A 57,039-nucleotide genomic window follows, 5' to 3' on the forward strand; every position below is an offset into this window, starting at 1 on the left:
AACCCACCCCCACCCAACTCAGCTAACCCACCACCAACACCACCAAGGGGCGGCCGGAACACCGGCCGCCCCTGAGCGCTTGAGAAAGCTCCTGTAGATGGCGATTGAAGGTGATTCACCGACAATTCGCGCAAAACGTAAAGCGGTAAGAGTGGCTACCACCCTGGGATCTCCCTGGGACTGTTCTGGGACTTCCAGCCGCATCAACGGGCATGACCGTGAAACAGCCGAAAGACCATCTGCGCTGGCCAGCGCCCCGCAGCCGCCCATCAAGGCAGGTCACGGACCCACCTGGTCCCTTCCGCGACATCTGACTGGGCGAATGCGGACACCTCCTCTGAGCGCTTACGCAAAGCGAACCGGCACGACCCACACCTGCACCGCCAGACGGGACAGGCGATGCTCCTACGGCAGTACCTCTTGGGGAGAATTTGGGGAGTGCGAGCGCCTCTGGGGAGCGCGTGGGGAGTATCAACTGCACAACCGGGCACGAGTCTGAAAGATCCAGAAAGACGGATCCGCCCAGGCCAGAGCCCCGTTCAGCGACATCACTCCAGGTCAAAGCCGTCAGCTGGACAACTTCACGACGTACGTGCCGAGGTCGTCGGCCTCGACCACCCCCGGCACCGAGCCGCCCTCGCGCAAGGGCGTCACGTAACGGATCCCTGTTACCTCTGTGAGCATCGCACCAGGCTACTTGCGCGGCGCCGGGCAACGACGACGCGGAGCGGGGGCGAGAACGAGGAGGGGGTGGGGACGGGAACGGTGGTGGGGGCCAGTGGCGGGGAGCGGTGGCGGGGCCGGTGATCGAGCAGGCGCTGGGCCATCCGCCGGAATTCTTCGGGCGGCTTTGAACGCGCCGGAGGATCTCTGCGTATGACCGGGCGGGCACGGCATCACGCCCACCGGGCGACCGCTCCCGCGCCACCCGGCTCCTCTACCGACAGGAAGTGCCACATGACCGACACCTCCGGTATTCCCGCGGCTCCGACCCGCCGCACGATGGTCGCCGCAGCGGGCGGCGTGGGTCTCATGGCCGCTCTGACCGCGTGCGGCGGATCGGATACGAAGGCCAGTGACACCCCGGCCACCACCCCGGCCCAGCCTTCGGCCCCGGCCGACTCCTCGGCACCGGCCGCCACCACCCCGGGCGGGGACGGCGGCGACGCGCTGGCCAAGACCGCGGACATCCCGGTGGGCGGCGGAAAGATCTTCGCGGACCAGAAGGTCGTCGTCACCCAGCCGACCGCCGGAAACTTCAAGGCGTTCTCCGCGGTCTGCACGCACCAGGGCTGTGCGGTCAGCGACGTCGCGGACGGCACCATCAACTGCCCCTGCCACGGCAGCAAGTTCAACATCGCGGACGGCAGCGTCGCCAACGGTCCGGCGACCAAGCCGCTGGCCGCCGCCAAGGTCACCGTCGCGGGTGGCTCGTTGCAGCTGGGCTGACTCGTCGCAGCTGGGCTGGCGAGCGCCATCGGGGCCGCGTCGGAGTAGCCGGGGCCGTTGGCGGCTACGGCTTTCCGGCGCGCTGCCCCTGGCGCTTCCAGCAGGCCAGGATGTCGTCCGTCGTGCTGACCGTGGAGACGAGCGCGAGGGTGTGCCGGACGACGGCCTCGGTGTACTCGCGGGGCACCCCCGCGATGCCGTCGGCGGGCACCACCACCTGGTACCCCAGGTTGACGGCGTCGAAGACGGCATTGGGGATCGCGATGTTCGCGGAGACCCCGGTGACGATCAGCGTGCGGCAGCCCAGGTTGCGCAGCAGGGCGTCCACATCGGTCCCGGCGATCGGTGACAGCCCGTGCAGCCGCCGTACGACCAGGTCGCCGTCGGCGAGCGGGATCCCTTCGGCGAGCCGCACGGCGGGCGTGCCCGTCAGCTGCTGCACGGGCAGCCGCCCGGCGGCACGGAACAGCCGCGCGTTGTGGTTGGCGCCGAGCCCGTCCGGGCGGCGTTCGGCGATGGCGTGCAGGACGGCGGCGCCCACCTCGTGGGCGCCGCCGACCAGCCGTGCCACGTTGCCCAGTGCCCCTGAGTCCCGCGCCTCGGCGGCGAGCTCCGGCAGCGCGCTGTCCGGCCCGACGACGCCGCGCTGGCACTCCACGGTCAGTACGGCGGTGACCGCCGGGTCCAGCAGCTCCACCAGCCGGTCGCTCGGCGCCATGACTGCCCCCTCGTACGACGGACCTCAACGGACCTCAACGGACCGCAACGGGCCACAAGGGACCCGCAACGGATGACGACGGAGCGACCGTAGCTGACGAACCGTCAGCCAGGAAGGGATGCGGCGCGCGAGGGAGCCCGCCGGCCACCAGCACTGGACGGCCGCGCCGCCGTCCTCCATTATTTCTGACACACAGTCAGATAAATGGAGGTGCTCGACTCATGGCCGTCATTCAGCGGCGGGGCCGCAGAATCATGATGACCCCGCACGAGGTCGACGCCTTCCTCGCGGAGCAGCGCACCTGCCGCGTGGCGACCGTCTCCAAGGACGGCCGTCCGCACGTCGGCGCCCTGTGGTTCGCCTGGGACGGCGAATCGCTGTGGCTCTACTCCATCGTCCGCAGCCAGCGCTGGACCGACCTGCTGCGCGATCCGCGCGTCTCGGTCGTGATCGACGACGGCGTGGAGTACGGGGAACTGCGCGGTATCGAGCTCTCCGGAACCGTCGAGTTCATCGGCGAGGCGCCCCGTACCGGCGAGCCCGTCCCCGAGCTGGACGCCCCCGAGCGGCTGTTCTCGGCCAAGAACTTCGGGCTCGACACCATGCCGCACGACGGCCGCCACGCCTGGCTCCGGCTCACCCCGGAACGGATGGCCTCCTGGGACTTCAGCAAGATTCCGCAGTAGGCAGCCGGGCGGGTCCGGGCGGCAGCGCGGGCGGGTTGGGGCGGCGGCGCGGGCGGGTTGGGGCAGCGGCGCGGGCGGGTTTGGGCGGCGGCGCGGGCGGGTTGGGGCAGCGGCGCGGGCGGGTTTGGGCGGCGGCGCGGGCGGCGTCACTTGCTCCCCCGCCCTCGCCGCCGCCTCGGAGATGTTGCGGGCCATGCCGCCGAAGACCACCGCGTGGAACGGCGCCACGCTCCACCAGTAGAGCTGACCGGCCAGACCGTGTGGATGGAACAGCGCACGCTGGCGGAGGAGCGTGGCGCCCGCGTCGTCCTGGTCGACCGACAGTTCCAGCCAGGCCAGGCCGGGCAGCCGCATCTCGGCGCGCAGCCGCAGCAGACGGCCCGGTTCGATCGCCTCGACCCGCCAGAAGTCCAGCGAGTCCCCGACCCGCAGTCGCGCGGTGTCGCGGCGGCCCCGGCGCAGCCCGACGCCGCCGGCCAGCCGGTCCAGCCAACCCCGTACCGCCCAGGCGAGCGGGAACGAGTACCAGCCGTTCTCGCCGCCGATGCCCTCGATCACCCGCCACAGCGCGTCCGGCGGGGCGTCCACCGTGCGTTCGCGCCGGTCGGTGTACAGACTGCCGCCGGCCCAGTCCGGGTCCGTGGGCAACGGGTCGCTGGGGGCTCCGGGCACCGCGGCGGACGACCAGCGGGTCGGGACGTCGGCGTCCCGCAGCCGTTTGAGGGCCAGGCGCACCGAGTCGTCGAAGCCGGTCCGCCCGATGGGCGGGTCGGGCACGTAGCGCGCCAGGTCGTTCTCCGAACAGACCACTTCGTGCCGCAGTGACTCGGTGAGCGGGCGGGCGATGGAGCGCGGCACGGGGGTGACGAGGCCGATCCAGTGGCTGGACAGGCCCGGCGTCAGGACCGGTACGGGGAGGATCAACCGCCGTGGCAGGCCGGCGACGGCCGCGTACCGCTGCATCATGCCCCGGTAGGTGACGACGTCCGGGCCGCCGATGTCGAAGGTCCGGCTGACATCGGGCGGCAGGGTGGCGGCGCCGACGAGGCAGTGCAGCACGTCGCGGACGGCGATCGGCTGGATGCGGGTCCTGACCCAGCTCGGGGTGACCATCAGCGGCAGTCGTTCGGTGAGATAGCGCAGCATCTCGAAGGAGGCCGAACCGGAGCCGATGATCACCGCGGCCCGGAGGACGGCGGTGGGCACCCCCGAGCCGAGCAGGATGTGCCCGACCTCGGCGCGGGACCGCAGATGCGCGGAGAGCTCCGACTCCGGGACCCCGTTCGGCGTCAGCCCGCCCAGATAGACGATGCGCCGCACTCCGGCGGCGCGGGCCTGCTCGGCGAAGAGCCGGGCGGCCCGGCGGTCGGTCTCCTCGAAGCCACGTCCGGTGCCCAGCGCGTGCACCAGGTAGTACGCGGTGTGCACGCCCTCGAACGCGGAGCGCAGCGAGTCCGCGTCGGTCACATCGCCCCGAACCGTCTCGACCCGATCGGCCCAGGGGTGGTCACGGAGCTTCTCCGGCGTGCGGGCGAGGCAGCGTACGGCGTACCCGGCGTCGAGCAGCTCGGGCACGAGCCGGCCGCCGATGTATCCGGTGGCTCCGGTGACCAGGCAGCGGCGGGTGCTTTCGTCTTCGGGCATACGGGAATGCCTACCCGGCCTTCGTCGGCAATCACAGCAGGTGGGCGGCGGGGTGCTTTCCCGATGGCCTTCACGGCGCCTTTCACGGCGGCTTTCACAGCGGATACGTGACGGCTTCCGCGGCGGCTTCCGCGGACCGGTGCTGAAGGCCGGGTTCGCAGGGTTCGCCGGGCGCGGCGTAACAGCGCTACGTTTGAGGGTAGCGTCGATACCTCTTTGGTGTTAGCGTTGCTGTTGTCGGGTGGCGAAGGACGCCGCCCCAGCCGAATCAGGGAGCACCGCCATGAGCGCGCAGACCACCACCTCCAAGTCTTCGAACCGGGTCGCGATCGTCACCGGCGGCTCCCGCGGCATCGGCCGGCAGAGCGCCGAGCGACTGGCCGCCGACGGATTCGCCGTCGTCGTCAACTACGCCGGGAACCAGGCCGAGGCCGACGCGACGGTGTCGGCCATCACCGCCACCGGAGGGCGGGCGGTCGCCTTCCGCGCCGACGTCGCCGACGAGGTCTCGGTCTCGGCCCTCTTCGACACCGCCGAGAGGACCTTCGGCGGAGTCGACGTCGTCGTGCACGCGGCGGGTGTCATGACGCTGGCACCGCTGGTCGACACGGATCTGGACGCCCTGGACCGTATGCACCGCACGAACATCCGCGGCACCTTCGTCGTCGACCAACAGGCCGCCCGCCGGCTGCGCGGCGGCGGGGCGATCATCAACTTCTCCAGCTCCGTGGTGGGACTGGCCATCCCCGGCTACACCGCCTACGCCGCCACCAAGGGCGCCGTCGAGGCGATGACCCTGATCCTCGCCCGGGAGCTGCGCGGCCGGGACATCACCGTCAACGCGGTGGCCCCCGGACCGACCGCCACCGCGCTGTTCCTGGACGGCAAGGACGAGGAGACCATCGCGCGGATGGCCGCCCAGGCGCCGCTGGAGCGCCTCGGCACCCCGCAGGACATCGCGGAGGTCGTCTCCTTCCTCGCCGGCCCCGCCCGCTGGGTGAACGGCCAGGTCGTCCGCGCCAACGGCGGCATCGTCTGACCGGCGCCCCGGCCTTCCCTTCCGCGTTCCTCCTCCGCCCCTTCCGCCTTTCTCATCCGCTTTTTCGCGCTCGACCGACCGAGGAGTTCTGCCATGGGCAGCACCATCGTCATCACAGGAGCCGGTTCCGGTTTCGGAGCCCTGGCCGCACGGGCGCTGGCCCGCTCGGGCCACACCGTCTACGCCGCCATGCGCAACACCACGGGCCGCAACGCCGGCCGGGTCGCCGAAGCCCGGCAGTACGCAGCCGAGCACCACGTGGCCCTGCGCACCGTCGAACTCGACGTCCTCTCCCAGGAGTCCGCCGACGCGGCCGTCGCCACGATCCTGGCCGAGGCGGGCACTCTGGACGTCGTCATCCACAACGCCGGCCATATGGTCACCGGCCCCACCGAGGCGTTTACCCCCGAAGAGCTCACCGCCGTCTACGACACCAACGTGCTCGGCACCCAGCGGGTCAACCGCGCCGCCCTCCCCCATCTGCGGGCGCAGCGGCACGGCCTCGTCCTGTGGATCGGCTCCACCAGCACCCGCGGCGGCACCCCGCCGTACCTCGCCCCGTACTTCGCCGCCAAGGCCGCCATGGACTCACTCGCCGTCAGCTACGCCGCCGAACTGGCCCGCTTCGACATCGAGACCTCCATCGTCGTCCCCGGCTCCTTCACCTCGGGCACCAACCACTTCGCCACGGGCGGGCACCCGGCCCAGCAGGACATCGTCGACGCCTACGAGGAGCACTACGCCGGCCTCATGGACCAGGTCTCCCGACGACTCGCCGACCTGGCCCCGGCCGATGCCGACGTCTCCCAGGTCGCGGACGCCATCGTCGACGTCGTCAACGCGCCGCACGGCACGCGGCCGTTCCGCGTCCACATAGACCCCGCGGGCGACGGCGCCGAAGAGGTCAGCGAGGTCGCCGACCGCATCCGCGCCGAATTCCTCGCCCGGATCGGCCTCGGCGACCTCCTCCACCCGCACACCGACCCGCACACCGCCGAGTAGCACCCCGGCGCGAGCGCGGAGACCATGAGACCGTCCCCGCTCCGCCCCGACCGGCCCGTATCGGACAAGGAGAACACCATGACCACGACCGAACTGCACCCCGCCGTCCAGCGCGCGGTGGACGCCGCCAACGCCGGTGTCACCGACGATTTCCTCGACAGCTTCACCGCGGACGGCGCGGTCGACGACTGGGGCCGCGTCTTCGCCGGACGCGAGGCCATCCGGGGGTGGAGCGACAAGGAGTTCATCGGGGTGGACGTCAGCCTGGACGTCACAGCGGTGCGCCGGTCGGGCGACACCGAGACCGTCAGCGCGACGGTGGGCGGGAACGGCTTCAACGGTCCCTCCGACTTCGCGTTCACGGTGGCCGGCGACCGGATCTCCCTGATGCGGATCACCGGATGACGACCGGCCTGCCGCGGCGCGGAAAGGCCGCCACCGCACGTAGCACCGCTACGCCATGCTTGATAGCGTTCCCTTTGTGAGTACCCGAGCGCGCATCCTGGAAGTGGCGGCCGACCTGGTCGCGGAGTCTCCGGACGGGGACGTGTCCACGCGAGCGGTGTGCGAGGCCGCGCAGGTGGGCGCCCCGGCGCTCTACCGGTACTTCGGGGACAAGGAAGGGCTGCTGTCGGCCGTCGTCGACCACGGCTTCGACAAGTACCTGGCGACGAAGCGGCGGCACCGCGCCGGTGCCGACCCCATCGAGGATCTGCGCAACGGCTGGGACAGCCATGTGGAGTTCGCCCTGCAGAACCCGAACCTGTACCGGCTGATGAACTCCCCCGCGATGCGCACCACTCCGGCTGCGGCGCTGGAGTCCCATCAGATCCTCACCCGGGACCTGGAGCGGGCGGCGGCACTGGGCAAACTGCGGCTCGCCCCCGAGCTGGCCGCCCAGATAGTGATGTCGGCCAACGTCGGCGTGGCCCTGATGCTCGTCGCCCGGCCCGCGACCTTCACCGATCCGAGCACATCGCATCGCGTCCGTGACGCCGTGCACGCCTCCGTCTTCACCCCGGACGTGTTCGGCACCCGGGCCGCCCCGGACGGCTCCGCCGGCGGCCAGGACGACGCGCGGCTGCAGTCGACCGCGAGCCGGTTGAACGCGCTGTTGCGCCAGTCGCCCGACCAGGCACTCAGCGTCGCCGAGACGGTCCTGCTGACCGAATGGCTGGACCGGCTGTCGAACACTCCCCAGCACCGGTAGTCGCAGAAATCCGCAGGTGTTCTCGCCGCGGTGTCGATCCGGGCCCGGGCCGTTCGTATAGGGAGTGAGAAGCCGGCACGAGGCCGGCGGAACGACCTAGGAGGACACCATGCCGCAGTACCTGCTCAGCGTGATGCAGCCCGAAGGGGAGCCGCCCGCCCCCGAGGTCCTGCAGGAGATCATGCGGAACGTGGACGCTCTGCACGAGGAGCTGAAGGCCGCCGGAGCGTGGGTCTTCTCCGGTGGTCTGCACGCCCCGAGCACCGCCACCGTCGTCCGTCTCCAGGACGGTGAGGTACTCACCACCGATGGCCCGTACCTCGAGGGCAAGGAGTATCTCGGCGGCCTGTCCATCATCGAGGCGCCCGATCTGGACGCCGCGCTGGAATGGGGCCGCAAGAGCGCCCGGGCGACCACCCTCCCGATCGAGGTACGCCCCTTCTACTGGGAAGCCACCGGCTGATGCCTGACCTGCCGGCCGTCCCCTCCCCGGACGTCGAACAGGTCTTCCGTGCGGAATACGGCCGCTCGGTGGCGGTCCTGGTCCGCGTCTTCGGCGACATCGACATCGCCGAGGAGGCGGTCCAGGACGCCTTCACCACGGCGCTGGAACGGTGGCCGTCCGCCGGGCTGCCACCGAGCCCGGCCGGCTGGATCATCACCACCGCACGCAACCGGGCGATCGACCGCCTCCGCCGGGAGGCGTCCCGCCAGGACCGGCACGCCCAGGCCGCTCTGCTGCACGCCCGCGACGAACCGCCCGAGGAGGGCCCCGTGCGCGACGACCGGCTCCGTCTGATCTTCACCTGCTGCCACCCGTCGCTCGCCACCGGAGCGCAGGTCGCCCTGACGCTCCGGCTCCTGGGAGGCCTCAGCACCACCGAGATCGCCCACGCCTTCCTGGTCCCGGAGCCGACCATGGCCCAGCGGCTGGTGCGGGCCAAGGGCAAGATCCGTGACGCCCGGATCCCCTACCGGGTCCCTTACGAGGCGGACCTTCCAGGCCGGCTCCGGGCCGTACTGGCCGTCGTCTACCTCATCTTCAACGAGGGCTACACGGCGAGTTCGGGCGACCGGCTGGTCCGCGAGGACCTGTGCGCGGAAGCTCTGCGGCTCGGACGGCTGCTGGCCGAACTCATGCCGGACGAGCCCGAGGTCATGGGGCTGCTCGCGCTCATGCTGCTCACCGAGTCCCGCTGCCGGGCCCGCTCCGCCCCGGACGGCGGACTGGTCCCGCTGGACGAGCAGGACCGGGCCCTGTGGGACGGCGCCCTTGTGACCGAGGGACAGACCATCGTCCGGCAGTGCCTGCGGCGCGGCCGGCCCGGCCCGTACCAGGTCCAGGCGGCCATCAACGCCGTCCACAGCGACGCTCCGAGCACGGCCGCCACGGACTGGCGGCAGATCCTGCAGCTCTACGACCAGTTGCTGACGCTCACCCCGACCCCCGTCGTGGCTCTCAACCGCGCGGTCGCGGTGGCCGAGGTCGAGGGACCGGAGACCGCGCTCGCCCTCGTCGACGAGCTCGGCCTCGACAGATACCACGTGTTCCACGCCATCCGGGCCGATCTGCTGCGGCGGTTGGGCCGCACCGCCGAGGCGCGGTCGGCGTACGAGGCGGCGATCGCACTCACCGGGAACAAGCCGGAGAACGACTTCCTCACGCGCCGGCAACGGGAACTCGGCCCGGACCGCTGATCAGCGGTCGGGGGTTGGGGGTCGGCGGTCGGTGACGTTCGGTCAGTGGCGTTCAGTCGAGCGCCGTCGGGGCCGGCGGGGCGATCGCGAAGTCCGCCGGGTCCACGCCGCCCTGCTTCGTGTCGTCGTTGGCGAAGACGAACGACTCGATGGAGATGTTCCGTTCGTCGCTGAGCGCCGCCACCAGCTCCTGCATGACGACGGTCTCCAGCACCACGCGGACACTCGGCGGCACGTCGGGCAGCCGCACCACCCCGAGGTCGGCGCCGCCGTCGACCGGCCGGGTGGTGACGAGCAGCGTGAGGTGCCCGGCACCCGAGAGGGAGCGGGCCAGGGCGACCTCACGGCCGTCCCCGAAGACGATGTGCAGGGTCCGGCCCGCGGACTCCATCTCGCCGTGCAGATAGTTCCTGGTGACGGAGGCGGTGGCCGGCATCCGGACGACCTCGCGCAGCAGCAGCGCACCCTCCTCGGCGGCGGCCCGTGACGCACCCGACGCGACGACGTCGGCGGCCACCCGGCGCGCGGCGCGGGCCCGCAGCGGGTCGATCACCTCCGCCGCGTCATGACGAACGGCCGCCGCCAGCGCCGCGATCCCCTGCCAGGGATCGTCCGCGCCGATCCGGCCCGTCATCGCCCCGGCGATCAGGTCCAGGGCGACGACCGCTCCGGTGAATCCGATCGTCGAGGCGTACGAGTCGGGCTCGTTGCCGAGATCGACCGTCATCTCCGCGAGGTCGCCCAGCGGGGACGGCATGACGTTCAGCAGGGCTACGCGCGGCACGTCATTCGCCTCCTTGAAGGCCGCGAGGGTCTCCGAACTGCGGCCGCCCTGCGACACCCCGATCAGCACATCGACGTCGAACCCGGCGGTGCCCCGCTCGATCTCGCTGGAGAGCACCCGCTGGGTGACCACACCCCGGGCACGCAGCAGGTCGACCGCCACACCCAGCGCCGCGTACGAGGCGCCGATCCCCGCGAAGAGCGGGCGCTCGGCGGCACGCAGCCGCTCGAGGCCCGCCCCCTCGAACTGCCCGCGCACATGCGCGACCACCCGCTCCAGCGCGTTCGGCTGGTCGGCCTGCCCCTGGAGGAAGGTAATTCGCGATCCGGACATCCTCGCGGTTCCTTTCGTACGTTCCCACGCCGTAGGAGGAAGGTACGGGAGCCGTCGGCGGCGGACGGCCGAGTCGGGTACGGAAGTTGTCTACGCCCCGCCCGGGTTGGGGTTCCCCCCGCGCAAAGCCTTCGCCTCCTTCTCCGGGTCCAGTCCGAGCGCGGGCCGGTCCGGCCGCTGCGGCGCGGTGCCGCCCAGGGACCGGAGCCAGGTCCAGGTGTCGGCCACCGTCTCCTCGACGGGGCGGCAGCGCAGTCCCGCGGCGAGCGCCTTGGAGACGTCCGCGCGGTGCATGGCGTCGTGGACCTCGCCCGGTGGCAGCCAGACCGGGAGCTCCATCCATGGCTCGATGCCGGCCGCGAGGATCGTCTCCGGATCGGTCCAGCGCAGTTCGGCGTCCGAGCCGGCGACCCGCACACACGCCTCCAGGAGCTCGCCCATCGTGGTGTGCCCCGGCGGGCTCACCAGGTTGTACGGGCCGCCGAGCCCCTTCACGGCGGCGTCCAGCGTCCAGGCCGCCAGGTCCCGCGCGTCGATGTACTGCAGCCCCAGGTCCCGCGGGCCGGGCGCCAGCACAGTTCCGCCGCGGGCGATCCGCCCCAGCCACCACGGCAGCCGTCCGATGTTCTCCCCTGGCCCGAGGATCAGCCCGGCCCTGAGCAGCAGCGCCCGCTCGCCGAAGGCCGCCAGCGCCGCCAGCTCCCCGCCTCGCTTGGCCTGGGCGTACTCCACCTCGCCGTCGTCGGGGGACGCGTCGACGAGCGGCCCGTCCTCGGTGAGGCCGGCGGGCGACGGGAACGCGTACACCGACCGGCTGGACACGTAGGCGTAGGACCCGGCCCGGCCGGCGAGCAGCCGGCCCGCGTCGCGCACCGCCGACGGCGCACCGGACCAGGTGTCGACGACGACGTCCCACTCGCCCCGGTCCAGCGCCGCCAGACCGCCCTCCGCGGTCCTGTCGCCCAGCAGTGTGGCGACCCCCGGCGGCGCCGCATGGCGTCCGCGGTGGAACGCCGTCACCTCCCAGCCCCGTTCCAACGCCTCGTCGGCGACCGCGCGCCCGACGAACTCCGTCCCACCCAGCAGCAGAATCCTCATGCGGATCACCCTGCCCCCGGACCGGCCCGGCGGTAGCCGTTCCATGCTCACAGCGGAATCGCCCACAGCGGAATGCGGCTGTGCGGGCCCGGCCTGCAGCGTCGTAAGGTCGGGGTATGCGACTGAGCACTGTGATCCTTCCCGTGTACCGCTGGACCGAGGGCCGGGAGGTGTGGCGGCGGGCCGAGGACCTCGGCTTCGACACCGCCTACACCTACGACCACCTGTCCTGGCGGACCTTCCGGGACGGGCCGTGGTTCGGCGCGGTACCCACCCTCACCGCGGCCGCGACGGCCACCGAGCGGCTGCGGCTCGGCACGCTCGTCACGTCGCCCAACTTCCGGCACCCCGTGACGCTGGCGAAGGACCTGATCACGCTCGACGACGTCAGCGGAGGACGGATCACGCTGGGCATCGGCGCGGGCGGCTCCGGGTTCGACGCGACCGCGATGGGCCAGGAGGCGTGGACACCGCGCGAGCGCGCGGACCGCTTCGGTGAGTTCGTCCCGCTGCTCGACCGGCTGCTCACCGACGACGTGGTGTCGTACGAGGGCGAGTTCTACTCCGCGCACGAGGTCCGCAACATCCCCGGCTGTGTGCAGCGGCCCCGGATCCCCTTCGCGGTGGCCGCCACCGGGCCGCGCGGACTGAAGCTCGCCGCGCGCCATGGGCAGGCCTGGGTCACCACCGGCGATCCGAAGCTCTTCGAGACCGGCACGCCCGAGCAGTCGCTGGAGGCCGTCCGCGGCCAGATCGCCAAGCTCGGCGCGGCCTGCGACGAGATCGGCCGGAACCCCGCCGAACTGCACAAGACCATGCTCACCGGCTTCACCCCGGACCGCCCGCTGGACTCCTTCGACGCCTTCACCGACTTCGCCGGCCGCCACGCGGAGCTGGGCATCGACGAGATCGTCATCCACTGGCCGATCCCGGACTCCGACTTCGCCGCCGACCCCAAGCTCTTCGAACGCATCGCCACCGAGGGGCTCGTCCAGCTCGCCACACCGTAGCAACACAGGACAATCCGGGCGGAGAGGCCGATGTCGTCGCGTCCGATCCGCCCCAGTACGGCGATTCACGTGCGCACCTGGCGTCTCAGTGCGCACACTTGGTTGTGCGCTCAACGATTGACCCCGGTGCTTCCCCGCACGGTTCCGGCCGTCCGGCAGACGTGCACCCGCACACCGGCCTGGCCGGGGTCATCCATGCCGCGCCCCACCGGCGCACCCAGCCGACCGAGCACGCCGAGCACGGCTAAGCCCCTGGCGAACGAGCGGTACCCGTGGGTCCTCCGGGGAAGGTTCGGGCCCAACAGCGGCCGGACCACCGGCCGCTGTCCCGGAGGTACGTGACACGCGGAGGTTCCCCATGGCCCCGACTGCGGCATACGACAAGATCGCCGACTGGTACGAGCAGGAGTTCCTCGGTGGGCGGCAGGCGGGGACCGGGACCGGCGAACCGGTCGCGGACGTCGATCCGCTGGGCATCCACCGCGCCACACGCGAACTGCTGGGTGCGGGAAGCGGCATCTGCCTGGAGATCGGCTGCGGCACCGGGACCCATGCCGAACGGGTCCGCGCACTGGGCTGGACGCCCGTCGGCGTTGACCTCTCCGCCGGCATGCTGCGGCACGCGCGCGGCCGGCTCCCCATCGCGCGGGCCGACGCCGAGCGGCTGCCGATAGCGGCCGGTTCGGTGCCCGCCGTCATCTCGATGATGGTCCACACCGACATGCCCGGATACCCGGCGGTGCTGCGCGAGGCGGCCCGGGTGCTGCGTCCCGGCGGGGTGCTGGTGCACGTCGGCGTGCACCCCTGCTTCTGCGGCGGCTTCGCCGACCGCGCGGACCCGGACGCGGTGGTGATCGGTCCCGGCTACCGCGACGGGCACTGGACCAAGGCGTCCTGGACGAGCGCGGGAGTGCGCGACAAGGTCGGTGCCACGCACTACCCGCTGCCCGACCTGATGCACGCGTTCCTCGCGGCGGGCCTGGTGCCCGAACAGTTCACGGAGGGCGGCGCACCGACCCCGACCGTCCTGGCCCTCCGCGCCCGCAAGCCCGAGTGACCGCCGGTGACGTGAACGGCGCGCGTCAGACCGTGGACGCGGCGAGTGCGGCGCCCGCTGAGGACTGCAGGGCTTCGACCGCGGCACGGATCGCCGGGCGGCGGTCGGCGTCCTCGCGCCAGACGGCGTAGACGTGGCGGTGCATGGTGTGGCGGACGGGGACGACGCTCACGCCGTCGGGGACCGGGCCGCGGCCGAGGCGGGGGGCGACCGCGACGCCGAGGCCGGCCGCGACCAGGGCGAGCTGGGTGTGGTGTTCCTCGGCGGAGTGCGACAGGCGGGGCTCGATGCCCTTGCCGCGCAGGGTGAACATGAGCCAGTCGTGGCAGAACTCGCCGTCCGGCCAGGAGACCCAGTCGTCGTCCGCGAAGTCCTCCAGCTCGATCTGCGCCCGGCCGGCGAGCGGATGGTCCGACGGCATCGCGACATCGGCGATGTCGTCCAGCAGTGGCGCCTTGGCGAGGCCGGAGGGCAGGGACAGCGGTCTGTTGTACCAGTCCAGGACGACGGCGAGGTCCATGTCGCCACGCACCACCCGGGCCACAGAACCGGCCGGCTCCATCTCCTGCATCCGGGGCCGCAACTGGGGGTGGTCCCGGCGCAGGGCCGCCAGCGCCATCGGCAGCAGCCCGCGGGCGGCGGTCGGGAACGCCCCCAGGACGACCTCACCGACGGCCGCTCCCCGGTGCGCCTCGAGATCGGAGTGCGCCAGTTCGACCAGCGAGAGGATGCGTTCCGCATGTCCGGAGAGCAGCCGGCCGGCGTCGGTGAGGCGGACGCCGCGGCCGTTCTTGGCCAGCATCTGCTGACCGGTCTCGCGCTCCAGCTTGCCCATCTGCTGGGAGACGGCCGAGGTCGTCACATGCAGGACGTCGGCGGCGGCGCTGACCGAGCCGTAGGTGGCGATGGCATGCAGGATCCGGAGGCGCTCCAGGTTCAACATGTAAGGGATTCTACGCGTTCCATCGTACGTAAACTCGCTTGTTCTACGGAATCAAATCCGTCATCTTAGGAGCATGAGCGTCCCCGCCGGCCTTCGGCCCGCCTCCGCCACCGCCGCGCCCGCTCCGATACCGGAGGCGCCACCGGTCGCCCGCCGCGCGGTGGACTGGCGGATCCGGTTCGCCGTCCTGGGCCTCATCTGGGGCTTCAGCTTTCTGTTCATCAAGGTCGGCACGGAGGCGTTCGCACCCCTTCAGGTGACACTGGGCCGGATGGTCTTCGGCACGGTCGTGCTGGTCGCCGCCCTGCTCGTCAAGCGCGACCGGCTGCCGCGCGGGAAGCGGACCTGGCTGCATCTGACGGTCGCCGCACTGCTGCTCAACGCGCTGCCGTTCTCACTGTTCGCCTACTCCGAACTGACCATCCCCTCCACGCTCGCGGGGATCTGCAACGCGACCACCCCGCTGTGGAGCATGGTCGTCTCGGTCGTCGCGCTCTCCGAGGACAAGCCGACGCGGCAGCGGTTCGCGGGGGTCGGCCTCGGCTTCGTCGGCGTGCTGACCGTGCTCGGCGCCTGGCAGGGCTTCTCCGGCCAGGACCCGGCGGGCACCGCCATGGCCCTGATCGCCGCGGCCAGTTACGCGGTCGGCTGGGCGTACGTACGCCGCACCCTGGCCGGGTCCGGCAACTCCAACCTCGCGCTCTCCAGCAGCCAGCTGCTGCTCGGCACGGTCCAGCTCGCCCTGGTCACACCGTTCTTCACCTCCGTGCCGGCCTCGTTCCCGATCCTGTCGGTGCTCTCGGTCGTCGCGCTCGGCGCCCTCGGCACCGGTATCGCGTTCCTGCTCCAGTACGGGCTGGTCGCCGAGAAGGGCCCGACGATCGGCGCGATGGTCACCTATCTGATCCCGGTCGTCGCGACCGCCGCGGGCGTACTGCTGCTCCATGAGCGGCTGGGCTGGAACGAGCCGGTCGGCGCGGCCGTCGTCCTGGCCGGCGCCGCCCTCACCCAACTGCGCCCCCGCCGTTCCCGACCGGCCGCCGGTACGACTCAGCCGTAACGCCGCAGCCTGAGCCGTCTCAGCCGTAGCGTCCCGCGCCCGACGCCCCGACCACCCGGGCGACCGCGTCCGCGAGCGGCACGATGTCGGCGTCACGGAGCGCGGAGACCGTGAGCCGCACGCCCGGGGAGGACGCGAGCCGGAAGCGGGCGCCGGGGGCGGTGGCCCAGCCGGCCTGCAGCAGGCCGGCCACCGCACCGGTCTCGTCGGAGACCGGCACCCAGACGTTCATGCCGCTGCGCCCATGGGCCGCGATGCCGCGTTCGGCCAGGGCCAGGACCAGGGCGTCGCGCCGCCGGCCGTACGACGGCGCCACCACCCGCGGGTCGACCGCGCCGGACTCCCACAGGTGCACCACGGCGCGCTGCAGCAGATGGCTGACCCAGCCGGCGCCCAGCCGGTAGCGGCCCTGAACGCGGTCGACGGTGACCGGGTCGCCGGTGAAGACCGCCAGGCGCAGATCCGGGCCGTACGCCTTGGCCGTGGAGCGCACCAGCACCCAGTGCGTGGTGACGCCCGACAGACAGTGCAGCGGCAGGTCGACCAGTCCGTGCACATGGTCGTCGTCGACCACCAGCACCTCGGGATGGCGCGCGAGCACCTCGCGCAACTCCCGGGCGCGGTCCGCGGAGATCGCCGCGCCGGTCGGGTTCTGGCCGCGGTCGGTGACGACGAGAGCGCGTACGCCGGCCAGCAGCGCCCGTGCGACGTCCGCGACGACCGGGCCGTCGTCGTCGACCCCGACCGGCACCGCGCGCAGCCCGAGAGCCGGCGCCAGGTCCAGCACACTCCCCCACCCCGGGTCCTCGACCGCCACGGCGTCCCCCGGGCGCAGATGGGCCGCCAGCACCCGTTCGATGGCGTCGAGCGAGCCCGAGGTGAGTCCGATGGGGCCGTCGGGCACCCCGTCCCGGTCGAAGGCCGCGCGGGCGAGAGCGCTCAACCCGGCGTCGACGGCCGGTCCGCCGTAGAGCGCCGGGTTCTCGGCGTTACGGGCCACCGCCGCCGCGAACGCCGCGTCGAGCGGCGGCAGCAGCGAGACGTCCGGATTGCCGTTGGAGATGTCCCGCGTCCCCGGCGGCACATCGATCCGGATCTGGTCGCGCGAGGTGGTGGCGGGCCGGGAGCGCACCCGGCTGCCGCGCCGGCCTGCCGTCTCGATCACCCCGCGGTCGCGCAGCAGCCGGTAGGCGGCGGCCACCGTGTTGGGGTTCACGTCCAGTTCCTGGGCCAGTTCACGCAGCGGCGGCAGCGCCGCGCCCGGCTTGAGCGCGCCCTCGCCCACCGCCCGCTCGATGTCGGCGGCAATACCCGATGCGCCCCGGCCTGTGATTCGATACTCTCCTAGCACAAAGTTGATTATGCACTAGTTCAAAGGATTGCGCCATGGCCGACACCGCCGCCCCCACCGTCCCCGCCCCTTCGTACGAGGCGACGGAACGCACCGTCCCCACCCGGATACGGGAGCGCGCCGCCTACGACCGTGACACCGTCCACGCGATCCTCGACGAGGGCTATCTCTGCCACCTCGGATTCATCCGCGACGGCGCCCCCGTCGTGCTGCCCACCCTCTACGGCCGGATCGGCGAGCGGCTCTACGTCCACGGCTCGACCGGATCGCGCCCGCTGCGCGGCGCGAAGGACCCGGGGCTGGCCGTCTGCCTGACCGTCACCCACCTCGACGCCCTCGTGCTGGCCCGTTCCGCGTTCCACCACTCGATGAACTACCGCTCGGTGGTGGTGCACGGCACCGCCCACCAGGTCACCGATCCGGCGGAGCGCGCCGAAGCGCTGGACGCGCTGGTCAACCAGGTGGTGGCCGGCCGCGCGGACGACTCGCGCCGGGCCAACGCCAAGGAGCTCGCCGCGACCACCGTCATCCGGCTCGACCTCCTGGAGGTGTCGGCGAAGGTCCGCACCGGCGGCCCGAACGACGAGCCGGAGGACACCGGACTGCCGTACTGGACCGGGATCGTGCCCGTCACCAAGGTCTACGGCGCCCCCGTTCCGGCCGACGACCTCGACCCGGCCGTCGCCCTGCCCGCCTACCTCGCCTGAGCCTGAGTCTGTGCTGAAACCTGAACCAGAACCTGACCCTGAGGGACCCGACATGCTCATCCACCCCTGGGACGCACCGCAGGACGACACCGAGTGGCAGACCTGGCTCGCCGCCCACGACTTCGGGCAGCTGGCCGTCAACGGCCTGCCAGGCGAACCCCCGTTCGTCCAACCGCTGCACTTCGCCTACGACCCGGAGCGCAACGAGGCGTTCACCCACCTCGCCCGCCCCAACCCGCTGTGGCACGCCCTCGAGGCGAACCCACGGGTGACGCTCAGCGTCGTGGACGACTACACGTTCATCCCCGGCCCCTGGCACGCCCCCGAGGGCGTGCCCGCCGAGCACGGCACCCCGACCAGCTTCTACGCCGCCGTCCAGCTGCTGTGCACGGCGCATGTCATCGACGACGAGGCGCAGAAGGCCGCCGTGCTGCACCGTCAGCTCGCGCACTTCCAGCCGGCCGGCGACTACGCGCCCGTCGCCCCGGGACAGGCCCCGTTCGGCCGGATGCTGCCCGGGATCCGCGGCATCCGGCTGGAGGTGACCGAGGTCCGCGCGAAGTTCAAGTACGGCGGCAACAAGCCCCGGCAGATGCAGCAGCGGGACGCGGAGCGCCTCGCGGAGCGGGCCGCCCCGCACGACGAGGCGGCCCGCGCCCACCAGCTGCGCCGGCTGGCGGCATCCGACCCGGACCGCGCCTAGGTCACGAGCCTGCGCGCACCCGCCACCGTCGTCCGGTGTCGGCGCGCACCCCCGGCGGTCATCCCGTGCCGGCCGCCGCGCGGCGGCCGGCCGAGGCCAGCCGGGCCTCCTCCAGGCCCAGCGCCGTCACGGCGCCGAGCAGGATGACGGTGCCCAGTACGGTCGCGCCGGTCAGCTGTTCGCCGAGGACGACGACGGCGATGGCCGCCGCGGAGACCGGTTCGATCAGTGCGATGACGGAGACCGTCGCCGCCCGGACCACCGCGGCGCCCGCGAAGTACAGCCCGTAGGCGAGTGCGGTCGGCACGGAGGCCAGATAGACCAGCAGCCACAGGGTGTGGCCGAGGTCCGTGCCGCGCGGCCACAGCCCTTCCGCCAGGGCGAGCGGGAGCAGGGTCACGGCGCACACCGCGAAGGCCCACAGCGAGGTCATGAACGGGTCGCCGCCGTCACCGCCGCGGCCCATCCAGCGGGTCAGCAGCGTGATGCAGGCGTAGCCGGACGCGGACAGCAGCGCGAGCCCGACCCCGGCCGGGGCCACGGACCCGCCGCCGTTGCCCAGGACGAGCACCGCGAGCCCCGCCAGAGCGCCGGAGACGGCCACGGCGCCGCCGCGGCCGAGCCGTTCGCCCATGATGAGACGGGCGACGACCGCGATGATGACCGGGCCCGCACCCAGGGTGACGACGGTCGCGACGGCCAGTCCCGTCGACTCGACGGCGCCGAAATAGGCGGTCTGGAAGACTGTCAGGCCGAGGCCGGTGGCCAGGATGCGCAGCACCGCGCGCCGCCGGGGTTCCTTCCTGGCCGGTGTACGGACGGCGCCGCGACGGCGGCGGACCAGCCGGACGAGCAGCAGCAGCGCGAAGCCGCCGGCGGTGCGCCAGAAGGTCAGGGTGACGGGGCCGAGGCCGCTGCTCACCAGGAGCAGCGCGGCGGCGGCGCCCGCGGTGCCCCAGGCGGTGGCGGCGAAGGTGACGTAGAGCAGGCCGCGTCCGACGGACGGGGCAAGGGTGTGGCCATGGTTCGACGGCACGAGTGTTCTCCCGCGGAGGACTTGAGATGGTCGCGTGGTCCCGTGTGCGGGCAGCCGCGACCTGCTCGGGTACGTGCCCGAGCCGGGTCGTCCGTGGGGTGGCAGCCCGCCTAGGCGGCGGGCGGCGGCAGAACGGTGAGGTGCATGATCGTCACCTTACGAGGTGCGGACGCGCCCCTACAAGGCGGTTCCGAGGCGCGAGATCCGGGGACCCGGGGCTCGGAGCAGGGGCCGTCCTCAGACCAGATCGGGCTGCGGCAGCGGCTCGGCCACCGGTTTGCTCCCACCGCTCTGGGTGGTGGTCTGGGCGACGAACGCACCCGCCAGCACCAGCGTTCCCCCGATGATCTGCGGGACGCCCAGGTGCTCACCGAGCAGGATCCAGGCGAACACGGTCCCCACCACCGCCTCCAGACAGGCGACCACCCCGGCCACCTGCGGGGTCAGCTTGCGCACGGCCAGCACCCCGGTCAGATACGCGACGACCGTCGCCACCAGGACGATCCACCCGACGAGCAGCACCGCGGGCACCTGCTTGTCGCCGAGCGCGGCCTGATGGCCCAGCACTGCCCAGTTCATCCCCCACGGCCGCGCCACCACGGTCATCACCGCGGCGCCGATCAGCAGCCCGAAGGCGATGACGGCGATCGGGTCGGGGGCGTCCTCGCCCTCCGTGCCGTGGTCGGCCAGGACGAAGTAGCTGACCTGACAGCAGGCCGCGCCGAAGGCGAGCAGCAGACCGAAGGCGTCGAAGGCCAGCCCCGACCACACCTCGACCACCGAGGCCATGCCGCCGACCGCCAGCACCACCCCGATCGCCGCCGCCCGGCTCACCGGCCGGCGCTGCACGAAGCGCACCCAGCCCAGCAGCAGGGCCGGGCCGAGGAACTCGACGAGGATCGCGACGCCCACCGGGATCCGGGATATCGCCGCGAAGTAGAACGTCTGCACACCCGCGATGGCGAGCAGGCCGAAGCCCGCCAGGAGTCCGGGGCGCTGCCGCAGCAGGGCGCGATGGCGCAGCGCGACCGGCAGCATGATGAGCGCCGCTCCCGCCACGCGCAACCACACCACATCGAGCGGGTCGAGCCCCGCCTCGATGAGCGGTTTCGCCGCTACTCCTGAACCACCGAACGCGAACGCCGACGCCAAGGCGAGCCCCAGCCCCGCGTTCCTCCCCTGAGACGCATGCATCGGGCCATGATGTCAGCTCGCGACAGGTCCTTCGTCCAGGTAGCGGCTGACGTCCAGACCGGCGGTCCGCAGTACCTCGACGGCGCGGCTGTGCGGGTCGGCGGCCAGCGCGTTGAGCAGATCGATCCCGTCGGCCTGGCCGCGGCCTCCACGCTGGGCCGAGCACACGGCCGTGCGCATCGCGGCGGCGGCCGCCGGACTCCAGCCCGGGGTGCTCCGCGCGGTGACCACCGGCAGCGCCCCGGAGTCCTCCACCGAGCCCTGCCACTCCAGGCCGTAGCCGATGCTGCGCTGCGCCAGGTACCCGAGGACGCGCACCACCTGCCCGCTGCCCGCGTCGCACGCGTCACGGGCCCGGGGGTCGGTCTCCAGCAGCGAGTGCAGCAGATGCGCGGTGTCGATCTGCCGGTCCCCGTCGCGCCCGGCCCGCCGCCGGGCACTGGCCGCCACCGTGCGCAGCTCCACACCGAACCGCGCGTCGTTGTCGGGGTGGGTCAGGTCCAGGGGCCGGGCTTCGCTGTGCACATACCCCACCCCATCAGGGCGGGGAGGCGGGAACATCCCCGCCAGGGGCCATGTGCGCATCCCCCCGAAGGCGGGGTCGTCCGGCCGGCCTCATCCCGGAGGATGACTCACGGCCGGACCCCTCATGACCGGACCACTCACGGCCGGACCACTCCTGACCCAACCGCTCATGACCTAACCGCTCATGACCGGACCGCTCATGACCGGACGCTCACGGCCACAGCAGTCCCCGCTTCCAGTCGTCGCCCTGCCGGGCGTAGTGCAGCCGCACATGGAAGCTGTCCGGGTCCCCCTGGAAGAACTCCATCTCGTCGGCCCGCAGCCGGTAGACGGTGTGCCCCGCCGGAACGGCCTGCGGGTCGGCCGCGACCAGGTCCGCGGCCCGCCGCCGCTCCTCGTCGTACGCGCCGGGCCCGGCCAGCGGGGCGCTCATCCGTCCGGTGAACCCGGCGATCCGGGAGGCCTCGCGGCGGCCCAGGAAGTCGCCGCGCGCGATCCCGGCGTCCAGGGCCTCGACGGGGCCCGCCGCCCGGATCTGCCGGCCCTGGCGCGGCCAGTACCAGCTCAGCGCCGCGTGCGGGTTGGCCGCCAGGTCGTGGCCCTTGTGGCTGGTCGCGTCGGACGCGAACACGAATGTGCACGCGTCGGCGCCCAGGCCGCGCAGCATGAGGACCCGCGCCGAGGGACGCCCGTCGCGGTCCGCGGTGCTGAGTGTCATGACATGCGGTTCCGGCACACCCTCGTCCAGCGCCTCGTCCAGCCAGCGGGCGAACTGGCGCCCGGGAGAGGGGTCCGCACCGTCCGGGTCGAACCGCGGCAGGGGTCCGGCCAGCACCGGAACGGCGCGCAGCCGGGCCGGCAGTTCCTCGTCCATATGTCCTCCTGTTGAGCGTGCAACCACCATGGCCCCGATCCTCGTCCCTCACAGGCACGAGTAACCGCCTGCCCCGCCCTGGGGAAGGAGAGCGATGGCCAAACCGCTGCTTTTCCTCGACATCGACGGAGTCCTCAATCCGGTACTGCCCTCGGCGGAATTCACCGCGTACGACATCCTGGACCACACCGTGCTGCTCTCCGCCGCACACGGCGCGTGGCTGCGCGAGTTGTCCGCGGTCTACGAGCTCACCTGGGCCAGCACCTGGGAGCACGAGGCCAACCGGCACATAGCCCCGCGGCTGGGCCTGCCGGTGCTGCCGGTGGTGGAGTTCGGCCGCTACCGCCCGCGTCCCGGCGATCCGCGGCTGCCGCGCGCGGACCTGTTCACCGGCCGGAAGTGGGCGCCGATCCTGCGCCACGCCGGCGGCCGTCCGTTCGCCTGGATCGATGACGTCATCCCCCGCCGGCTCGCCCGGCAGGCGCGTTTCCGACCCGACCGGGTGCTGCTGCGGATCAATCCCGGGCACGGTCTGAACCGGGGTCATGTGGACCGGTTACTGAGCCGCGGGCCGCTGCCGACCCGCAGCGTACGGCTGGCCCGCCGGGAATCTCTGACGGTTCATCAGTTCTGACACTTCATCAGTATTGAATGTTCGGGCCGCTGCGACTACGTTCCGCGACACCGTCGCTGCGCGCGAGCCGCAGCGCCTTCGCACAAGGAGTGATCGCATGGCCGAAGTCTCCGCACAGGCGCGCATCGCGGCCCCGGCCGAGAAGGTCTGGAGGCAGCTGACCGACTTCGCGTCGTACGGCCAGTGGAGCGCCACCCACACGAGTTTCCCGAAGGGAGGCCCGGCGCCGCTGGCGGCCGGTGCCACCTATCAGGAGAACATGAAGATGATGGGCTTCCCGGCCGAGGTCACCTGGACCGTGGAGGCCCTGGAGGCCGAGCGGGTGCTGGGCATCGCGGGCAAGGGCCCGATGGGTGTCAACCTCAGCATGCGCTACACCCTGACGCCCGACGGCGACGCCACCGAACTGCGGATCGACAGCAGCTTCGCCGGCGCGGCCGTCGCCATGATGGCGGGCAAGCTCAAGGACTCGGCGACCGCCGCCCTCAACGAGTCGCTGCGCAAGCTGGCCGGGCTCGTCGAGTAGCGACGGCAGGGCCGGGCGCACGAGCGGCTCCGGTGCGGACGGACGGGTGCGGGGCGGCGGCAGGGACCGACCGCCGCCCCGCACCCGCCGGCTCAGCGCACCGTCACCGCCGCGCTCTTGTCGCCCGCCGAGAAGGTGTACGCGCCGCGCTCGACCTTCTGCGCGCCCGCGCCGTCCAGGTCGCCCGGCGTGACCGCGAGGGTTCCCGGCGACACCTGCAGCCGGACCGTACGGGTCTCCCCCGCCGCCAGGTGCACCTTGGTGAAGGCCACCAGCCGGGTCGCCGGCGTCAGAACGTCGCTGGTCGGCCGTGACACGTACACCGGCACCACCAGATCGCCCGCCTTGCCGCCGGTGTTGGAGACGGTCACCTTGACACCGACCGGGTCACCGGCCCGTACCACCGCCTTGTCGGCCGTGATCGCGCCGAAGGCGTAGGAGGTGTACGAGAGACCGGCGCCGAACGGGTAGGCCGCGTCGTACGAGGACTCCGGCCCGCCGTTGGTGCCCGGCAGCTGCTGGTAGTACAGCGGCTCGTTGCCGATGTGCTTCGGCCAGGAGACCGGCAGCCGGCCGCTCGGGTTGACCGCCCCGAACAGCACGTCGGCGATTCCGTGCCCGCCCTCGCTGCCCGGCAGCCAGGACATCAGCAGCCCCTGGGTGCCGTCCGCGTCGCCGAGCGCGAGCGGCCGGCCCGCGATGACGACGGTGACGACGGGCTTGCCCGCCGCCTTCAGCGCCTTGACCAACGCCTGCTGGTCCGCCGACAGTTCGGGCCGCGGGCTGTCCGCGGCGCCTTCCGCCGCGGCCTTCTCGCCGACGACCACGACGGTCAGATCGGCGTCCTTGGCCTGCGCCACCGCGTCGTCGGCGCTGGTGGCCCGCACCACCTCGGTGCCCGCGGGCGCCGCCTCCTTGATCCCCGCCAGCACGGTCGTGCCCGGCAGCGTCACACCTTCGGGGACGCCCTGCCAGCCGATGGTCCAGCCACCCGCCTGGTCGTTGATGTCATCGGCGTAGGAACCCGCCACGACGATCTTCTTGGCCGCCGGGGAGATCGGCAGCACCCCGCCGTCGTTGCGCAGCAGCACCTGCGACTCGGCGGCCGCCTTGCGCGCGAGGGCCTTGTCCGCCCCCAGCACCGCGGCGTCGGCCTTGGCCGCGTCCACGTAGGGGTGCTCGAACAGGCCGAGCTCGAACTTCATCCGCAGGATCCGGCCGGCCGACTCGTCGATGCGCTTGACCGAGACCAGCCCGCGGTCGACAGCGGTCTTCAGGCCGGTGCTCCACTCCTTGGCGAAGTACGGCTCCATGGCCATGTCCAGGCCCGCGTTGACCGCGAGGGCGATCGCCTCGGGGTAGTCGGCGGCGAGCTTGTACTTCGTCTGCAGCGCCCGGACGTCCTCCCAGTCGCTGACCGTGACGCCCTTGAAGCCCCACTGGTCGCGCAGCACCTTGGTGAGCAGGTACTTCGAGGAGGTCGCGGGGACGCCGTTGATGGCACCGGAGTTGACCATCACGGTCTTCGCACCGGCCTGCACGGCCTGCTTGTACGAGGGCAGCAGGGTGTCCTGCAGATAGCGCATGGAGACGTCCGCGGGCACCCGGTCGTGGCCGTTGGCCGGCTCGGAGTAACCGCCGAAGTGCTTCACGGTGGCGACGACGTGCTTGGCGCCGTTCGCCGTGTCGATGCCGGTGACGCTCGCGGCGGCCAGCGTCCCGGCCAGCAGCGGGTCCTCGCCGAACGTCTCGTAGTAGCGGCCCCAGCGCTGGTCGCGGGCGAGGTCCGCGACGGGCGCGAAGTTCCAGTCGATGCCGGTCGCGGCGACCGAGCGCGCCGTGGAGGCTCCCGCCGCCCGGACGGTGGCCGGGTCCCAGGTGGCGCCCAGGCCGATCTGGTGCGGGAAGACGGTGGCGCCGAGCACGTTGTTGTGACCGTGCACGGCGTCGACCCCGTAGAGCACCGGGATGTGCAGCCGCGAGTTGTCGACGGCGTACTTCTGCACCGTGTTGACCATCTTCGCCCACTCGGCGGGCGTGTTCACGGCGGGGCCCATGCCGCCGCCGGAGAGGATCGAGCCGGCCGCGTAGTCGCCCAGCACCGACTTCATGCAGGTCTCGTTGAGGGCACCGCCGCTCCATTCGCAGTCGCCCTGGACCCGCGCGACCGCGATCTGGTCCATCTGCCCGATCTTCTCCTCCAGCGTCATCCGCTTCAGGAGGTCCTTGACGCGCAGATCGATCGGCGCCCTGGCGTCGGTGTACTGGGCCGAGCTGCCGGCGGTGGCCGGTACCGCGCCGACCGCGGCGACACAGGCCGCGGCGGTGGCCAGGGTGACAAGTGCTCTGAAGCGGGTCCTGGGTGACTTCATTGGCATCGCGCGTGGCATCGCAGCATCCCGTTTCTGTCGGGCCCCGGTGGCGGAGCCGCGTTACGTAAACGTTTCCGGTGCGCCGGAAGTCTGTCTTCGCCATGACACATCGTCAAGACTGTGTGCAGCACACACCCTCGCCACTCCAGGAACAGGTGCAATCGCCGTGAACATCCGCGAACTGGCTCTCCGCAGCGGTGTTTCGACCGCTACGGTCTCCCGCGCGCTCAACGACCGGGCCGAGGTGAGCGAGGCGACCCGCGACCGTATCCGGCGGCTGGCCAGCGAACTCGGGTACGCCCCGAACGAACCCGCCCGCACGCTGGTGCGGCGCCGGTCCGACACCATCGGCCTGGTCTGGGACACCGGCTACGAGACCCTCGGTTTTCAGCATCCCTTCCTGCAGGGCCTGTTGAGCGCGGTGCGCAACGCGCTGTCCGAGGCCGACTACCACCTGATGCTGCTGACCACGTCGGGTCCCGGCGACGCCGACACCACCTATCTGCAGGCGGTGCGGCGGCACAACCTCGAAGGCGTCGTCGTGCTGGGCACCCCCGCCGACAACCGCGCCCTGCGGGCCCTCGCCGCCTCCGACGTCCCGTGTTCCGGGATCGACGTCGCGCTCAGCGGCCCCCGTACCGTCCGGGTCACCTCCGACAACGCGGCCGGCGCGGCGGCCGCCGTGGAGCACCTGTACACCCAGGGGCACCGCCGGATAGCCACCGTCACCGGCCCGTTGTACCTGCCGCCGGCCGCCGAACGGCTGGCCGGATTCCGGGAGGCGTGCGCCCGGCTCGGACTGGACGTGCCCCCGGAGTACGTGGTCACGGGGGACTTCTTCCTCAACAGCGGCCAGGACGCGGTGCGCACCCTGCTCGCCACGGAGCAGCCGCCCACCGCGGTCTTCGCGGCCGGCGACCAGATGGCGATCGGCGCGCTGCACGCGGCCGCGGACGCGGGGCTGTCGGTACCCGGCGATCTCGCGATCGTCGGCTTCGACGACATCGACGCGGCGTCGCTGGTCCGCCCGGCCCTGACGACCGTCGCCCAGGACCAGCGCGCGCTGGGGTCGGCGGCCGTCAAGGCGCTGCGCGGACTGCTCGACGCCGATCCGGCGGAGCCGGCCGAGCCGTGGATCGTGCCGACCCGGCTCGTCGTCCGCGCGTCGAGCCGGCCCGGGGCATAGTGCCCCGGGCCGGCTCGTGGGTCGGACTTCTCCGGCCTCAGTCCTCTTCGGCGAGGATGAGGTAGAGCTTCTTACGGGCTTCGTTGACCACGGCCAGCGCCTTCTCGCGCTGGGCGGGCGTACCGGTCGACCAGACCTGCTTGAAGGCCTCGACGAGCCCCCCGCCGGCCTTCCGGATCTCGTTCATGGCATCCCAGTCGACGCCCCGGCCGGCCTCTTCCCACGGGGCCTCGGGCCCCGCTTCGGATTCGGTCCGGCCGGCGTCGGTGAGCGTGAACAGCTTCTTGCCACCCTCGCTCGCGCTGGTGATCAGGCCCTCGTCCTCCAGCAGCTGCAGCGTCGGGTACACCGAGCCGGGGCTCGGCTTCCACGCGCCGCCACTGCGTTCGGCGATCTCCTGAATCATTTCGTAGCCGTGCATCGGCCGGTCCTTGAGCAGCGCAAGGATCGACGCGCGTACATCGCCGCGCCTCGCCCGGCCCCGGGGGCCGCCCCGACCGCGCCCGCCGGGGCCGCCGAAGGGGCCACCCCCGAAGGGCGGTCCGAACGGTCCGAAGGCCGCACGGCGCTGCTCTCCTCGTTCTCCCCGGCCATGGTGGCCGGGTCCGCGGTGTTCGTGTTCATGTCCTTGGGAACGCATGGTTACGCTCCTTCCATCGTTGATCGGTCGCGATGCTTCAACGATATATCGGAAGCGTTCGTTCGGCAACCCTCTTCCGGGCCACCTCCCCTCGATTGGCTCTGGCCTGCGGCGTTACCGCTGCCTACGGTCGTCCCATGCGGATTCGAATCGTCGACGCCTTCACCGACCGGCCCTTCGCCGGTAATCCGGCCGGAGTCCTGCTCCTGGACGGCGCCGCGTTCCCCGACGACGGCTGGATGCAGCGGGTCGCCTCCGAGGTCAACCTCTCCGAGACCGCCTTCGCACACCGCCTCGACGGCACGGCGGACGCCACGGACGCCGACTGGGCACTGCGCTGGTTCACGCCCGCGGCCGAGGTCGCCATGTGCGGGCACGCCACGCTCGCCACCGCGCATGTGCTGTTCTCCACGGGCGCCGCCACCTCACTGGTGCGCTTCGCCACCCACAGCGGAGTCCTGAGCGTCCGGCCCGCCGACGGCGGTGCGCTCACCATGGACTTCCCCACCGCGCCGCTCACCGCGGCCACACCACCGCCCGCCGTGGCGCTAGCGCTCGGCGCGGAGCCGCTGGCCGGGTACGACACCGGCCCGGACGTCGGCGACCTGCTGGTCGAGCTGGCGGACGAGGCGGCCGTGCGCGCCCTCACCCCGGACTTCGCCGCGCTGGCGGCCCTCGGCCCGCGCGGAGTCATCGCCACCGCCGCGGCCGAAGACCCCTCCCGCGGCTACGACTTCGTCTCGCGCGGATTCTTCCCCGCCGTCGGCATCGACGAGGACCCGGTCACCGGCAGCGCCCACACCGCCCTGGCGCCGTTCTGGTCCGCCCGGCTCGGCCGTACCGAACTCACCGGCCTGCAGGTCTCCGCACGCAGCGGTTTCGTCCGCACCGAACTGCGCGGCGACCGGGTACTGCTCACCGGTACCGCCGTGACCGTCATCGACGGCGAGCTGCACGCGGCGCCGTAGCCGTCCCGGCCGCGTCGGGGACGGCGGCGCCACGGCGCGTGCGCGCTCAACCCGTCGGCAGCCAGCCGACCTTGCCCGCCAGCAGCGCGTAGCCGACGAAGGCGACCGTGTCGATCAGGGCGTGCGCGGCGACGAGCGGGCCGACGCGTCCCCATCGGCGGTAGAGCAGGACGAACACCACGCCCATCACCATGTTCCCGATCATGCCGCCGACGCCCTGGTACAGGTGGTAGGAACCGCGCAGCACCGCGCTCGCCGCCAGGGCGGCGGCCGGGGACCAGCCCAACTGCCCGAGCCTGCGCAGCAGATAGCCGACGACGATGACTTCCTCCAGCACCGCGTTCTGCACGGCGGACGCGATCAGGACCGGGATCTTCCACCACACGTCCGGCAGCGACTCCGGCACCACCGTGAGGTTGAACCCGGCCGCGCGGACGCCGAGGTAGAACAGCAGCCCGGTGCCGCCGATCGCGGCCGCGACCAGGGTGCCGCGCCCCAGGTCGCGGCGGGGTTCCTTCAGGTCGAAGCCGATGGAACCTATCCCGACCCGTTCCCGGGCCAGCAGATGCGCGACCAGGGCGACCGGGACCAGGGCGGTGGCGATCCCGAACAGCTGCCAGGCGAGGTCGAGCCAGGGCCGGCCCGGCGCCTGGGAGCCCACCAGGGTGGCCGCCTGGTCCTTGAGCGATCCGGGCTTGGTCAGCGACCCGACGAAGCTGATGAGCGCGCCCACACCGCTGGCGCCGAGCGACAGGGCCAGTACGAGCAGGGTCTCGCTCCGCAGGGTCCGCCGCGCGAGTCCGGCCTCCGCCCCGTATGACTCTGTGTGCACCCGAGCCTCCATTTACGTCATCCCGCCTCGGTACCGTTCCCGCTTGGCTAGGGTCTCGAAAAAAGATACGAAGATCGCGCGCGACAGGCCGGAGCACCCCTCAGGAGAGACCCAACAGCCATGGGACGTCACCGCATTCCAGTTGAGCCCCGGGAGGCCGGCGGAGCGCCGCGCCCACGGGTACGCCGCCGCACCATAGCGGTCACCACCAGCTTCGTTCTGGCGATGGGGGCCGGTACCTTCGTCGTGCTCCGCGGCGGCCTGCTGCCGCTGAGCGGGCACTGCGCGGAGGGCGTGGTCAAGATCGCTGTCGCCGCCTCGCCCGACATCGCGCCCGCTCTCACCACCATCGCAAAACAGGCCAGGGCCACCGGCGTGAAGACCGACGGGCGCTGCCTCGACGTCACCGTGACCTCGCGTGCCTCGGCCGATGTGGCGGACGCCCTCGGCAAGGCCCCGACGCACCCCGGCTTCCAGGTCTGGATCCCGGACTCCAGCGTCTGGCTCGACCAGGTGACCATCGGCGGCCGCGGCACCCCGTTGTCCTCGATGACCAGCATCGCCCGCTCCCCCGTCGTCGTCGGCACGCTGCAGGCGCAGGCCAAGGGCCTGGGCTGGCCCGCCAAGGCGTACACCTGGGCCGATTTGACCACGGCCGCCGGTGAGAAGAGCAACTTCCGCCTCGGCACCGCGGATCCCGCGCGCAGCGCGACCGGTCTGCTCGGGTTCACGATGATCACGTCGTCGATCGGCCGCAGGGGCGGTGACGTGGACACCGAGTCGGCCGCCGCGGCGAAGATGCTGGCGCAGTACACCGCCCCGGGCGACGCGCAGATCGTGGCCACCCTGCCCAACGACAGCAGCACGTCGGAACTGCAGAACCCGCAGCGCAACCAGGCGCTGGTGATCTCGGAACAGGCGGCGTTCGTCCGCAACACCGCGGGCGACGGCCGTCCCGGCCTGAAGCTGTTCTATCCCAAGGACGGCTCCGTCGATCTGGACTACCCGTACGCGGCGCTGGACGACGACACGCTCTCCACCGACCAGTCCCGGGCCGTGTCGCGCTTCATGTCACTCCTCGGCAGCGACGAGAGCGTGCGCCTGCTGTCCGCCCGCGGTTTCCGGCCGGCGACCGGCGCCCCCGACCCGGCGCTGGTGGTCGGCGCCGGCGGCCAGGAGCCGCAGCCGGTCGGCGCGGAGCCGGTACCCGCACCGTCGGGACAGGCCCTGCAGCAGCTGCGCGTCATGTGGCAGATCACCGTGCAGAGCGCCCGGATCACCACGGTCGTCGACGTCTCCGGCTCGATGGCGGCGCCGGTGCCCGGCACCGAGGGCAAGACCCGGCTGGACGTCACCAAGGCGTCGCTGCTGCAGGCGCTGACGCAGTTCACGCCCGAGGACGAGGTGGGCCTGTGGCGGTTCTCCACCCGGCTCGACGGCTCCCGCGACTACCAGAAGATCGTCGAGACGGCCCGGCTGGGCGTACGCACCGCCCAGGGCACCACCCAGCGGGACCGGCTGACCGGCGCGTTCGGCGCCCTGCAGCCCGTCGAAGGCGGCGCGACCGGCCTCTACGACACGACGCTGGCGGTGTACCAGGACGCCAGGAAGTCGTTCGCCGCGGGCAAGTTCAACACGGTCGTCGTCCTCACCGACGGTGCGAACGAGGACCCGGGGAGCATCTCCCTCGACGCCCTGACCGCCAAACTGAAGGAGCTGGGCGACCCCGCCCACCCCGTTCCGCTCATCGTCATCGCGGTCGGCCCCGACGCCGACAAGTCCGCGTGCGACCGCATGGCCAGGGCCACCGGCGGCGCGGCGTACCGGGTGACGGACCCCGCGCAGATCCAGGCGGTGCTGTTCAAGGCGGTGGTGGCGGCCGCGGCGAGCGCGGCCGCAGCCACCGGCTGACGCCCTCCGGAGGCCGCCACCACGGGCCGGCGATGCCCTCCGGAGCCGGTGGGCCGGCCGGGACCCCGGTCAGCTCACCGGCCAGGTGTGCACCGGCTCGCCGGAGTGCATGAGCTCGCAGTAGCGCAGCGTCATCGACACCAGCGCGGCCCGCCGGTCGAGGCCGCGCTCCAGCGCCCGGTGGAACACCGCCGACTGCCATTCGGCGCCGTTGGTGCGCAGCCGGCAGCGGGCCTCGATGATGCCCAGGTAGCGGTCGCGGTCGACGGGCTCGATACCCCAGGCGTCGAGCCCGGCCGACGCCAGCGGCAGCAGCTCCTCCAGCACCAGCTCCGTGGCCGGCAGCTCCACGAGCCCGCCGCCCCGCCCCGGCCGCGGCCAGTGCATGACGGCGCCGATGCCGTGCCGGCAGGCGGCGTCGAAGTTCGCCGCCGCGGCGCCGAACGGCAGCCGGTGCCAGACCTGGCGGGGCGCCTCGGCCAGCGCCCGCACCAGCCCGTAGTAGAAGGCCGTGTTGGCGATGACATCGGCGACGGTGGGTCCCGCGGGCAGCACCCGGTTCTCCACCCGCAGATGCGGGACGCCGTCCACCACGGCGTACACCGGGCGGTTCCAGCGGTAGACGGTGCCGTTCTGCAGGGTGAGTTCCTTGAGGTGCGGCACGGTCCCCGCGTCGAGGGTCGCCAGCGGGTCCTCGTCGTCGCAGATCGGCAGCAGCGGCGGGAAGTAGCGCAGGTTCTCCTCGAACAGGTCGTACGCCGAGTCGATCCAGCGCTCCCCGAACCAGGTGAGCGGGCGTACGCCCTGGGCCCGCAGTTCCTGCGGCCGGGTGTCGGTCGCCTGCTGGAACAGCGGCGGCCGGGTCTCCCGCCACAGCTCCCTGCCGAACAGGAACGGCGAGTTCGCTCCCACCGCGACCTGCGGCCCGCTCAGCACCTGCGCCGCGTTCCAGACCGCCGCGAACCGGGCGGGCGTCACCTGCAGATGCATCTGCATGGAGGTGCAGGCCGCTTCCGGGGCGATCGATCCCGAGGTGTAGAGCAGATGCTCCACCCCCGCGATGTCCAGGGTGATGTCCTCGCCGCGGGCGGCCAGTATCCGGTCGTTGAGCAGCGTGTACCGGTCCGCCCTGGACAGGTTCGCACCCACCAGATCCTGTGCGCTCAAGGTCGGCAGAATACCCACCATGACGATGTGCGCGCCGACTTCGCGGGCCTTGCGGTCCGCGTATCCCAGCCCGATGCGCAGCTCTTCCGCGAGCCGGTCGAGCACCCGTCCGGAAAGATGATGAGGGGCGATGTTCACTTCAATATTGAACTGCGCCAGTTCCGTCTGGAAATCGGTGCTGGCGATCCGCTCCAGCACCTCTTCATTCATCATCAGCGGCAGACCTGCCGAATCAGCGAGATTCAACTCCAGCTCGAGTCCCATGAGATTCCTGGGCCGGTCGAACCTCTTCTCGTCCAGCAGTCGCTCCAGTCCCATGAGACACTGGCGAAGCTTCATCCGGTACCGCTGCCGGTCGGACAGGTCGAACCCGGTGGCTACGACCTTCTCCCCCATCGGAGCGTCCCTCCTCGAGTGGGCCGTGTGACGATGATGCCCAACCCATAAGATCGATAACGGTCCGGCGGCGCCGAGCGCAAGCTAAGCTGCCGGATTAGACACTCCGGCACATTCCCCCGGCATGGTCGCGCTAACCTGGCATGAGGGGTACCCCTCGTGACAAAGACCGACGAGATCCAGCCGTCCGCAGCGGCAGGGAATGTGCAGTTCGCGGGAGCGTACTCCGGCGCAAATGCGGAGGAAATATCTGGCGAGGAAGGCCTATTACCTTCTTGCCGGCAATGCCCGCGACAGCTAGCCGAAACACTGCGTGAACACAGGTCGTATAAACTTCGCGCACAAGGCAGAGACTCCGCGATCCGTCGGACGTAGCCTGCGCAGGAACCCCCTCACCGCCGCACCGCTGACAGTGCCGTCCGCACCCGCCCAGCACCACCGTGTCTCCGACTGAGAGGCAACCCACCATGCCGCTGCATGTCCCCGCTGTACCCGCACCCGCCCTTCGGAGTGTCCTCGCCGCCCTGAGTTCGCCCACCGCCGTTCTGGAGGCGCGTACGCCGGCGCTCCGCTCGGCCGAGGGCCCGCTCATCCCCGAGCACCCGCTGCCGGTGCATGTCTTCGAGCCGGCCGCCTCGGGCCACGGGCTGCCGCACGCCCGGCTCACCGGCTGGCGCTTCAACATCCGCGCAGGCGACCGTGTCGCGGCAGCGGGCGAGACCGTCCGCACCCCGGACGGATGGGCGTTCTCGCACTTCTCGGAGGGCCCGTACCTGGCCTCCACCGAACGCGCCCTGCGGCAGGCGGAAGCCCTCTCGACCGCCTACCAGCCGCATCTGCTGTCCGTGCCCGGGCTGTACATGCTGGCGCTCTGGCTGCACAGCGACATCTCGGCCGAAGCCGGCTCCGCCCAGCCCGCCCCGGCCGATCTGCTGGTGCCGCTCGCACCGGCGCCGCCGGGGATCGCCGCCCACCGGCTGCACCGGCTGTCCGATCTGGTGCCCGTCCTCACGCTGCGACTGGCACCCGCATCTCTTCTGGGGTCTGCTGTCTGACGCGCTGCCGGACGGCGGGCGGACGCCCCCGTGACCCTTGGGTCACGGGGGCGTTGTCATGTGCGTACCGTGACGACGTAGCCCGGATCGGTCATCTGTACCACCCGGAAAGGCACACGCTGTGAGGGCAACCGCCCGGTCGGGTGACGCGCCCTCACCTAGCAGGAACAGCTCGCGCGAAATCCCTGCGGATTCCGCTCCGTGGGGCAACACTGGGACCGACCGAACGAACGGGGGCGGTTATGAACCAGGTATCAGGCCAATCCGACCGCACGACTCCTCTACAGCAGCGAAAGACACCTTCCATGTGCCAGCACCAGCCGCAGTGCCCCACCGCCGAGTGCTCCGACCGGGAGGCCGCCCTCATCGTGGCCCACCACCCGGAGCAGGGCTGGAGTCTGCTGTGCAACGGCGTCCTCCTCTTCGAGGACACCGGCGAGCTGCTGCCCGACGGGCAGATCATCGCCCCGCACCGGCCGCTGGGCAGCGAACAGATCGCCACGGCCGCCTGAAACCGCCGGACCCCGCCGACAGCAGCGGGGCCCGGACAGTATCCGCGGACGTCAGTAGCAGTAGGACGACCCCGACGCGGGTACTACGCGTCGTACTCGTCGAGCGGCGGGCACGAGCACACCAGGTTCCGGTCACCGAAGGCGCCGTCGATGCGCCGGACCGGCGGCCAGTACTTGTCCGCGGCCGACACGCCGGCCGGGAACACCGCCTCGTCGCGGGAGTACGGCCGGTTCCATTCCCCGCCCAGCGACGCCGCGGTGTGCGGGGCGTTGCGCAGCGGGTTGTCCTCCACCGGCCACTGACCGGAGCCGACCTTGTCGACCTCCCGGCGGATGGCGATCATCGCCTCGCAGAACCGGTCCAGCTCCGCCAGGTCCTCGCTCTCGGTCGGCTCGATCATCAGCGTGCCGGCCACCGGGAACGACATCGTGGGCGCGTGGAAGCCGTAGTCGATCAGGCGCTTGGCGATGTCGTCCACCGAGACGCCCGCCTCCTTGGTCAGCGGCCGCAGATCGATGATGCACTCGTGCGCGACCAGACCGTTCGGGCCCGTGTAGAGCACCGGGTAGTGCGGCTCCAGCCGCTTGGCCACGTAGTTCGCACCGAGCACCGCGACCTGGGTGGCGCGCCGCAGCCCCTCGCCGCCCATGAGGCGTACGTACGCCCAGGAGATCGGCAGGATGCCGGCCGAGCCCCACGGCGCCGCCGAGATCGGGCCGACGCCGGTGGCGGGCCCCGCGGTCGGCTGCAGCGGGTGGTTGGGCAGGTACGGAGCGAGGTGCGCGCGGACCGCGACCGGGCCGACACCGGGACCGCCGCCGCCGTGCGGGATGCAGAAGGTCTTGTGCAGGTTCAGGTGCGAGACGTCCGCGCCGAACTTGCCGGGCTTGGCCAGGCCGACCAGCGCGTTGAGGTTGGCGCCGTCCACGTACACCTGGCCGCCGGCCTCGTGCACCGTCGCGCAGATGTCGGTGATGTTCTCCTCGAACACACCGTGCGTGGACGGGTAGGTGACCATGAGGACGGCCAGCTCGGAACGGTGCTGCTCGATCTTGGCGTGCAGGTCCTCGACGTCCACGTCGCCGTCGTCGCGGGTCTTGACCACGACGACCTTCATGCCGGCCATCACGGCGCTCGCCGCGTTGGTGCCGTGCGCGGAGGACGGGATGAGACACACGGTGCGCTGTGTGTCGCCGTTGGCGCGGTGGTAGGCGCGCACCGCGAGCAGCCCGGCCAGCTCGCCCTGTGATCCGGCGTTGGGCTGGATGCTGACCTTGTCGTAGCCGGTGACCTCGGCGAGCTGGTCCTCCAGCTGGTGGATCAGCGTGAGGTAGCCCTCGGCCTGCTCCACCGGCGCGAAGGGGTGCAGCCCGGCGAACTCGGGCCAGGTGACCGGTTCCATCTCGGTGGTGGCGTTGAGCTTCATCGTGCACGAGCCCAGCGGGATCATGCCGCGGTCGAGCGCGTAGTCACGGTCCGAGAGCCGGCGCAGGTAGCGCAGCATCGCGGTCTCGGAACGGTGCTGGTGGAAGACCGGGTGCGCCAGGTACGTGTCATCGCGCAGCAGCCCGGCGGGCAGCGCGTCCGGAACGGCGGCGTCGAGCGCCTCGACGTCACCGGTCACCCCGAAGGCACCCCACACCGCGGTCAGCTGCTCACGGCCGGTGGTCTCGTCGCAGGAGATGCCGAGCAGGTCGGCGTCCCGCTCCCACAGGTTCACGCCCGCGGCGCGGGCGGCGGCGGCGACCTCGGCGGCGCGGCCGGGCACCCGGACGGTCACGGTGTCGAAGTACCCGTCGTGCACGACCTCGACGCCGCCGGCTCGCAGGCCCTCGGCCAGGATGGCGGCGTAGCGGTGGGTGCGCAGGGCGATCTGGGCCAGCCCGTCCGGGCCGTGGTAGACCGCGTACATGCCCGCCATGACGGCGAGCAGCACCTGGGCGGTGCAGATGTTGCTGGTGGCCTTCTCGCGGCGGATGTGCTGCTCACGGGTCTGCAGGGCCAGCCGGTACGCCTTGTTGCCGTCCGCGTCGACGGAGACACCGACGAGGCGGCCGGGCAGGCTGCGGGCGAACTTCTCACGGACGGCCATGTAGCCGGCGTGCGGGCCGCCGAAGGCCATCGGGACGCCGAAGCGCTGGGTGGTGCCCACCGCGATGTCCGCGCCGAGCTCACCGGGCGGGGTGAGCAGCGTCAGGGCGAGCAGGTCGGCGGAGACCGTGACGATCGCGCCCAGCTCGTGCGCCCGCTCGATGACCGGCTTGAGGTCGCGTACCGCGCCGGAGGCGCCGGGGTACTGCAGGAGCACACCGAAGACGCCGCGCTCGGCCACCTCGTCCGGGATGCCGTCGGTCAGGTCGGCGACCACGACCTCGACGCCGGTCGGCTCGGCGCGGGTCTGGATCACCGCGATCGTCTGCGGGAAGCAGTCCGCGTCGACCAGGAACACGCCCTGCTTCACCTTGCCGACCCGGCGGGCCAGCGACATGGCCTCGGCGGCGGCGGTGCCCTCGTCCAGGAGCGAGGCCCCGGAGGTCGGCAGCCCGGTGAGGTCGGCGACGACCGTCTGGAAGTTCAGCAGCGCCTCGAGCCGGCCCTGCGAGATCTCCGGCTGGTACGGCGTGTACGCCGTGTACCAGGCGGGGTTCTCCATCACATTGCGCAGGATGACGGGCGGGGTGAACGTCCCGTAGTAGCCCAGGCCGATCATCGGCGCCAGCACCTGGTTGCGGTCCGCGAGGTCACGCAGCTCGGCGAGTATCGCGGCCTCGGTGCGGCCGGCGGGCAGCCGCAGCGCCTCGACGCTCTTGATGGTGTCCGGCACGGCGGCGGCCGTGAGCTCGTCCAAGGAGCCGTAACCGACGTGAGCCAGCATCTTGGCCTGGGCACCGCCGTCGGGGCCGATGTGGCGCTGTTCGAACGGGATGCCGCTCTCGAGCTCGGAGAGTGGGATGCGGTGGGCAGTCATCTACGGAGGCCTCCTGGTCTGACACGACCTGCGAGGGGTGCCGCGGCGCGGGCACCCGAACGGCCTCCCCCTCTGTCATCACAACCTGAGAGCTTCACCGTGCTGCCTAAAGCACGACTTTCACCGTCGGTGAGGCCGGGTCCCGCGCATGAGTCATGCCCGGTGCCCGCCCTGCTTTCCAGAGTGACCTCATCCATGCGGTACCGGTTGCCTGAGAGATTCCGGGGAGGATTTGCTCCTTCGGCGCCCCCGACACGATCTCGGAGGACTCTCCCGCATGGGGTCTGCAGCCGCCATTCAGCCTACCAGCGGGGATGGGGGCGGATTCCTCGTGGATCCCTCGAGTCGACACCGTCCCCAATGTGGCCTTTGGTTGGTCTAGCAGAGCAGCACCGATCTGTTGGAGGGACCGTGCAGACCGATATTGATCCCCGCAGCCTGATCGGCCGCCGGGCCCTGGACAGCGACGGGGCGAAGATCGGCACGGTCGACGAGGTGTATCTCGACGACGCGACCGGACAGCCGGAGTGGGCCGCGGTACGCACCGGGCTGTTCAGCCGTGACGCGTTCGTACCGCTGGAGCCGAGCGAGGTGGTGGACGGGCAGCTGCGGGTCCCCTTCCCTAAGGCCCTCATCAAGGACGCCCCCGACTTCGGCGTCGGCCGCCATCTCTCCCCCGAGCAGGAGATCCAGCTCTACCACCACTACGGCATGGACGTCCCGTCCGCGGGGACCGAGGCCCCCAGCGCCGGAGACCACGACTTCGGCCGGCTGGCCGGCGAGGACTGAGCGACCGGAGACCATGTGCCCAGGTCAGGGCACCAGCGGCAGCGGTTCGGCCGCTTCCAGTTCCGGATCCTCCACGGCGAACGTCCGCACCCGGCCCGGTACGCAGTCCGTCGGCTCCTCGAAGCGCACGGTCACCCGTCCCACGCCGCTGCCCTGCACCCACCCGGCACCGAATTCCGTGTGCCGCACGTCCTGCCCCGGCATCCACCGCACGGCCCGCGCGGGCTCCGCCGGCGGCGCCGGCCGGCCCTCCGGATCCGCCGCCTCCCGCTCGGCCTGCTCCGCAGCGCGCACCGCGGCGGCCTCCGCCACGAGCTCGGCCTCCAGCTCGGCGGCCTGGGCGAACAGGTCCTCCTGTGTGAAGTCGGCGAGCCCGGTGACGCCCACACCCAGCAGCCGGACCCCGTTGGCCGTGTCGACGGGGTCCAGCAGCCGCCGCGCGGTCTCCCGCACCACTCCGGGGTCGTCCGTGGGCGCCCGCAGGGTCTCGGACCGGGTCAGGGTGCTGAAGTCGTAGCTCCGTACCTTGATCACCACCGTCCGGCCCGATCGCCCGGCCTCCCGCAGCCGCCGCACACAGCGGTCCGCGAGCCGGTCGAGCTCCGAGCGCACCCGGAACCGGTCGGTGAGGTCCACGTCGAAGGTGTCCTCCACCGAGACGGACTTCGCGTCCCGGTCCGCGACCACGGGCCGGCTGTCCAGGCCCAGGGCCATCGCGTAGAGCGAGGCGCCGTGCGCCTTGCCGAGCAACTGCACCAGCTCGGACTCCCCGGCCAGCGCCACCTCGCCGACCGTGCCGATCCCGGCGCGGCGCAGATGCTCACCGGTCGCGGGCCCGACGCCCGGCAGGACCCGGACCGGCATCGGGTCCAGCAGCGCCCGCTCGGTGCCGGGCTCGACCACCACCAGGCCGTTCGGCTTGCCCTGCTCGGAGGCGATCTTGGCCAGCAGTTTGGAGCCCGCGAGCCCCACCGAGGCCGTCAGCCCCGTGGCGGCCCTGATCCGCGCCCGTACCCGCTCCGCCACCTCACGAGGGGCCTCGGTCGTCCCGCCCGCCTCCAGGTCCACGAAGGCCTCGTCCAGGCTGAGTGGCTCCACCAGCGGCGACAGCTCCCCGAGGATCCCCATCACGGTCTCGCTGACCCGCCGGTACAGGTCGAAGCGGGGAATGAGGTAGGCGGCATTGGGGGCCAGCCGCCGTGCGTGCGCCATGGCCATCGCCGAATGGACGCCGTGGACACGTGCCTCGTAGGACGCGGTCGCGACGACGCCGCGCGGTCCGAGACCGCCGACCACGACCGGCTTGCCCCGCAGGCTCGGCTTGGAGGCCTGTTCCACCGCGGCGTAGAACGCGTCCATGTCCAGGTGCAGGATCGTCGGAGCGGTTCTCACGTCACCGATGCTCCCGCACGGCACTGACATTCACCGTACGGCCGTACGGCGAACGGTTCACCCCACGCGGTTGCGGCGCCGTGCCAGCTCGTCGGAGGGGTTGTGGCCGGCCAGCGTCTCACCGGTGTCCACCCGCTCGCCGTGCAGCTGCGAGAGGGAGCTCTCGACGTCCCGCCACACCACTCCGACGGCGATCCCGAAGACGCCCTGGCCGCCCTGGAGCAGGTCGACGACCTCATCGGGCGAGGTGCACTCGTACACGGTGGCGCCGTCGCTCATCAGGGTCATCCGGGTGAGCTCGGCGGGTGCGGTGGTGCGCAGGTGGCGTACGGCGGTGCGGATGTTCTGGAGGGAGACCCCGGTGTCCAGCAGCCGCTTGACGATCTTGAGGACGACCACGTCCCGGAACCCGTAGAGGCGCTGCGCGCCTGTTCCGTAGGCCGCCCGGACGCTCGGCTCGACCAGGCCCGTACGCGCCCAGTAGTCCAGCTGGCGGTAGGTGATGCCGGTCGCCGCGCACGCCGTCGGCCCCCGGTAGCCCACCGTCTCGGTCTCGGGCTCCGCCGCGCCGGCCACCGCACCGCCGGCCGGTGCGGGCTGCCGGGCCAAGGCCCCACGGGTGGGATACGGGCCGCCCGTGGCCATACCGTCGCCGGTGCTTCTCACGCCGCCCTCCGTCCCTTCGCGTCCCGGTCGGCACGTGCACGTGCCAACGGGACTTTCCATCTCGACGGTAGGCAGTCACTCGGGGTGCGTCAACGATCGCCACACTCGGCACGCCGAGTGATATCAACCCCAAGAGTGGTTTCGCGTGCCCCCGAACGGGGAACGGCTAGCCGGATGGGCCAAAAAAGCCCGCTACTGGTTGCTCGTGCCGAAGTCCTCCGGCGAGATCTGGTCCAGGAATTCGCGGAACTTCTCGACCTCGTCCTCCTGCTCGTCCGGGATGGCGATCCCCGCGTCGTCCAGCACTCCGTCGCTGCCGTAGATCGGCGTTCCGGTGCGCAGGGCCAGCGCTATGGCGTCGGACGGGCGGGCGCTGACCTCGACACCGCTGGCGAAGACCAGCTCGGCGTAGAAGACACCCTCGCGCAGATCGGTGATCCGCACTTCGGTGAGCGTCTGTCCGACCGCTTCGAGCACGTCCTTGAACAAATCATGGGTCAGCGGGCGAGCAGGCGTCATGCCCTGCTGCGCGAAGGCGATGGCCGTGGCTTCCCCAGGCCCGATCCAGATGGGTAGATACCGGTCGCCTCCCACTTCGCGCAGGAGCACGATCGGTTGATTGGAGGGCATTTCGACCCGGACACCCACGACGTCGAGCTCGTTCACACAGTAACCCTAGGACGTGCCCGGCCGGTTTGGGTAGTCGAGCATCCCGCACGGCGGACTTGACAGGTATCGCACAGCTTCTCAGAAGAGCCGCAGGCGAAGGGCGGACTGGACCATGGCGGCGTGCAGACGGACCGACAGCGCGGCCAGTTCCCGGGCGGTCGTCTCGGCGTGTGTCCGGGTCTGCGGGTTGCGGTGCCGCCGCAGCGGGGCGACCACCTGCTCCACCAGGCCGACCTCCCGGTCGGCCGCGGCCTTCACCGCGCGCAGATGGCGCGGTTCGAGCCCGAAGCGGCCCAGGTCGACGATCAGCTTCCCGATGTTCACCGCTTCGGCGTCGTAACCGCCGTCACGGCCGGCTTCCACCAGGCCGTAGGACTCCCACTGGTCGAGGTCGGCCGGCTCCGCGCCGGTGGCGGCCAGCAGTGCCTCCCGACCGATCCGCAGCTCGCCGGAGCCTTCGGTGGCCGCCGTGCCGTCCGCGAGCTCCCGTGCCTCGCCCGGCCCCGGCAGCGGAATCTGCTCACCCCGGTCGAGCGCGTCCAGATGCTCCCGGATCACGCGCAGCGGCAGATAGTGGTCCCGCTGCATCCGCAGCACATGGCCCAGCCGCTCCACATCGCGCATCGCGAACTTCCGATAGCCCGAAGGAGTGCGCTGGGGCTCCACCAGGCCCTCCGCCTCCAGGAAACGGATCTTGGAGATGGTGACCTCGGGGAACTCGTCCTGCAGGTGGGTCAGCACGGCCCCGATGCTGAGCAGCCGGCCGTCCGCGGTGGCGGTGCCGTTTCCGGCACCGCCTGACGGTGTTCTAAGCATGGGCCTTCCCTGAGGGTCCCCCCGGACGGAGTCCAGGGGATTCAGATGCCGCCCTGGCTCGCGTAGAAGACCAGTCGGTACTTACCGATCTGGACTTCGTCGCCATTGGCCAGGGACACGGAGTCGATCCGCTCCCGGTTGACATACGTGCCGTTGAGGCTGCCCACGTCCGAGACCGTGAAGCCACCGTCGGCAGCCCGGCGGAACTCCACGTGGCGGCGCGAGACGGTGACGTCGTCCAGGAAGATGTCGCTCTGCGGGTGACGGCCGGCCGTGGTCAGTTCGCCGTCCAGGAGGAAGCGGCTGCCCGAGTTCGGGCCGCGGCGCACCACCAGCAGGGCGGAACCGATCGGCAGCGCGTCCACGGCCGCCTGGGCCTCCGGGGACAGCGACGGCGTCACGATCTGACCGGTCGCCTCGGCCTCGTAGGCCTCCAGCCCCGAGATCGAGATCGTGGACGTGGTCTCCGACGGCCGTTCGGACGGAGCCCCGGCACGCAGCGGCGCACCACAGTTGGAGCAGAAGCGGCTCGCCTCCGCGTTGGTGTGCCCGCACCTCGTGCATACCGGCAAGGCCGTCATGGACTGAGCCTCCTGCCGCGGATCGCCCGCGGGGACGTTCGAAGCGTACGGAGCGGAGGGAAACCCTCCACCCGTACTTGAGGTTGATGGTTCTCCGAAACCTATGCGGCCGGACGCGGCAGGGTCAACAGACGCCACACCTTGTCCGCCCGAAATGTCGCCGTAGGCCCCGGCGGGCTCGTCGCGGAACAGCGGCCGCCCCTCGGCCGCGCCGTCCTCCTGCCCGTGGCGCGGGGCACGATGACGCGCGGTAGCGGGATCACCGGCCTGCTTGGCCTGCCGCGCGCTCTTGCCGAACAACTTCCCAAACAACTTCACGGGCGATTCCCCTTGACCGAAACAGACCCGCCCGTGGGGCAGGACGAACCCTCGCTACACACAGTTTCCAACACGGACCACCCCGACGAAGTTCCGACCCCCCGCGTCACTGTGATGACGACCGAGCGTAGTCAGGCTGCTTCGATGGCCGCAAGGCGTCCACGACGATCTTCTCAGAACGGACGACATCCGCCGTGGCCTGCTCCTTCTTCAAAGTCTGCACCACTCCACCAGGAATATTGAGCGCCGGCTCCAGGTCCTGCGGATTTCCGATGACTTTGAACCGGTAGGGCTGGACGACTTTGTGGCCGTCGATCTCGATGCCGTCGGAACCCTGGGTGAAGTATGTGTCGGCCACGACCCGTACATCGTTGATCTGGATCGCCTCGGCCCCGGCCGCTCGCAGCTCCTGCAGGGTGTCCAGCAGCTTGTCGGCCTCCAGGCCGCCCTTGGGGTCCGCGATCGTCAGATTGATGCCGGGGCCCTGCGCGGCGACCGTACCGGCGAGCACACCGAGCTGCTGCGCCTTCTGCTCGGTCTGCTTACGGGCCTCCTCGGCCTGGTTGGAGCTGGTCTCCAGTTCGGAGCGCTGGGTCTCCAGCCGGCGCTTCTCGTCCTGGAGCCGCTGCGTGCGGTTGTCGAGCTCGGTCAGGATGCGCACCAGGTCCTCCTGACGGGCGCCCCGCAGGGCCCCGCTGTCACTGGTGGAGCGCACCTGGATGGCCAGCCCGAGACCCAGCACGAACAGCAGCAGCGCGACGATGAGCTGCGCCCGGGACAGCCGCGGCGGCCACAGCCCCGCCAGCAGCCGCTGCCGGCCGGTCTCGCCGGGGGCCGGCTTGGCGGGCCCGGCGTCCAATGCCGGGGCGGCAGGCACCTCGGGCGGCAGGGTCTTCCCGGGCCGCGCGGGCGCGTCGTCCGGCTCGGGGGCACCGGAGTGCCCCGGGGTCTCGGCGCGCTCCGGTGCTCCGGCGCTCTCGGGGACGCCGTCGCTCTCGGGCGTCACGGCGCGCTCGGGGAGTTCTTCGTCGCTCATACGGCGGTCACGCCCGGAAGACGTGGCGGCGGATGGCAGCCGCGTTGGAGAAGATCCGGATGCCCAGGACCACGACCACACCCGTGGACAGCTGCGCGCCGACACCGAGCTTGTCCCCGAGGAACACGATCAGCGCGGCCACCACCACGTTGGAGAGGAAGGAGACGACGAACACCTTGTCGTCGAAGATCCCGTCGAGCATCGCCCGCAGACCGCCGAAGACGGCGTCGAGCGCGGCGACCACGGCGATCGGGAGATAGGGCTCGACCACTGTCGGCACGACGGGGCGGACCACGAGTCCGACCACGACTCCCACGACGAGGCCCAGTACGGCGATCACTTCGTACCCTTCCCTGTTCTGGCGGCGTCCGCCTTCGTGTTGCCGGGCACCGGCTTGGCGTAGCGCACGATCAGACTGGGGGCGGCCGGCAACCGCACCTCGTCCTCCGCGGAGATGCTCGCGCGAATCCCGTAGCTCTGCTGCAGTACGTGCAGATACTGCCCGTCCGCGCTCTCCTGGAAGGCCGTGCTGAGCCGCTGGCCGTCCCCGATCGCCAGCACCGTGTACGGAGGCGCCAGCGGCTTGTTGTCGACCAGTATGGCGTCACCGGCGGCACGAATCGCCGACAGCGCCGTCAGACGCTGGCCGTTGACGGAGATCGCCTCGGCTCCCGACGCCCACAGCCCGTTGACGATCCGCTGCATGTCACGGTCGCGCACCCGGCCGGTGTCGGAGAATCCGTTGCTCTCCCGCGGCCCGCCGCCGTTCCCCGTCGACGCCTCCTTGGCGTCGTCGACGACCAGCTTCACCCCCGGACCCTTGACGGGCGTGGCGCCCGCCTCCAGCGCCACCAGGGCGGTACTGCCGACGCCCTGGTCGCCCAGGGCCGCGCGCTGCTTCGCGTCGACCTCGTCGCGCAGCTGGTCCACGTTCTTCTGCAGAGCGTCCGCGGAGCTCGTGCCGGACTGGATGCGCTCGATCAGCTTCTGGCGTTCCAGCGCCACCGTGGGCGCCGCGACATTCGCCTGCGCGGCCCCGAGCGTGACGACCAGCGCCGCCAGCACCAGCCCCACGGCGAACCCCAGCTTGGCCCGCAGCGTGGTGGGCAGCCGTGAGCTGCCCACCACGCCACGACGCTCCGCCGCCTCCGCGTAGCCGTCGTCGAGGCTGTGATCCATCACGTTGGTCAGCAGCGACATCGAGGCGTCGGGGCGCCGTGGCGGGGCCTTCGGGCTGGGGCTGCTCCCATCCTGGTGCTGCTGCGGCATGCCGCACATCGTTGCACGTCGGGGCCGCTCCACTCGAACGGCCCCCTTACGGCGCGCCGTTCGGGCCCGGAATCAGCGACCCGCGCCCTCCACGATCGCCGACCACTCGTCGAGCAGCTCCTGGGCGGACGCGTCGTCCGGCCCTTCCGCCCACAAATGGGTGACCGCTTCCGCGGGGTCGGGCAGGACCATCACCCAGCGGCCGTCGGGCTCCACGACGCGGACGCCGTCGGTGGTGTCCACCGACCGGTCGCCCGCGGCCTCGACCACGCTCCGCATCACGAGCCCCTTGACCGCCCACGGTGTCGCCACATCGCGGCGCAGCACATGGGCGCGCGGGATCCGGGCGTCGATCTGGCTGAGCGTGAGCTGGGTACGGGCCACCAGGCCGATCAGCCGCACGAACGCCGCCGACCCGTCGAAGACGCTGCTGAACTCGGGGATGATGAAGCCGCCCCGGCCGTCGCCGCCGAAGATCGTGCTCTCCGCCCGGCCGACCCGTGTGAGGTCGTCCGGCGACGTCGTCGTCCACGCCACCTGCGTGCCGTGGTACGCCGCCACCTGCTCGGCGATACGGGTCGTGGTGACCGGCAGTCCCACCCGTCCGCTGCGCCGTTCGGCCGCGACCAGGTCCAGCATCACCAGCAGCGCCCGGTCGTCCTCGACGATCCTGCCGCGCTCGTCCACCAGCGACAGCCGCTCACCGACCGGGTCGAACCGGACACCGAAGGCGGCGCGCGCCGAGGCGACGATCTCGCCCAGCCGCACCAGCCCGGACCGGCGCTCGTCCGCGGTCTCCGTCGGCCGGGCCTCGTTCAGCCCGGGGTTGATGGTGAACGCGTCGACGCCCAGCCGTCCGAGCAGGCTCGGCAGCACCAGCCCCGCGCTGCCGTTCGCCGCGTCCACGACGACCTTCATCCCCGACTCCGCGACACCCGAGGTGTCGACGGCCCGCAGCAGCGAACCGGTGTAGGAGTCGAAAACGCTCGACGGGAAGCGCAGGTCCCCGATCTCACCGGGGAACGCACGCCGGTACTCCTGGCGGGCGAAGACCCGGTCCAGCTTGCGCTGACCGCCCGCCGACAGGTCCGCGCCGCGCTCGTCGAAGAACATGATGTCGACGGAGTCCGGGGTGCCGGGGGTGGTCCGGATCATGATGCCGCCGGCGCTGCCGCGCGCCGTCTGCTGCCTGGCCACCGGCAGCGGGACGTTCTCCAGGTCCCGGACGTCGATGGCGCTGGTCTGCAGGGCCGAGATCACCGCGCGCTTCAGCGCTCGCGCACCACGGGAGTGGTCGCGGGCCGTGGTGACCGTGGACCCCTTCTTCAGCGTGGTGGCGTAGGCACCGGCCAGCCGGACGACCAGTTCCGGGGTGATCTCCACGTTCAGGATTCCCGAGACACCGCGCGCACCGAACAGATGCGCCTGGCCCCGCGATTCCCAGATGACCGACGTGTTGACGAACGCGCCGGCCTCGATGGTCTTGAACGGATAGACGCGGACGTTGCCCGCGATGATCGACTCCTCGCCGATCAGGCACTCATCGCCGATCACGGCACCGTCGTCGATCCGCGCCGCCCGCATGATGTCGGTGTTCTTGCCGACCACACAGCCGCGCAGGTTCGTTCCCTGACCGACGTAGACGTTGTCGTGAATCACGGCCTTGTGCAGGAACGCCCCGGACTTGACGACCACGTTCGAGCCGATGACCGTGTGCTCGCGGATCTCCGCTCCGGCCTCGACCTTCGCGTAGTCCCCGATGTACAGCGGACCGCGCAGTACCGCGTCGGGGCTGACCTCGGCACCTTCGGCCACCCAGACGCCCGGTGAGATCTCGAAGCCGTCGAGATCCACATCGACCTTGCCCTCGAGGACGTCCGCCTGCGCCTTGATGTAGCTCTCGTGCGTGCCGACGTCTTCCCAGTAGCCCTCGGCGATGAAGCCGTAGACCGGCTTGCCTTCCTTCATCAACTGCGGGAAGACATCGCTCGACCAGTCGACGGACGTGTCGGCGGCCACGTAGTCGAAGACCTCGGGCTCCATGACGTAGATGCCCGTATTGACGGTGTCGGAGAAGACCTGGCCCCAGGTCGGCTTCTCCAGGAAGCGCTCGACCTTGCCCTCTTCGTCCACGATCGTGATGCCGAACTCCAGCGGGTTGGGCACCCGCGTCAGGCATACGGTGACAAGTGCGCCCTTTTCCTTGTGGAATTCGATGAGCTCGGTGAGGTCGAAGTCCGTGAGCGCATCGCCCGAAATCACAAGGAAGGAGTCGTCCTTGAGCGCCTCTTCGGCGTTCTTCACACTCCCGGCTGTCCCGAGTGGCTTTTCCTCATTGGCGTAGGTGAGCTCCATGCCAAGTTCTTCGCCGTCCCCGAAGTAATTCTTGACGAGGGATGCGAGGAACTGCACGGTCACCACGGTCTCGGTGAGACCGTGCCGCTTGAGCAGCGTCAGCACGTGCTGCATGATCGGCCGGTTCGCAACCGGCAGCAGGGGCTTGGGCATACTCGAGGTCATTGGGCGAAGGCGCGTGCCTTCACCGCCGGCCATCACGACGGCCTTCATGTCGGAAAAGTCCTCCTTGCGGCTCAATCAGCCGTGGCGTCCATCCGCACAAGTCTGCGGACCTGCACTACATAGAGGATCCCTGCCCACCAGTACAGAGTTGTACCCCATCCGGCGAACGCCCATCCGCAAATTGCGGCCAGCGTGGCGAGCCATCCGCTGCCATCACTCAGCAACAACAGCGGGAAGGCGTACATCAGGTTGAAGGTGGCTGCCTTGCCCACGAAGTTCACCTGCGGCGGCCCGTATCCGTGCCGCCGGAGGATCAGGAGCATTACCCCCATCATCACCTCCCTGGCCAACAGGAGCAACGGCAGCCACAAGGGGAGGATGTCCCTCCAGGTGAGCCCGATCAGGGTGGACAGTACGAACAGCCGGTCCGCGGCCGGGTCGAGGAGCCGGCCGAGATTGCTGACCTGGTTCCACCGCCGCGCGAGCTTGCCGTCCAGATAGTCGCTGATGCCGCTGAGCGCGAGCACCAGCAGAGCCCAGCCGTCGGCCTTCGGACCGCCGAACTCCGGCCACAGGATCAGCCACAGGAACACCGGAACGCCCACCAGGCGAGCCATACTCAGGATGTTGGGGATCGTGAAGATCCGATCCGTTTGCACCCGTGTCTCCTGGACCTCCACCGGGGGCCCCTCCTGTATGTACGTGCCGATGATTCCACCCGACCCTACCCCAGACGACAAAAAGGCCTGGCCTCGGATCGAAGATCCGAGGCCAGGCCTCGTAATAATTGTTCGGCGGCGTCCTACTCTCCCACAGGGTCCCCCCTGCAGTACCATCGGCGCTGAAAGGCTTAGCTTCCGGGTTCGGAATGTAACCGGGCGTTTCCCTAACGCTATGACCACCGAAACACTATGAAGTTAACCAACCGGGTATTATCACGGTTCGTTACTTCAGAACTACACAGTGGACGCGAAGCAAAAATAGTTAGACAAGCCCTCGGCCTATTAGTACCAGTCAGCTCCACCCGTTACCGGGCTTCCACATCTGGCCTATCAACCCAGTCGTCTACTGGGAGCCTTAACCCCTCAAAGGGGGTGGGAATACTCATCTCGAAGCAGGCTTCCCGCTTAGATGCTTTCAGCGGTTATCCTTTCCGAACGTAGCCAACCAGCCATGCCCTTGGCAGGACAACTGGCACACCAGAGGTTCGTCCGTCCCGGTCCTCTCGTACTAGGGACAGCCCTTCTCAATATTCCTACGCGCGCAGCGGATAGGGACCGAACTGTCTCACGACGTTCTAAACCCAGCTCGCGTACCGCTTTAATGGGCGAACAGCCCAACCCTTGGGACCGACTCCAGCCCCAGGATGCGACGAGCCGACATCGAGGTGCCAAACCATCCCGTCGATATGGACTCTTGGGGAAGATCAGCCTGTTATCCCCGGGGTACCTTTTATCCGTTGAGCGACGGCGCTTCCACAAGCCACCGCCGGATCACTAGTCCCGACTTTCGTCCCTGCTCGACCCGTCAGTCTCACAGTCAAGCTCCCTTGTGCACTTACACTCAACACCTGATTGCCAACCAGGCTGAGGGAACCTTTGGGCGCCTCCGTTACTCTTTAGGAGGCAACCGCCCCAGTTAAACTACCCACCAGACACTGTCCCTGATCCGGATCACGGACCGAGGTTAGACATCCAGCACGACCAGAGTGGTATTTCAACGACGACTCCACAACAGCTGGCGCTGCCGCTTCAAAGTCTCCCACCTATCCTACACAAGCCGAACCGAACACCAATATCAAGCTATAGTAAAGGTCCCGGGGTCTTTCCGTCCTGCTGCGCGAAACGAGCATCTTTACTCGTAGTGCAATTTCACCGGGCCTATGGTTGAGACAGTCGAGAAGTCGTTACGCCATTCGTGCAGGTCGGAACTTACCCGACAAGGAATTTCGCTACCTTAGGATGGTTATAGTTACCACCGCCGTTTACTGGCGCTTAAGTTCTCAGCTTCGCCACACCGAAATGTGACTAACCGGTCCCCTTAACGTTCCAGCACCGGGCAGGCGTCAGTCCGTATACATCGCCTTACGGCTTCGCACGGACCTGTGTTTTTAGTAAACAGTCGCTTCTCGCTGGTCTCTGCGGCCACCCCCAGCTCAGGGAGCAAGTCCCCTCACCAGTTGTGGCCCCCCTTCTCCCGAAGTTACGGGGGCATTTTGCCGAGTTCCTTAACCATAGTTCACCCGAACGCCTCGGTATTCTCTACCTGACCACCTGAGTCGGTTTAGGGTACGGGCCGCCATGAAACTCGCTAGAGGCTTTTCTCGACAGCATAGGATCATCCACTTCACCACAATCGGCTCGGCATCAGGTCTCAGACTATATGTCGCGCGGATTTGCCTACGCAACGCCCTACACCCTTACCCCGGGACAACCACCGCCCGGGCTGGACTACCTTCCTGCGTCACCCCATCGCTTACCTACTACCACCTTGGACCGGCGGCTCCACCACTCCCCTTTGCCCGAAGGCTCCAGGACGGCTTCACGGCCTTAGCATCAGAGGGTTCGATACTGGGCGTTTCAAAGCGGGTACCGGAATATCAACCGGTTGTCCATCGACTACGCCTGTCGGCCTCGCCTTAGGTCCCGACTTACCCTGGGCAGATCAGCTTGACCCAGGAACCCTTAGTCAATCGGCGCACACGTTTCCCACGTGTGTATCGCTACTCATGCCTGCATTCTCACTCGTGTACCGTCCACGACTGGCTTCCGCCGCCGCTTCACCCGGCACACGACGCTCCCCTACCCATCCCCGCACCCGTTAGGGCTTCACACGGGAATGACACGACTTCGGCGGTACGCTTGAGCCCCGCTACATTGTCGGCGCGGAATCACTTGACCAGTGAGCTATTACGCACTCTTTCAAGGATGGCTGCTTCTAAGCCAACCTCCTGGTTGTCTCTGCGACTCCACATCCTTTCCCACTTAGCGTACGCTTAGGGGCCTTAGTCGATGCTCTGGGCTGTTTCCCTCTCGACCATGGAGCTTATCCCCCACAGTCTCACTGCCGCGCTCTCACTTACCGGCATTCGGAGTTTGGCTAAGGTCAGTAACCCGGTAGGGCCCATCGCCTATCCAGTGCTCTACCTCCGGCAAGAAACACGCGACGCTGCACCTAAATGCATTTCGGGGAGAACCAGCTATCACGGAGTTTGATTGGCCTTTCACCCCTAACCACAGGTCATCCCCCAGGTTTTCAACCCTGGTGGGTTCGGTCCTCCACGAAGTCTTACCTCCGCTTCAACCTGCCCATGGCTAGATCACTCCGCTTCGGGTCTTGGGCGCGCGACTCATTCGCCCTATTCGGACTCGCTTTCGCTACGGCTACCCCACACGGGTTAACCTCGCCACACACCGCAAACTCGCAGGCTCATTCTTCAAAAGGCACGCAGTCACGACTGTGCATGCAAGCATGCACAGCGACGCTCCCACGGCTTGTAGGCACACGGTTTCAGGTACTATTTCACTCCGCTCCCGCGGTACTTTTCACCATTCCCTCACGGTACTATCCGCTATCGGTCACCAGGGAATATTTAGGCTTAGCGGGTGGTCCCGCCAGATTCACACGGGATTTCTCGGGCCCCGTGCTACTTGGGTGTCGCACAAGCAAGCCGTACAGATTTCAGCTACGGGGGTCTTACCCTCTACGCCGGACCTTTCGCATGTCCTTCGCCTATCCATACGGTTTCTGACTCGCCCAACAGTCGGCAGACTGCTGAAGTGCGATCCCACAACCCCGCATACGCAACCCCTGCCGGGTATCACACGCATACGGTTTGGCCTCATCCGGTTTCGCTCGCCACTACTCCCGGAATCACGGTTGTTTTCTCTTCCTGCGGGTACTGAGATGTTTCACTTCCCCGCGTTCCCTCCACATACCCTATGTGTTCAGGTATGGGTGACAGCCCATGACGACTGCCGGGTTTCCCCATTCGGACACCCCCGGATCACAGCTCAGTTGACAGCTCCCCGGGGCCTATCGCGGCCTCTCGCGTCCTTCATCGGTTCCTGGTGCCAAGGCATCCACCGTGCGCCCTTAAAAACTTGCCTTACAGATGCTCGCGTCCACTATGTAGTTCTCAAGCAACGAACCCTCCCCCACTCCGCTTCGATCAACTCGAAGGTTCATGAGGCCGGCGTCGAGAGGGGACTTTCGTTCCCTCAGGACCCAACAGCGTGCCCGGTACGGTCAACTCGTTCTGATTTCCACGCCGAAGCAGTACTGACAGAACAAACAAACCGTGCCGAATAGTCAACGTTCCACCCATGAGCAACCACCGCCGAACAGATGCCGGCGTAATGGCCCTGGACCGCTTTCGCAGCCAGAATGCTCCTTAGAAAGGAGGTGATCCAGCCGCACCTTCCGGTACGGCTACCTTGTTACGACTTCGTCCCAATCGCCAGTCCCACCTTCGACGACTCCCTCCCTTGCGGGTTGGGCCATCGGCTTCGGGTGTTACCGACTTTCGTGACGTGACGGGCGGTGTGTACAAGGCCCGGGAACGTATTCACCGCAGCAATGCTGATCTGCGATTACTAGCAACTCCGACTTCATGGGGTCGAGTTGCAGACCCCAATCCGAACTGAGGCCGGCTTTTTGAGATTCGCTCCACCTTGCGGTATCGCAGCTCATTGTACCGACCATTGTAGCACGTGTGCAGCCCAAGACATAAGGGGCATGATGACTTGACGTCGTCCCCACCTTCCTCCGAGTTGACCCCGGCGGTCTCCTGTGAGTCCCCATCACCCCGAAGGGCATGCTGGCAACACAGAACAGGGGTTGCGCTCGTTGCGGGACTTAACCCAACATCTCACGACACGAGCTGACGACAGCCATGCACCACCTGTACACCGACCACAAGGGGGGCCGTATCTCTACGGCTTTCCGGTGTATGTCAAGCCTTGGTAAGGTTCTTCGCGTTGCGTCGAATTAAGCCACATGCTCCGCTGCTTGTGCGGGCCCCCGTCAATTCCTTTGAGTTTTAGCCTTGCGGCCGTACTCCCCAGGCGGGGAACTTAATGCGTTAGCTGCGGCACCGACGACGTGGAATGTCGCCAACACCTAGTTCCCAACGTTTACGGCGTGGACTACCAGGGTATCTAATCCTGTTCGCTCCCCACGCTTTCGCTCCTCAGCGTCAGTAATGGCCCAGAGATCCGCCTTCGCCACCGGTGTTCCTCCTGATATCTGCGCATTTCACCGCTACACCAGGAATTCCGATCTCCCCTACCACACTCTAGTCTGCCCGTATCGAATGCAGACCCGGGGTTAAGCCCCGGGCTTTCACATCCGACGTGACAGACCGCCTACGAGCTCTTTACGCCCAATAATTCCGGACAACGCTCGCACCCTACGTATTACCGCGGCTGCTGGCACGTAGTTAGCCGGTGCTTCTTCTGCAGGTACCGTCACTTGCGCTTCTTCCCTGCTGAAAGAGGTTTACAACCCGAAGGCCGTCATCCCTCACGCGGCGTCGCTGCATCAGGCTTTCGCCCATTGTGCAATATTCCCCACTGCTGCCTCCCGTAGGAGTCTGGGCCGTGTCTCAGTCCCAGTGTGGCCGGTCGCCCTCTCAGGCCGGCTACCCGTCGTCGCCTTGGTAGGCCATTACCCCACCAACAAGCTGATAGGCCGCGGGCTCATCCTTCACCGCCGGAGCTTTTAACCCACCCCCAGGAGGAGGAGAGTGTTATCCGGTATTAGACCCCGTTTCCAGGGCTTGTCCCAGAGTGAAGGGCAGATTGCCCACGTGTTACTCACCCGTTCGCCACTAATCCACCCCGAAGGGCTTCATCGTTCGACTTGCATGTGTTAAGCACGCCGCCAGCGTTCGTCCTGAGCCAGGATCAAACTCTCCGTGAATGTCTCCACGCAAGAGCGGCACCACCGGCCGGAATAAGGCCCGTGGTGCACAGCGTCCTCGCTGTGTAATTGCCTCCCACCAGATCCCGTCCCGAAGGACCGGAGGGCGGAAGGACTTCTTCAAAGGAACCACCAAACGAAACCCGAATGGGTTCCGCCCGGGGTGTTTTAAGTCTGGCGTTGACTTTTGGCACGCTGTTGAGTTCTCAAGGAACGGACGCTTCCTTTGGTGCCGTCACCGGCGCCCTCCGGGCTTCCCTTCGTGTTTCCGACTCTATCAGACGCTTTCACGCCCGATTCCCGGTCAGCGGGAGTACTGCAGATCCTGCATTGTGTTGCTTTAGCGTTTCTGCCTTTCGGCTTTCCCGCTGCACCCGACTTTACCAGAAGGTTTCTGTCGGATTTCCCGGCCAATTCGAGTCTGCCCTGGAAACACACGTTTCCGCGGCACTCGTCGAGGCGGTTGTGCCAAGGTACTGGACGCCCTCGCCCCGTGCAAATCGGCTACGAGGGTCCTTCGGCCCTCGGATCGGGTCCGGTGAAGATGCCACACTGAGTGGTCGGGATCGATCACCCGATGGTCGGATCCGCTCGGGCGGAATCCTTACTTCACATGACTTAGGCTGCTCAAGCGGCATCGCCGTCCGGTGACAGGTGGTGACGGCGTCTTTGAGCTCCGCATCTAGGAGGCTTCCCCATGACGATCGTTTCGTCCCCCCTGGCCGGACGTGCCATCGGGCTCGCGGCTGTGCCCGACCCGGTGTTCTCCGGCGCGATGGTGGGCCCCGGCACCGCCATTGACCCCGTGCGCGAGCCTTCGGCCGCGGTCTCCCCCGTCGACGGCATCATCGTCTCCCTGCACCCGCACGCGTTCGTCGTCGTGGACGACGAGGGACACGGCGTACTGACGCACCTGGGCATCGACACCGTTCAGCTCAATGGGGACGGATTCGAGCTGCTCGTCGCGAAGGGCGACACCGTGCAGCGTGGACAAGAGGTCATCCGCTGGAACCCGGCCGCGGTCGAGGCCGCGGGCAAGTCGCCGGTGTGCCCCGTCGTGGCACTCGAGGCGACCGCCGAGGCGCTCAGCGATGTGGCCGTCGAGGGCGACGTCAAGGCCGGTGCCCCGCTCTTCGTCTGGCAGTAGTTCCCCCGCGTAACCGCTGTACCCCAGGGGGCGTCAACGAGGACGTCGGAAGAATCTGAGCGACGGCATCGATCGTCGCAGTGACCGGAGACAGGTGAGATGGAGACAACGCTGCGAGGCGTCGGTGTCAGCCACGGTGTGGCGATCGGCGAGGTACGGCACATGGGTACCGCTGTTCTGGAGCCCCCGGCCAAGCAGATCCCGGCGGAGGAGGCTCCGCGTGAGCAGGGCCGTGCCCGGCAGGCCGTCGAGGCCGTGGCAGCCGACCTGATCGCGCGTGGGAACCTGGCCGGCGGTGAGGCCCAGCACGTGCTGGAGGCCCAGGCCATGATGGCCCAGGACCCGGAGCTGATGGCCGACGTCGAGCGCCGGATCGCGGTGGGCAGTTCCGCCGAGCGCGCCGTCTACGACGCTTTCGCCTCCTACCGTGCGCTGCTGGCCAACGCGGGTGAGTACCTGGCCGGCCGGGTGGCCGACCTGGACGACGTCCGCAACCGCATCGTGGCCCGGCTGCTCGGCGTCCCGATGCCGGGTGTGCCGGACAGCGACGAGCCGTATGTACTGATCGCCCGGGACCTGGCACCCGCGGACACCGCGCTGCTCGACCCGACGCTGGTCCTCGGCTTCGTCACCGAAGAGGGCGGCCCGACCAGCCACAGCGCGATCCTGGCGCGTGCCCTGGGAGTGCCGGCCGTGGTGGCCATGCCCGGCGCGGGTGAGATCGCCGAAGGCACCGTCATCGCGGTGGACGGCAGCACCGGTGAGCTCTTCGTCAACCCGAGCGCCGAGAAGCGCGCGGAGCTGGAAGAGGCCGCCGCCGCACGCAAGGCCTCGCTGTCGGCGACCTCTGGTCCCGGCGCCACCTCCGACGGTCACAAGGTTCCGCTGCTCGCCAACGTGGGCGGTCCCGGCGATGTTCCCGCGGCGCTGGAGGCGGGCGCCGAGGGTGTGGGCCTGTTCCGCACCGAGTTCCTCTTCCTCGATGACTCCGCGAAGGCGCCGTCGGAGGAGAAGCAGATCGAGGCGTACCGCAAGGTCCTCGAAGCGTTCCCCGAGGGCCGGGTGGTCGTGCGCGTGCTCGACGCGGGCGCCGACAAGCCGTTGGACTTCCTCACCCCCGCGGACGAGCCGAACCCGGCGCTGGGCGTGCGGGGTCTGCGGTCGCTGCTGGAGCACCCCGACGTGCTGCAGACACAGCTGCGGGCGCTGGCCAAGGCTGTTGAGGGCCTGCCGGTGTATCTCGAGGTCATGGCACCGATGGTGGCCGACCGTATCGACGCCAAGGCGTTCGCCGACGCGTGCCGCGAGGCCGGTCTGCGGGCGAAGTTCGGCGCGATGGTCGAGATTCCCTCGGCGGCGCTGCGGGCCCGGTCCATCCTCCAGGAGGTCGAGTTCCTGTCGCTGGGCACCAACGACCTGGCGCAGTACACCTTCGCCGCCGACCGGCAGGTCGGCGCGGTCTCCCGGCTGCAGGACCCCTGGCAGCCAGCGCTGCTCGACCTGGTGGCGGCGGCGGCCGACGCGGCCAAGGCCGAGGGCAAGAGCTGTGGTGTCTGCGGCGAGGCGGCGGCCGACCCGCTGCTGGCCTGTGTGCTCACCGGTCTGGGTGTGACGAGCCTGTCCATGGGTGCGGCGTCCATTCCTTATGTACGCGCCACGCTCGCGAAGTACACGCTGGCGCAGTGCGAGCGGGCGGCGGCTGCCGCCCGGGCGACCGACACCGCTGACGAGGCGCGCCGCGCGGCGCAGGCGGTGCTGTCCGGCGAGTGATCGCCGGCGCGTGTGGTTGAGGTAGGTCCGAGGGGCGTTCCACCGGTTTCCGGTGGAACGCCCCTCGCTCGTCGGGGTGCGCGTCAGTCGCGCGGCGCCTGCCGCAGCGGCAGGCCGGGCCGGTACGTGACGCCCGGTTCCGGCGGTACCGGTTCGCCGGTTTCGGCGTCGGTGCAGTAGGCGTTGAAGACCTCCGCCTCGGTGAGCGGTTGCGGCCAGCCGTCGCGCAGGGACCAGCCGCGTACCTCGTCCCGTCCGTCGGCGCCGGTGGACCGGACGACGATGCCGCCGGGGCTGTCGCTGACGGCGGCCGCGGCGAGGACCGTGCAGAACACCAGGGCGTCGGCCTCCGCGAAGTGGATCCGGCCCGATTCGGCGCGCTCCGCGGTGAGGACGGCGAGCAGTGGGGTGCCGTCCAGCGGAACGCTGCAGACGACGTGGTGGATGCCGGTGCCGGCGGTTTCGATGAGCCCTGTCAGCGCCCGGGAGGCTCGTTCGAAGGCGATGCTCGCGCGTTCGCGGCCGCCGTCGGTGCGGCTTTCCGCCGCGGTGAGGACCTCGGTGGCGCGGTCCCAGGCCATCTGCCGGTCGGCCTCGTGGCCAAGCTGTGCGAGGAGTTGACGCACCGGCTGCCCGCTGTACGGGACGCCGGGGCCGCCCGCGGTGATGTCGGCGGTGTAGCGGGCGCGGGTGGCGGGGGTGTCCGGGTCCTGGCCGGTGTCGGCGCAGTACTCCGCGTACTCCCCGGGATCGAAGAGGGTGACGGTGACGAACAGCCCCTGGGAGAGCAGCGAGCGCAGCAGGCCGTCCATCTGCCGCAGATACTCGGGGTGGTCCTCGCAGGGGAAGCCGCGG

49 protein-coding genes, 3 rRNA genes, 1 pseudogene and 1 riboswitch (2 of these 54 cut by a window edge) are annotated in these 57,039 nt (G+C 70.1%); of the genes and pseudogenes, 24 read left to right on the top strand and 29 right to left on the bottom strand.

Going from position 1 to position 57,039, the window contains the following annotated elements:
* On the top strand, positions 1-26 hold the final stretch of the coding sequence (locus C8250_RS07915) for a LamG domain-containing protein (RefSeq protein WP_187144781.1). Its footprint begins 4,114 nt before the window's first position; the window shows 26 of its 4,140 coding nt (coding positions 4,115-4,140); its start codon lies beyond the left edge, outside the window; its stop codon occupies positions 24-26.
* Positions 27-957: 931 nt separating this feature from the next.
* The gene (locus C8250_RS07920) at positions 958-1,449 is read left to right on the top strand and encodes a Rieske (2Fe-2S) protein (protein ID WP_138359617.1); all 492 of its coding nucleotides are present in this window, start codon (positions 958-960) and stop codon (positions 1,447-1,449) included.
* A gap of 64 nt (positions 1,450-1,513) precedes the next feature.
* Here C8250_RS07920 and C8250_RS07925 read toward each other — a convergent pair whose 3' ends face one another.
* On the bottom strand, positions 1,514-2,167 hold the full coding sequence (locus C8250_RS07925; RefSeq protein ID WP_138359615.1) for an isochorismatase family cysteine hydrolase: 654 nt from the start codon (positions 2,165-2,167) through the stop codon (positions 1,514-1,516).
* A gap of 221 nt (positions 2,168-2,388) precedes the next feature.
* Here C8250_RS07925 and C8250_RS07930 point away from each other — a divergent pair, with 221 nt between their 5' ends.
* Entirely contained in the window at positions 2,389-2,853 is a 465-nt protein-coding gene (locus C8250_RS07930; RefSeq protein ID WP_138359613.1) for a pyridoxamine 5'-phosphate oxidase family protein, read from the top strand.
* Positions 2,854-3,015: 162 nt separating this feature from the next.
* Here the strand turns inward: C8250_RS07930 and C8250_RS07935 are convergent.
* Positions 3,016-4,497, bottom strand: a pseudogene (locus tag C8250_RS07935) (SDR family oxidoreductase); the annotation flags it as partial.
* A gap of 283 nt (positions 4,498-4,780) precedes the next feature.
* Between C8250_RS07935 and C8250_RS07940 the strand changes: the two are divergent.
* The 6 genes from C8250_RS07940 (at position 4,781) to C8250_RS07965 (ending at position 9,446) form a co-directional block, all read left to right on the top strand.
* Positions 4,781-5,536: an SDR family oxidoreductase gene (locus C8250_RS07940; protein ID WP_138357362.1), complete on the top strand. Its 756-nt coding sequence runs from the start codon at positions 4,781-4,783 to the stop codon at positions 5,534-5,536.
* 93 nt (positions 5,537-5,629) lie between these two features.
* Positions 5,630-6,538: an SDR family oxidoreductase gene (locus C8250_RS07945; RefSeq protein WP_138357363.1), complete on the top strand. Its 909-nt coding sequence runs from the start codon at positions 5,630-5,632 to the stop codon at positions 6,536-6,538.
* Positions 6,539-6,616: 78 nt separating this feature from the next.
* Complete coding sequence (locus C8250_RS07950) at positions 6,617-6,943, top strand: nuclear transport factor 2 family protein (RefSeq protein ID WP_138357364.1); 327 nt, start codon at positions 6,617-6,619, stop codon at positions 6,941-6,943.
* A gap of 55 nt (positions 6,944-6,998) precedes the next feature.
* Complete coding sequence (locus C8250_RS07955) at positions 6,999-7,748, top strand: TetR/AcrR family transcriptional regulator (RefSeq protein WP_187144782.1); 750 nt, start codon at positions 6,999-7,001, stop codon at positions 7,746-7,748.
* Between the two features lie 109 nt (positions 7,749-7,857).
* Positions 7,858-8,211: a YciI family protein gene (locus C8250_RS07960; protein ID WP_138357366.1), complete on the top strand. Its 354-nt coding sequence runs from the start codon at positions 7,858-7,860 to the stop codon at positions 8,209-8,211.
* The gene (locus tag C8250_RS07965) at positions 8,211-9,446 is read left to right on the top strand and encodes an RNA polymerase sigma factor (protein ID WP_138357367.1); all 1,236 of its coding nucleotides are present in this window, start codon (positions 8,211-8,213) and stop codon (positions 9,444-9,446) included. Before C8250_RS07960 ends, C8250_RS07965 begins: the two co-directional genes overlap by 1 nt.
* Positions 9,447-9,498: 52 nt before the next feature.
* Here the strand turns inward: C8250_RS07965 and C8250_RS07970 are convergent, their stop codons facing one another.
* Both C8250_RS07970 and C8250_RS07975 read right to left on the bottom strand, forming a co-directional pair.
* On the bottom strand, positions 9,499-10,563 hold the full coding sequence (locus C8250_RS07970; RefSeq protein WP_138357368.1) for a sugar isomerase: 1,065 nt from the start codon (positions 10,561-10,563) through the stop codon (positions 9,499-9,501).
* Positions 10,564-10,653: 90 nt separating this feature from the next.
* Positions 10,654-11,661 (bottom strand): NAD-dependent epimerase/dehydratase family protein, encoded by a 1,008-nt coding sequence (locus C8250_RS07975; protein ID WP_138357369.1) that lies wholly within the window; start codon positions 11,659-11,661, stop codon positions 10,654-10,656.
* Between the two features lie 116 nt (positions 11,662-11,777).
* Between C8250_RS07975 and C8250_RS07980 the strand changes: the two genes are divergently transcribed.
* Both C8250_RS07980 and C8250_RS07985 read left to right on the top strand, forming a co-directional pair.
* Positions 11,778-12,671: an LLM class flavin-dependent oxidoreductase gene (locus C8250_RS07980; protein WP_138357370.1), complete on the top strand. Its 894-nt coding sequence runs from the start codon at positions 11,778-11,780 to the stop codon at positions 12,669-12,671.
* Positions 12,672-13,029: 358 nt separating this feature from the next.
* Positions 13,030-13,728 (top strand): class I SAM-dependent methyltransferase, encoded by a 699-nt coding sequence (locus C8250_RS07985; RefSeq protein WP_138357371.1) that lies wholly within the window; start codon positions 13,030-13,032, stop codon positions 13,726-13,728.
* 25 nt (positions 13,729-13,753) lie between these two features.
* Here C8250_RS07985 and C8250_RS07990 read toward each other — a convergent pair whose 3' ends face one another.
* Positions 13,754-14,671: a LysR family transcriptional regulator gene (locus C8250_RS07990; protein WP_138357372.1), complete on the bottom strand. Its 918-nt coding sequence runs from the start codon at positions 14,669-14,671 to the stop codon at positions 13,754-13,756.
* A gap of 73 nt (positions 14,672-14,744) precedes the next feature.
* Between C8250_RS07990 and C8250_RS07995 the strand changes: the two genes are divergently transcribed.
* Entirely contained in the window at positions 14,745-15,731 is a 987-nt protein-coding gene (locus tag C8250_RS07995) for a DMT family transporter (RefSeq protein WP_138357373.1), read from the top strand.
* Between the two features lie 19 nt (positions 15,732-15,750).
* On the opposite strand, the gene C8250_RS08000 is transcribed toward C8250_RS07995, so the two are convergent.
* Positions 15,751-17,082: an aminotransferase class I/II-fold pyridoxal phosphate-dependent enzyme gene (locus tag C8250_RS08000; RefSeq protein ID WP_138357374.1), complete on the bottom strand. Its 1,332-nt coding sequence runs from the start codon at positions 17,080-17,082 to the stop codon at positions 15,751-15,753.
* A 35-nt stretch (positions 17,083-17,117) separates the two neighbouring features.
* Here C8250_RS08000 and C8250_RS08005 point away from each other — a divergent pair, with 35 nt between their 5' ends.
* Both C8250_RS08005 and C8250_RS08010 read left to right on the top strand, forming a co-directional pair.
* On the top strand, positions 17,118-17,789 hold the full coding sequence (locus tag C8250_RS08005; RefSeq protein ID WP_138357375.1) for a pyridoxamine 5'-phosphate oxidase family protein: 672 nt from the start codon (positions 17,118-17,120) through the stop codon (positions 17,787-17,789).
* Between the two features lie 52 nt (positions 17,790-17,841).
* On the top strand, positions 17,842-18,492 hold the full coding sequence (locus tag C8250_RS08010; protein ID WP_138357376.1) for an FMN-binding negative transcriptional regulator: 651 nt from the start codon (positions 17,842-17,844) through the stop codon (positions 18,490-18,492).
* 58 nt (positions 18,493-18,550) lie between these two features.
* Here C8250_RS08010 and C8250_RS08015 read toward each other — a convergent pair whose 3' ends face one another.
* From C8250_RS08015 to C8250_RS08030, 4 genes are all read right to left on the bottom strand, one after another.
* A complete protein-coding gene (locus C8250_RS08015) occupies positions 18,551-19,528 on the bottom strand; it encodes an EamA family transporter (protein ID WP_244809021.1) in 978 nt (325 codons plus the stop codon).
* A gap of 237 nt (positions 19,529-19,765) precedes the next feature.
* Positions 19,766-20,722 (bottom strand): EamA family transporter, encoded by a 957-nt coding sequence (locus tag C8250_RS08020; protein ID WP_138357377.1) that lies wholly within the window; start codon positions 20,720-20,722, stop codon positions 19,766-19,768.
* Positions 20,723-20,734: 12 nt separating this feature from the next.
* The gene (locus C8250_RS08025) at positions 20,735-21,247 is read right to left on the bottom strand and encodes a Clp protease N-terminal domain-containing protein (protein ID WP_244809022.1); all 513 of its coding nucleotides are present in this window, start codon (positions 21,245-21,247) and stop codon (positions 20,735-20,737) included.
* A 211-nt stretch (positions 21,248-21,458) separates the two neighbouring features.
* Entirely contained in the window at positions 21,459-22,121 is a 663-nt protein-coding gene (locus C8250_RS08030; RefSeq protein ID WP_138357378.1) for a pyridoxal 5'-phosphate synthase, read from the bottom strand.
* 94 nt (positions 22,122-22,215) lie between these two features.
* On the opposite strand from C8250_RS08030, the gene C8250_RS08035 reads away from it, so the two are divergent.
* Together C8250_RS08035 and C8250_RS08040 are read left to right on the top strand one after the other, a co-directional pair.
* Positions 22,216-22,755 carry an HAD domain-containing protein gene (locus C8250_RS08035; RefSeq protein ID WP_138357379.1) on the top strand — a complete coding sequence of 180 codons (540 nt, stop codon included), beginning with the start codon at positions 22,216-22,218 and terminating at the stop codon, positions 22,753-22,755.
* 97 nt (positions 22,756-22,852) lie between these two features.
* Positions 22,853-23,281, top strand: coding sequence for an SRPBCC family protein (locus tag C8250_RS08040; RefSeq protein WP_138357380.1), 429 nt, complete (start codon positions 22,853-22,855; stop codon positions 23,279-23,281).
* 92 nt (positions 23,282-23,373) lie between these two features.
* On the opposite strand, the gene C8250_RS08045 is transcribed toward C8250_RS08040, so the two are convergent.
* Positions 23,374-25,653, bottom strand: a complete 2,280-nt coding sequence (locus tag C8250_RS08045) for a glycoside hydrolase family 3 N-terminal domain-containing protein (protein ID WP_198358752.1) — start codon at positions 25,651-25,653, stop codon at positions 23,374-23,376.
* Between the two features lie 166 nt (positions 25,654-25,819).
* On the opposite strand from C8250_RS08045, the gene C8250_RS08050 reads away from it, so the two are divergent.
* Positions 25,820-26,839 (top strand): LacI family DNA-binding transcriptional regulator, encoded by a 1,020-nt coding sequence (locus C8250_RS08050; RefSeq protein ID WP_198358754.1) that lies wholly within the window; start codon positions 25,820-25,822, stop codon positions 26,837-26,839.
* A gap of 37 nt (positions 26,840-26,876) precedes the next feature.
* Here C8250_RS08050 and C8250_RS08055 read toward each other — a convergent pair whose 3' ends face one another.
* A complete protein-coding gene (locus C8250_RS08055; RefSeq protein WP_138357383.1) occupies positions 26,877-27,479 on the bottom strand; it encodes a PadR family transcriptional regulator in 603 nt (200 codons plus the stop codon).
* Between the two features lie 137 nt (positions 27,480-27,616).
* Here C8250_RS08055 and C8250_RS08060 point away from each other — a divergent pair, with 137 nt between their 5' ends.
* Positions 27,617-28,447: a PhzF family phenazine biosynthesis isomerase gene (locus C8250_RS08060; protein ID WP_138357384.1), complete on the top strand. Its 831-nt coding sequence runs from the start codon at positions 27,617-27,619 to the stop codon at positions 28,445-28,447.
* A 46-nt stretch (positions 28,448-28,493) separates the two neighbouring features.
* On the opposite strand, the gene C8250_RS08065 is transcribed toward C8250_RS08060, so the two are convergent.
* Positions 28,494-29,291, bottom strand: coding sequence for a type II CAAX endopeptidase family protein (locus C8250_RS08065; protein WP_138357385.1), 798 nt, complete (start codon positions 29,289-29,291; stop codon positions 28,494-28,496).
* 108 nt (positions 29,292-29,399) lie between these two features.
* On the opposite strand from C8250_RS08065, the gene C8250_RS08070 reads away from it, so the two are divergent.
* Positions 29,400-31,190 carry a substrate-binding and VWA domain-containing protein gene (locus tag C8250_RS08070; RefSeq protein ID WP_138357386.1) on the top strand — a complete coding sequence of 597 codons (1,791 nt, stop codon included), beginning with the start codon at positions 29,400-29,402 and terminating at the stop codon, positions 31,188-31,190.
* 69 nt (positions 31,191-31,259) lie between these two features.
* Here the strand turns inward: C8250_RS08070 and C8250_RS08075 are convergent, their stop codons facing one another.
* Positions 31,260-32,753 carry a glutamate--cysteine ligase gene (locus C8250_RS08075; protein WP_138357387.1) on the bottom strand — a complete coding sequence of 498 codons (1,494 nt, stop codon included), beginning with the start codon at positions 32,751-32,753 and terminating at the stop codon, positions 31,260-31,262.
* A 467-nt stretch (positions 32,754-33,220) separates the two neighbouring features.
* Here C8250_RS08075 and C8250_RS08080 point away from each other — a divergent pair, with 467 nt between their 5' ends.
* Positions 33,221-33,808, top strand: coding sequence for a hypothetical protein (locus tag C8250_RS08080; RefSeq protein WP_138357388.1), 588 nt, complete (start codon positions 33,221-33,223; stop codon positions 33,806-33,808).
* A 305-nt stretch (positions 33,809-34,113) separates the two neighbouring features.
* The gene (locus C8250_RS08085) at positions 34,114-34,320 is read left to right on the top strand and encodes a DUF5999 family protein (protein WP_138357389.1); all 207 of its coding nucleotides are present in this window, start codon (positions 34,114-34,116) and stop codon (positions 34,318-34,320) included.
* A gap of 83 nt (positions 34,321-34,403) precedes the next feature.
* On the opposite strand, the gene gcvP is transcribed toward C8250_RS08085, so the two are convergent.
* Complete coding sequence (gcvP, locus tag C8250_RS08090; RefSeq protein WP_138357390.1) at positions 34,404-37,289, bottom strand: aminomethyl-transferring glycine dehydrogenase; 2,886 nt, start codon at positions 37,287-37,289, stop codon at positions 34,404-34,406.
* Positions 37,290-37,477: 188 nt separating this feature from the next.
* Positions 37,478-37,575: riboswitch (glycine riboswitch) on the bottom strand.
* Positions 37,576-37,700: 125 nt separating this feature from the next.
* On the opposite strand from gcvP, the gene C8250_RS08095 reads away from it, so the two are divergent.
* On the top strand, positions 37,701-38,078 hold the full coding sequence (locus tag C8250_RS08095; protein ID WP_244809023.1) for a PRC-barrel domain-containing protein: 378 nt from the start codon (positions 37,701-37,703) through the stop codon (positions 38,076-38,078).
* 24 nt (positions 38,079-38,102) lie between these two features.
* On the opposite strand, the gene C8250_RS08100 is transcribed toward C8250_RS08095, so the two are convergent.
* The 13 genes from C8250_RS08100 to C8250_RS08160 form a co-directional block, all read right to left on the bottom strand.
* The gene (locus tag C8250_RS08100) at positions 38,103-39,470 is read right to left on the bottom strand and encodes a DNA polymerase IV (RefSeq protein WP_138357392.1); all 1,368 of its coding nucleotides are present in this window, start codon (positions 39,468-39,470) and stop codon (positions 38,103-38,105) included.
* Between the two features lie 57 nt (positions 39,471-39,527).
* The gene (locus C8250_RS08105; protein ID WP_138357393.1) at positions 39,528-40,136 is read right to left on the bottom strand and encodes a MerR family transcriptional regulator; all 609 of its coding nucleotides are present in this window, start codon (positions 40,134-40,136) and stop codon (positions 39,528-39,530) included.
* Between the two features lie 192 nt (positions 40,137-40,328).
* On the bottom strand, positions 40,329-40,802 hold the full coding sequence (locus C8250_RS08110; RefSeq protein ID WP_031518684.1) for a bifunctional nuclease family protein: 474 nt from the start codon (positions 40,800-40,802) through the stop codon (positions 40,329-40,331).
* 81 nt (positions 40,803-40,883) lie between these two features.
* Complete coding sequence (locus tag C8250_RS08115; RefSeq protein ID WP_138357394.1) at positions 40,884-41,621, bottom strand: MerR family transcriptional regulator; 738 nt, start codon at positions 41,619-41,621, stop codon at positions 40,884-40,886.
* Positions 41,622-41,662: 41 nt separating this feature from the next.
* A complete protein-coding gene (locus C8250_RS08120) occupies positions 41,663-42,562 on the bottom strand; it encodes an FHA domain-containing protein (RefSeq protein WP_232485908.1) in 900 nt (299 codons plus the stop codon).
* Between the two features lie 64 nt (positions 42,563-42,626).
* A complete protein-coding gene (locus C8250_RS08125; protein ID WP_138357396.1) occupies positions 42,627-43,556 on the bottom strand; it encodes a DUF881 domain-containing protein in 930 nt (309 codons plus the stop codon).
* A gap of 7 nt (positions 43,557-43,563) precedes the next feature.
* On the bottom strand, positions 43,564-43,896 hold the full coding sequence (locus tag C8250_RS08130; protein ID WP_030364457.1) for a small basic family protein: 333 nt from the start codon (positions 43,894-43,896) through the stop codon (positions 43,564-43,566).
* Entirely contained in the window at positions 43,893-44,834 is a 942-nt protein-coding gene (locus C8250_RS08135) for a DUF881 domain-containing protein (RefSeq protein WP_138357397.1), read from the bottom strand. The genes C8250_RS08130 and C8250_RS08135 overlap by 4 nt, the downstream gene beginning before the upstream one ends.
* Before the next feature lie 63 nt (positions 44,835-44,897).
* Positions 44,898-47,393 carry a mannose-1-phosphate guanyltransferase gene (locus C8250_RS08140; protein WP_138357398.1) on the bottom strand — a complete coding sequence of 832 codons (2,496 nt, stop codon included), beginning with the start codon at positions 47,391-47,393 and terminating at the stop codon, positions 44,898-44,900.
* Between the two features lie 23 nt (positions 47,394-47,416).
* On the bottom strand, positions 47,417-48,025 hold the full coding sequence (locus C8250_RS08145; RefSeq protein ID WP_138357399.1) for a CDP-alcohol phosphatidyltransferase family protein: 609 nt from the start codon (positions 48,023-48,025) through the stop codon (positions 47,417-47,419).
* Positions 48,026-48,134: 109 nt separating this feature from the next.
* A 5S ribosomal RNA gene (gene rrf / locus C8250_RS08150) occupies positions 48,135-48,251 on the bottom strand.
* A gap of 78 nt (positions 48,252-48,329) precedes the next feature.
* A 23S ribosomal RNA gene (locus C8250_RS08155) occupies positions 48,330-51,454 on the bottom strand.
* 288 nt (positions 51,455-51,742) lie between these two features.
* Positions 51,743-53,267: ribosomal RNA gene (locus C8250_RS08160) — 16S ribosomal RNA — on the bottom strand.
* The 16S, 23S and 5S rRNA genes sit together here, the layout of an rRNA operon.
* A gap of 697 nt (positions 53,268-53,964) precedes the next feature.
* Here C8250_RS08160 and C8250_RS08165 point away from each other — a divergent pair.
* Both C8250_RS08165 and ptsP read left to right on the top strand, forming a co-directional pair.
* Entirely contained in the window at positions 53,965-54,414 is a 450-nt protein-coding gene (locus C8250_RS08165) for a PTS glucose transporter subunit IIA (protein ID WP_138357805.1), read from the top strand.
* A 99-nt stretch (positions 54,415-54,513) separates the two neighbouring features.
* Positions 54,514-56,184 (top strand): phosphoenolpyruvate--protein phosphotransferase, encoded by a 1,671-nt coding sequence (gene ptsP, locus C8250_RS08170; protein ID WP_138357804.1) that lies wholly within the window; start codon positions 54,514-54,516, stop codon positions 56,182-56,184.
* A gap of 83 nt (positions 56,185-56,267) precedes the next feature.
* On the opposite strand, the gene C8250_RS08175 is transcribed toward ptsP, so the two are convergent.
* A protein-coding gene (locus C8250_RS08175) for a hypothetical protein (RefSeq protein ID WP_138357803.1) crosses the window boundary here: on the bottom strand, positions 56,268-57,039 show its 3' portion. 89 nt of this gene lie beyond the right edge of the window; only the last 772 of its 861 coding nucleotides appear in the window; the start codon falls outside the window, past its right edge — the gene reads right to left on this strand; the stop codon is at positions 56,268-56,270.

Source organism: Streptomyces sp. So13.3, assembly GCF_005860785.2.
In the GTDB taxonomy this organism is placed as follows: domain Bacteria; phylum Actinomycetota; class Actinomycetes; order Streptomycetales; family Streptomycetaceae; genus Actinacidiphila; species Actinacidiphila fildesensis.

What these genes read in the sequence shown, in the direction of transcription:
- C8250_RS07920 (WP_138359617.1), top strand. Translation starts at nt 958, where the DNA reads ATGACCGACACCTCCGGTATTCCCGCGGCTCCGACCCGCCGCACGATG.
- C8250_RS07925 (WP_138359615.1), bottom strand. Translation starts at nt 2,167, where the DNA reads ATGGCGCCGAGCGACCGGCTGGTGGAGCTGCTGGACCCGGCGGTCACC.
- C8250_RS07930 (WP_138359613.1), top strand. Translation starts at nt 2,389, where the DNA reads ATGGCCGTCATTCAGCGGCGGGGCCGCAGAATCATGATGACCCCGCAC.
- C8250_RS07940 (WP_138357362.1), top strand. Translation starts at nt 4,781, where the DNA reads ATGAGCGCGCAGACCACCACCTCCAAGTCTTCGAACCGGGTCGCGATC.
- C8250_RS07945 (WP_138357363.1), top strand. Translation starts at nt 5,630, where the DNA reads ATGGGCAGCACCATCGTCATCACAGGAGCCGGTTCCGGTTTCGGAGCC.
- C8250_RS07950 (WP_138357364.1), top strand. Translation starts at nt 6,617, where the DNA reads ATGACCACGACCGAACTGCACCCCGCCGTCCAGCGCGCGGTGGACGCC.
- C8250_RS07955 (WP_187144782.1), top strand. Translation starts at nt 6,999, where the DNA reads ATGCTTGATAGCGTTCCCTTTGTGAGTACCCGAGCGCGCATCCTGGAA.
- C8250_RS07960 (WP_138357366.1), top strand. Translation starts at nt 7,858, where the DNA reads ATGCCGCAGTACCTGCTCAGCGTGATGCAGCCCGAAGGGGAGCCGCCC.
- C8250_RS07965 (WP_138357367.1), top strand. Translation starts at nt 8,211, where the DNA reads ATGCCTGACCTGCCGGCCGTCCCCTCCCCGGACGTCGAACAGGTCTTC.
- C8250_RS07970 (WP_138357368.1), bottom strand. Translation starts at nt 10,563, where the DNA reads ATGTCCGGATCGCGAATTACCTTCCTCCAGGGGCAGGCCGACCAGCCG.
- C8250_RS07975 (WP_138357369.1), bottom strand. Translation starts at nt 11,661, where the DNA reads ATGAGGATTCTGCTGCTGGGTGGGACGGAGTTCGTCGGGCGCGCGGTC.
- C8250_RS07980 (WP_138357370.1), top strand. Translation starts at nt 11,778, where the DNA reads ATGCGACTGAGCACTGTGATCCTTCCCGTGTACCGCTGGACCGAGGGC.
- C8250_RS07985 (WP_138357371.1), top strand. Translation starts at nt 13,030, where the DNA reads ATGGCCCCGACTGCGGCATACGACAAGATCGCCGACTGGTACGAGCAG.
- C8250_RS07990 (WP_138357372.1), bottom strand. Translation starts at nt 14,671, where the DNA reads ATGTTGAACCTGGAGCGCCTCCGGATCCTGCATGCCATCGCCACCTAC.
- C8250_RS07995 (WP_138357373.1), top strand. Translation starts at nt 14,745, where the DNA reads ATGAGCGTCCCCGCCGGCCTTCGGCCCGCCTCCGCCACCGCCGCGCCC.
- C8250_RS08005 (WP_138357375.1), top strand. Translation starts at nt 17,118, where the DNA reads ATGGCCGACACCGCCGCCCCCACCGTCCCCGCCCCTTCGTACGAGGCG.
- C8250_RS08010 (WP_138357376.1), top strand. Translation starts at nt 17,842, where the DNA reads ATGCTCATCCACCCCTGGGACGCACCGCAGGACGACACCGAGTGGCAG.
- C8250_RS08020 (WP_138357377.1), bottom strand. Translation starts at nt 20,722, where the DNA reads ATGCATGCGTCTCAGGGGAGGAACGCGGGGCTGGGGCTCGCCTTGGCG.
- C8250_RS08030 (WP_138357378.1), bottom strand. Translation starts at nt 22,121, where the DNA reads ATGGACGAGGAACTGCCGGCCCGGCTGCGCGCCGTTCCGGTGCTGGCC.
- C8250_RS08035 (WP_138357379.1), top strand. Translation starts at nt 22,216, where the DNA reads ATGGCCAAACCGCTGCTTTTCCTCGACATCGACGGAGTCCTCAATCCG.
- C8250_RS08040 (WP_138357380.1), top strand. Translation starts at nt 22,853, where the DNA reads ATGGCCGAAGTCTCCGCACAGGCGCGCATCGCGGCCCCGGCCGAGAAG.
- C8250_RS08045 (WP_198358752.1), bottom strand. Translation starts at nt 25,653, where the DNA reads ATGAAGTCACCCAGGACCCGCTTCAGAGCACTTGTCACCCTGGCCACC.
- C8250_RS08055 (WP_138357383.1), bottom strand. Translation starts at nt 27,479, where the DNA reads ATGCGTTCCCAAGGACATGAACACGAACACCGCGGACCCGGCCACCAT.
- C8250_RS08060 (WP_138357384.1), top strand. Translation starts at nt 27,617, where the DNA reads ATGCGGATTCGAATCGTCGACGCCTTCACCGACCGGCCCTTCGCCGGT.
- C8250_RS08065 (WP_138357385.1), bottom strand. Translation starts at nt 29,291, where the DNA reads ATGGAGGCTCGGGTGCACACAGAGTCATACGGGGCGGAGGCCGGACTC.
- C8250_RS08070 (WP_138357386.1), top strand. Translation starts at nt 29,400, where the DNA reads ATGGGACGTCACCGCATTCCAGTTGAGCCCCGGGAGGCCGGCGGAGCG.
- C8250_RS08075 (WP_138357387.1), bottom strand. Translation starts at nt 32,753, where the DNA reads ATGGGGGAGAAGGTCGTAGCCACCGGGTTCGACCTGTCCGACCGGCAG.
- C8250_RS08080 (WP_138357388.1), top strand. Translation starts at nt 33,221, where the DNA reads ATGCCGCTGCATGTCCCCGCTGTACCCGCACCCGCCCTTCGGAGTGTC.
- C8250_RS08085 (WP_138357389.1), top strand. Translation starts at nt 34,114, where the DNA reads ATGTGCCAGCACCAGCCGCAGTGCCCCACCGCCGAGTGCTCCGACCGG.
- gcvP (WP_138357390.1), bottom strand. Translation starts at nt 37,289, where the DNA reads ATGACTGCCCACCGCATCCCACTCTCCGAGCTCGAGAGCGGCATCCCG.
- C8250_RS08115 (WP_138357394.1), bottom strand. Translation starts at nt 41,621, where the DNA reads ATGCTTAGAACACCGTCAGGCGGTGCCGGAAACGGCACCGCCACCGCG.
- C8250_RS08125 (WP_138357396.1), bottom strand. Translation starts at nt 43,556, where the DNA reads ATGAGCGACGAAGAACTCCCCGAGCGCGCCGTGACGCCCGAGAGCGAC.
- C8250_RS08135 (WP_138357397.1), bottom strand. Translation starts at nt 44,834, where the DNA reads ATGTGCGGCATGCCGCAGCAGCACCAGGATGGGAGCAGCCCCAGCCCG.
- C8250_RS08140 (WP_138357398.1), bottom strand. Translation starts at nt 47,393, where the DNA reads ATGAAGGCCGTCGTGATGGCCGGCGGTGAAGGCACGCGCCTTCGCCCA.
- C8250_RS08165 (WP_138357805.1), top strand. Translation starts at nt 53,965, where the DNA reads ATGACGATCGTTTCGTCCCCCCTGGCCGGACGTGCCATCGGGCTCGCG.
- ptsP (WP_138357804.1), top strand. Translation starts at nt 54,514, where the DNA reads ATGGAGACAACGCTGCGAGGCGTCGGTGTCAGCCACGGTGTGGCGATC.